Annotated in this window: 47 protein-coding genes (1 of these 47 running past the window's edge); 31 read left to right on the top strand and 16 right to left on the bottom strand. The window is 60.6% G+C overall.

What is annotated here, in order from left to right:
* On the bottom strand, positions 1 to 101 hold the beginning of the coding sequence (locus tag CCR96_RS01325; protein WP_242518302.1) for an ArsR/SmtB family transcription factor. It extends 298 nt beyond the left edge of the window; 101 of the gene's 399 nt are visible here — the first part of the coding sequence; it begins with the start codon at positions 99 to 101; the stop codon falls past the left edge of the window.
* A 109-nt stretch (positions 102 to 210) separates the two neighbouring features.
* Here CCR96_RS01325 and CCR96_RS25255 point away from each other — a divergent pair, with 109 nt between their 5' ends.
* The 6 genes from CCR96_RS25255 to CCR96_RS01295 all read left to right on the top strand — a co-directional run bounded on the left by CCR96_RS25255 (position 211) and on the right by CCR96_RS01295 (position 9211).
* A complete protein-coding gene (locus CCR96_RS25255; RefSeq protein WP_201215311.1) occupies positions 211 to 1485 on the top strand; it encodes a peptidoglycan DD-metalloendopeptidase family protein in 1275 nt (424 codons plus the stop codon).
* A 170-nt stretch (positions 1486 to 1655) separates the two neighbouring features.
* Entirely contained in the window at positions 1656 to 3299 is a 1644-nt protein-coding gene (locus CCR96_RS01315; RefSeq protein ID WP_201215309.1) for a S41 family peptidase, read from the top strand.
* A gap of 38 nt (positions 3300 to 3337) precedes the next feature.
* Entirely contained in the window at positions 3338 to 3892 is a 555-nt protein-coding gene (locus tag CCR96_RS01310) for a DJ-1 family glyoxalase III (protein WP_201215307.1), read from the top strand.
* A gap of 12 nt (positions 3893 to 3904) precedes the next feature.
* Positions 3905 to 5044, top strand: coding sequence for an MraY family glycosyltransferase (locus CCR96_RS01305; RefSeq protein WP_201215304.1), 1140 nt, complete (start codon positions 3905 to 3907; stop codon positions 5042 to 5044).
* Positions 5045 to 5114: 70 nt separating this feature from the next.
* Complete coding sequence (locus tag CCR96_RS01300; RefSeq protein WP_201215302.1) at positions 5115 to 7028, top strand: polysaccharide biosynthesis protein; 1914 nt, start codon at positions 5115 to 5117, stop codon at positions 7026 to 7028.
* Between the two features lie 29 nt (positions 7029 to 7057).
* Positions 7058 to 9211, top strand: a complete 2154-nt coding sequence (locus CCR96_RS01295) for a GspE/PulE family protein (RefSeq protein WP_420827242.1) — start codon at positions 7058 to 7060, stop codon at positions 9209 to 9211.
* Between the two features lie 116 nt (positions 9212 to 9327).
* Here the strand turns inward: CCR96_RS01295 and CCR96_RS01285 are convergent, their stop codons facing one another.
* The gene (locus CCR96_RS01285; protein ID WP_201215300.1) at positions 9328 to 10149 is read right to left on the bottom strand and encodes a Uma2 family endonuclease; all 822 of its coding nucleotides are present in this window, start codon (positions 10147 to 10149) and stop codon (positions 9328 to 9330) included.
* Positions 10150 to 10281: 132 nt separating this feature from the next.
* Between CCR96_RS01285 and CCR96_RS01280 the strand changes: the two genes are divergently transcribed.
* The 13 genes from CCR96_RS01280 (at position 10282) to CCR96_RS01220 (ending at position 24691) form a co-directional block, all read left to right on the top strand.
* Positions 10282 to 11490, top strand: coding sequence for a type II secretion system F family protein (locus CCR96_RS01280; protein WP_201215298.1), 1209 nt, complete (start codon positions 10282 to 10284; stop codon positions 11488 to 11490).
* A 42-nt stretch (positions 11491 to 11532) separates the two neighbouring features.
* Positions 11533 to 12138, top strand: coding sequence for a Uma2 family endonuclease (locus CCR96_RS01275; protein WP_201215296.1), 606 nt, complete (start codon positions 11533 to 11535; stop codon positions 12136 to 12138).
* A 56-nt stretch (positions 12139 to 12194) separates the two neighbouring features.
* A complete protein-coding gene (gene gspG, locus CCR96_RS01270) occupies positions 12195 to 12641 on the top strand; it encodes a type II secretion system major pseudopilin GspG (protein ID WP_201215294.1) in 447 nt (148 codons plus the stop codon).
* Between the two features lie 37 nt (positions 12642 to 12678).
* Positions 12679 to 13137: a GspH/FimT family pseudopilin gene (locus CCR96_RS01265; protein ID WP_338035791.1), complete on the top strand. Its 459-nt coding sequence runs from the start codon at positions 12679 to 12681 to the stop codon at positions 13135 to 13137.
* A 98-nt stretch (positions 13138 to 13235) separates the two neighbouring features.
* The gene (locus CCR96_RS01260) at positions 13236 to 13622 is read left to right on the top strand and encodes a type IV pilus modification PilV family protein (protein WP_201215290.1); all 387 of its coding nucleotides are present in this window, start codon (positions 13236 to 13238) and stop codon (positions 13620 to 13622) included.
* Complete coding sequence (locus CCR96_RS01255) at positions 13622 to 14476, top strand: prepilin-type N-terminal cleavage/methylation domain-containing protein (RefSeq protein WP_201215288.1); 855 nt, start codon at positions 13622 to 13624, stop codon at positions 14474 to 14476. The genes CCR96_RS01260 and CCR96_RS01255 overlap by 1 nt, the downstream gene beginning before the upstream one ends.
* A 40-nt stretch (positions 14477 to 14516) precedes the next feature.
* Positions 14517 to 15602 carry a type II secretion system minor pseudopilin gene (locus CCR96_RS01250; protein WP_201215286.1) on the top strand — a complete coding sequence of 362 codons (1086 nt, stop codon included), beginning with the start codon at positions 14517 to 14519 and terminating at the stop codon, positions 15600 to 15602.
* 33 nt (positions 15603 to 15635) lie between these two features.
* The gene (locus CCR96_RS01245; protein ID WP_201215284.1) at positions 15636 to 16727 is read left to right on the top strand and encodes a PilN domain-containing protein; all 1092 of its coding nucleotides are present in this window, start codon (positions 15636 to 15638) and stop codon (positions 16725 to 16727) included.
* Entirely contained in the window at positions 16724 to 17422 is a 699-nt protein-coding gene (gene gspM / locus CCR96_RS01240; protein ID WP_242518300.1) for a type II secretion system protein GspM, read from the top strand. Before CCR96_RS01245 ends, gspM begins: the two co-directional genes overlap by 4 nt.
* Before the next feature lie 712 nt (positions 17423 to 18134).
* A complete protein-coding gene (gene gspD, locus CCR96_RS01235) occupies positions 18135 to 20246 on the top strand; it encodes a type II secretion system secretin GspD (protein WP_242518299.1) in 2112 nt (703 codons plus the stop codon).
* Positions 20230 to 21276: a KpsF/GutQ family sugar-phosphate isomerase gene (locus CCR96_RS01230; RefSeq protein WP_242518296.1), complete on the top strand. Its 1047-nt coding sequence runs from the start codon at positions 20230 to 20232 to the stop codon at positions 21274 to 21276. The genes gspD and CCR96_RS01230 overlap by 17 nt, the downstream gene beginning before the upstream one ends.
* Before the next feature lie 189 nt (positions 21277 to 21465).
* Positions 21466 to 23691 (top strand): S8 family serine peptidase, encoded by a 2226-nt coding sequence (locus CCR96_RS01225; protein WP_201215280.1) that lies wholly within the window; start codon positions 21466 to 21468, stop codon positions 23689 to 23691.
* 184 nt (positions 23692 to 23875) lie between these two features.
* A complete protein-coding gene (locus CCR96_RS01220; RefSeq protein WP_201215278.1) occupies positions 23876 to 24691 on the top strand; it encodes a glycosyltransferase in 816 nt (271 codons plus the stop codon).
* Here CCR96_RS01220 and CCR96_RS01215 read toward each other — a convergent pair.
* The 4 genes from CCR96_RS01215 to CCR96_RS01200 are packed head-to-tail and all read right to left on the bottom strand — an operon-like array spanning position 24663 to position 30790.
* Positions 24663 to 27710 (bottom strand): glycosyltransferase, encoded by a 3048-nt coding sequence (locus CCR96_RS01215; protein WP_201215276.1) that lies wholly within the window; start codon positions 27708 to 27710, stop codon positions 24663 to 24665. The two genes, CCR96_RS01220 and CCR96_RS01215, sit on opposite strands and share 29 nt — an antisense overlap.
* Positions 27711 to 27742: 32 nt before the next feature.
* Positions 27743 to 28699: a GNAT family N-acetyltransferase gene (locus CCR96_RS01210; RefSeq protein WP_201215274.1), complete on the bottom strand. Its 957-nt coding sequence runs from the start codon at positions 28697 to 28699 to the stop codon at positions 27743 to 27745.
* Positions 28696 to 30021, bottom strand: a complete 1326-nt coding sequence (locus tag CCR96_RS01205) for an ABC transporter ATP-binding protein (protein ID WP_201215272.1) — start codon at positions 30019 to 30021, stop codon at positions 28696 to 28698. Before CCR96_RS01205 ends, CCR96_RS01210 begins: the two co-directional genes overlap by 4 nt.
* A complete protein-coding gene (locus tag CCR96_RS01200) occupies positions 30011 to 30790 on the bottom strand; it encodes an ABC transporter permease (RefSeq protein WP_201215270.1) in 780 nt (259 codons plus the stop codon). Before CCR96_RS01200 ends, CCR96_RS01205 begins: the two co-directional genes overlap by 11 nt.
* Before the next feature lie 324 nt (positions 30791 to 31114).
* Between CCR96_RS01200 and CCR96_RS01195 the strand changes: the two genes are divergently transcribed.
* Both CCR96_RS01195 and CCR96_RS01190 read left to right on the top strand, forming a co-directional pair.
* Positions 31115 to 32899 (top strand): beta strand repeat-containing protein, encoded by a 1785-nt coding sequence (locus CCR96_RS01195; RefSeq protein ID WP_201215268.1) that lies wholly within the window; start codon positions 31115 to 31117, stop codon positions 32897 to 32899.
* A 91-nt stretch (positions 32900 to 32990) separates the two neighbouring features.
* Positions 32991 to 33221 carry a hypothetical protein gene (locus tag CCR96_RS01190; protein WP_201215266.1) on the top strand — a complete coding sequence of 77 codons (231 nt, stop codon included), beginning with the start codon at positions 32991 to 32993 and terminating at the stop codon, positions 33219 to 33221.
* Between the two features lie 229 nt (positions 33222 to 33450).
* On the opposite strand, the gene CCR96_RS01185 is transcribed toward CCR96_RS01190, so the two are convergent.
* From CCR96_RS01185 to CCR96_RS01175, 3 genes are all read right to left on the bottom strand, one after another.
* Positions 33451 to 33855: a hypothetical protein gene (locus CCR96_RS01185; protein ID WP_201215264.1), complete on the bottom strand. Its 405-nt coding sequence runs from the start codon at positions 33853 to 33855 to the stop codon at positions 33451 to 33453.
* Between the two features lie 220 nt (positions 33856 to 34075).
* Entirely contained in the window at positions 34076 to 36826 is a 2751-nt protein-coding gene (locus CCR96_RS01180; protein WP_201215261.1) for a choice-of-anchor L domain-containing protein, read from the bottom strand.
* 481 nt (positions 36827 to 37307) lie between these two features.
* Positions 37308 to 39038: an alkaline phosphatase gene (locus tag CCR96_RS01175; RefSeq protein ID WP_201215259.1), complete on the bottom strand. Its 1731-nt coding sequence runs from the start codon at positions 39036 to 39038 to the stop codon at positions 37308 to 37310.
* Between the two features lie 526 nt (positions 39039 to 39564).
* Here CCR96_RS01175 and CCR96_RS01170 point away from each other — a divergent pair.
* The gene (locus CCR96_RS01170; RefSeq protein ID WP_242518292.1) at positions 39565 to 40215 is read left to right on the top strand and encodes an Rpn family recombination-promoting nuclease/putative transposase; all 651 of its coding nucleotides are present in this window, start codon (positions 39565 to 39567) and stop codon (positions 40213 to 40215) included.
* 191 nt (positions 40216 to 40406) lie between these two features.
* Here the strand turns inward: CCR96_RS01170 and CCR96_RS01165 are convergent, their stop codons facing one another.
* From CCR96_RS01165 to CCR96_RS01155, 3 genes are all read right to left on the bottom strand, one after another.
* Positions 40407 to 41024 carry an RES family NAD+ phosphorylase gene (locus CCR96_RS01165; RefSeq protein WP_201215257.1) on the bottom strand — a complete coding sequence of 206 codons (618 nt, stop codon included), beginning with the start codon at positions 41022 to 41024 and terminating at the stop codon, positions 40407 to 40409.
* A 61-nt stretch (positions 41025 to 41085) separates the two neighbouring features.
* Positions 41086 to 41466: an antitoxin Xre-like helix-turn-helix domain-containing protein gene (locus tag CCR96_RS01160; RefSeq protein ID WP_201215255.1), complete on the bottom strand. Its 381-nt coding sequence runs from the start codon at positions 41464 to 41466 to the stop codon at positions 41086 to 41088.
* A gap of 174 nt (positions 41467 to 41640) precedes the next feature.
* Positions 41641 to 42837 (bottom strand): trypsin-like serine protease, encoded by a 1197-nt coding sequence (locus CCR96_RS01155; RefSeq protein WP_201215252.1) that lies wholly within the window; start codon positions 42835 to 42837, stop codon positions 41641 to 41643.
* Positions 42838 to 42968: 131 nt separating this feature from the next.
* Here CCR96_RS01155 and CCR96_RS01150 point away from each other — a divergent pair, with 131 nt between their 5' ends.
* From CCR96_RS01150 to CCR96_RS01135, 4 genes are all read left to right on the top strand, one after another.
* Positions 42969 to 43769 (top strand): SapC family protein, encoded by an 801-nt coding sequence (locus tag CCR96_RS01150; protein WP_201215250.1) that lies wholly within the window; start codon positions 42969 to 42971, stop codon positions 43767 to 43769.
* A gap of 99 nt (positions 43770 to 43868) precedes the next feature.
* Positions 43869 to 45614 (top strand): type I secretion system permease/ATPase, encoded by a 1746-nt coding sequence (locus tag CCR96_RS01145; RefSeq protein WP_338035790.1) that lies wholly within the window; start codon positions 43869 to 43871, stop codon positions 45612 to 45614.
* Between the two features lie 182 nt (positions 45615 to 45796).
* Positions 45797 to 47092, top strand: a complete 1296-nt coding sequence (locus tag CCR96_RS01140) for an HlyD family type I secretion periplasmic adaptor subunit (RefSeq protein ID WP_242518291.1) — start codon at positions 45797 to 45799, stop codon at positions 47090 to 47092.
* A gap of 54 nt (positions 47093 to 47146) precedes the next feature.
* On the top strand, positions 47147 to 48127 hold the full coding sequence (locus CCR96_RS01135) for an NAD-dependent epimerase/dehydratase family protein (protein ID WP_201215246.1): 981 nt from the start codon (positions 47147 to 47149) through the stop codon (positions 48125 to 48127).
* Between the two features lie 163 nt (positions 48128 to 48290).
* Here CCR96_RS01135 and CCR96_RS01130 read toward each other — a convergent pair whose 3' ends face one another.
* Together CCR96_RS01130 and CCR96_RS01125 are read right to left on the bottom strand one after the other, a co-directional pair.
* Complete coding sequence (locus tag CCR96_RS01130; RefSeq protein ID WP_201215244.1) at positions 48291 to 48620, bottom strand: hypothetical protein; 330 nt, start codon at positions 48618 to 48620, stop codon at positions 48291 to 48293.
* Positions 48566 to 49138: an acyltransferase family protein gene (locus tag CCR96_RS01125; protein WP_201215241.1), complete on the bottom strand. Its 573-nt coding sequence runs from the start codon at positions 49136 to 49138 to the stop codon at positions 48566 to 48568. Before CCR96_RS01125 ends, CCR96_RS01130 begins: the two co-directional genes overlap by 55 nt.
* Positions 49139 to 49381: 243 nt before the next feature.
* Here CCR96_RS01125 and CCR96_RS01120 point away from each other — a divergent pair, with 243 nt between their 5' ends.
* From CCR96_RS01120 to CCR96_RS01105, 4 genes are all read left to right on the top strand, one after another.
* Positions 49382 to 50167, top strand: a complete 786-nt coding sequence (locus CCR96_RS01120) for an FkbM family methyltransferase (RefSeq protein WP_201215239.1) — start codon at positions 49382 to 49384, stop codon at positions 50165 to 50167.
* Between the two features lie 155 nt (positions 50168 to 50322).
* Positions 50323 to 51249 carry a glycosyltransferase family 2 protein gene (locus CCR96_RS01115; protein WP_242518290.1) on the top strand — a complete coding sequence of 309 codons (927 nt, stop codon included), beginning with the start codon at positions 50323 to 50325 and terminating at the stop codon, positions 51247 to 51249.
* A 2-nt stretch (positions 51250 to 51251) separates the two neighbouring features.
* Positions 51252 to 51968: a class I SAM-dependent methyltransferase gene (locus CCR96_RS01110; protein WP_201215235.1), complete on the top strand. Its 717-nt coding sequence runs from the start codon at positions 51252 to 51254 to the stop codon at positions 51966 to 51968.
* A 32-nt stretch (positions 51969 to 52000) separates the two neighbouring features.
* The gene (locus CCR96_RS01105; protein WP_201215233.1) at positions 52001 to 52411 is read left to right on the top strand and encodes a GtrA family protein; all 411 of its coding nucleotides are present in this window, start codon (positions 52001 to 52003) and stop codon (positions 52409 to 52411) included.
* A 68-nt stretch (positions 52412 to 52479) separates the two neighbouring features.
* On the opposite strand, the gene CCR96_RS01100 is transcribed toward CCR96_RS01105, so the two are convergent.
* Both CCR96_RS01100 and CCR96_RS01095 read right to left on the bottom strand, forming a co-directional pair.
* Positions 52480 to 54177, bottom strand: coding sequence for a DUF6311 domain-containing protein (locus CCR96_RS01100; RefSeq protein ID WP_201215231.1), 1698 nt, complete (start codon positions 54175 to 54177; stop codon positions 52480 to 52482).
* Between the two features lie 15 nt (positions 54178 to 54192).
* Positions 54193 to 56220, bottom strand: a complete 2028-nt coding sequence (locus tag CCR96_RS01095) for an acyltransferase family protein (RefSeq protein ID WP_201215229.1) — start codon at positions 56218 to 56220, stop codon at positions 54193 to 54195.
* Between the two features lie 204 nt (positions 56221 to 56424).
* On the opposite strand from CCR96_RS01095, the gene CCR96_RS01090 reads away from it, so the two are divergent.
* Positions 56425 to 57564 carry a DUF6311 domain-containing protein gene (locus CCR96_RS01090; RefSeq protein WP_201215227.1) on the top strand — a complete coding sequence of 380 codons (1140 nt, stop codon included), beginning with the start codon at positions 56425 to 56427 and terminating at the stop codon, positions 57562 to 57564.
* The last annotated feature ends 107 nt before the right edge of the window (positions 57565 to 57671 follow it).

Genomic DNA, 57671 nt, shown 5'->3' with positions numbered 1-57671 from the left:
TCGAGTTCCGAAAATTCTAGCTCGTAACCACTCCCATGCCCCTGTTCGAGCGGCGAACCCGCGTCCTGCTTCTGACCCAACACCTGTTCATCTCCCGCCATGACGTCGGCCCAAATATCAATGCTTCATAAAACGATGATAAACCTTTCCAGGGGTCTGGCAAGTCTTCATCGATCAAAGCATTTTTTTGTTGCCTTGATGATCCGGCCCGTGATCCGGCCCGTGATCCGGTTCGCGATCCGGTTCGCGATCCGGTTCCCCCTTGGTCTTGCCCTGTGCCTTGCTGCGCCTGGAGCGACGGCGGCCGTTGGCGAAGCCGGCTCGCATCAGCAGCCGCTTGAGCAGCCCCTCAAGCAGCCGCCCGAGCCGTTAGACCAGGAGCCAGATGTCGTCCGCCAGCATGAAGCTGAGCTCGAGCAACTGCAGTCCCGCCTTGCCCAGCTACGCGAGAGCATCGCCGATAACCTCGAGTATCGGGACGCGCTGCTGGAGGAGCTGAGGTTGTTCGAGCAGGACATCGATGCGCTCTCTAAGGCCAATCACCAGCTCGGAGCGATGGTGACGGCTCAGCACGAGGCGGTTGCGGCCACGGTTGCGCGTCTGCATGCCGCTCGCGCCGAACTCGGCGTTGCGCGAGCGGATCTGGCGAGCTTCGTGCGGTCTGCCTACGCTATGGGACGTGGCGATCAGGTTCGCTTGTTGCTCGGTCAGGATGATCCGCGTCGAGCCGAACGCATGTTGGGTTATTATCAGGTGATCGGTGCAAAGCGAGCGGCTCGGATCGAGCAGATACGGACACTGGAACGCGCATTACAGCAGCTCAAGCAGCAGGAGCGGGCAGAAACGACACGCCTCGCGCGACTCGCGGCGCGCCAGGATCAGACACGGGCGCGCCTGCAGAGCGCGCTGCAAGCACGGCAGACGATCTTGACCGATCTTGACCAGACCATTGCGGCCGAGCAGAGTCGTGCCTCAGCGCTGGCGACGGATGCAGAGGCGATGCGCGCCCTGATCGAGCGGGTCAAGCGTGATGCTGAGATTGCCGACGTGGTTGGTCTCAGCCAGACTGCTATCAGTGATCTGCGCGGTCAGTTGGCCTGGCCGCTCAATGGAGCGCGCGTCCTGAGGGCCTTTGGCGAGGGGCGCGAGCATGGCGCACTGCATGCCGATGGCGTCTTGTTGGCCGCGACGCAAGGCGCCGAAGTGCGTGCCGTGCATCATGGCCGCATCGCTTACGCAGATTGGCTGCGTGGCTTCGGAATGTTGATCGTGATCGATCACGGTAAAGGCTATATGTCGCTCTATGGGCACAATCAAGCGCTGATGAAGGAGGTCGGCGAATGGGTTGCCGCTGGCGATCTCATCGCTTTGGCTGGCAGCAGCGGTGGAACGGAGATCAACGGTCTCTACTTTGCGATTCGGCATGATGGGCGCGCGATTGACCCTGCCCGCTGGTGTCAGAGCACGCGAGCCACGCGTGGATGATCTGGCCCGCCTAGCTATCCGTCTAGCTATCCGTCTAGCTACCCTCCTAGCTATTCGGAACGGGGCGGGAACGTGCTCGTGAAAATGTCCTCAATAGCTTGACGTGAATCTCGCGCGATTCAGACAGAACACAACCGCCGGGCTGCATGATCGGCCCGCAGGATCCAAACATGACAAAACTCCAGCTAGCCGCACTCAGTCTCCTCTGTTTCAGCCTGTCGCCAAACCTCCTTGCGCAGCCTGCAGCGACGCCTGAGCCAGGGGCCATATCGCCGAGCGAGAACGGCTCTGATGTCGCCGACGAAGCCTCCGGCCCCCCGGGTGCGATTCCAGCAGCAACGCCACCCGCCGTGCAGCCTCCACCGCCCGGCTTTAAGCCGACGGGCACTCGTCCTGAGCCCAGCGTCGAAGAGGTGCAACAGTCGCTCCAAGCGTCTGCATCGGAGCCTGAGGTCGAAGAGCCGGAGGGGCTGCCACTCGATGAGCTACGGGTCTTCGCCGAGGTGTTCGGCCGCATCAAGAGCGACTATGTCGAGCGCGTCGACGACCGTGAACTTCTCTCGAGCGCGATCCGCGGCATGCTCGCCGGCCTCGACCCACATTCGGCCTATCTCGATCCCGATCAATACCAGGATCTCCAGGTTGGAACGACCGGCGAATTTGGCGGGCTCGGTATCGAGGTCGGCATGAAAGATGGTTTCGTCGAGGTCATCGCGCCGATTGACGATACACCGGCTCAGCGGGCTGGCATCCAGGCCGGTGATCTGATTGTGCGCATCGATGATAAGCCGGTGAAGGGCATGAGCCTTGGCGATGCGGTGGAGTTGATGCGCGGCAAGCCCGGCAGCACGATCGAACTCACCCTAACGCGTGACAGCCTCTCCAAGCCACTTAGCGTCAAGCTCGAGCGTGCCGTGATCAAGGTCGCCTCGGTCAAACAGCGCATCCTTGAGCCCGGCTTCGGCTATCTGCGCATCGCTAACTTCCAGGCGCGCACCACTGATGATCTGCTAGAAGCCATTGAGAAGCTCAAGCGCAACAATGGTGGGCCACTCAAAGGTGTCGTCCTCGACCTGCGAAACAACCCGGGTGGCGTGCTCAACACCGCCGTTGGCGTGAGTGACGCCTTCCTTGAACAGGGCCTGATCGTCTACACCGAGGGCCGACTCGACGATGCCAAGCTCGAGTTCCGAGCCGGCCCTGATGATGTCCTCGACGGTGCGCCGCTCGTCGTGCTCGTCAATGGCGGCAGCGCCTCGGCCTCCGAGATCGTCGCCGGCGCCCTGCAAGACCAGCGCCGCGCGCTGATCATGGGTAACGAGACCTTCGGCAAGGGCTCGGTGCAGACCATCATCCCCGTCGATGAGCGCACCGCACTGAAGCTGACGACGGCGCGTTACTACACCCCGGCGGGTCGCTCGATTCAAGCGCTCGGCATCGTGCCGGACATCATCCTCGAACGTGGCAGCTTAACGCTGGCCGCCAAATCCGACTTGGCACCGCTCAAAGAGGCCAACCTCGTGCGCCACCTCGAGGACAACAACGGCGACGACGGCGTTCAGCCGGCCGACGAGGCTCCAGCGGATGCCGCTGACCCGGCTGATCCCGAACAGGCTGATGAGAAGCCCCTCGCGGCCGAGGACTATCAACTCTCCGAGGCCCTGAATGTGCTCAAGGGGCTGGTCATCCTCGGCCAGGCGCCGCGTGCCGCTGAGCGCCCACTCAGCAAAGGCGACACCGATGCAGTGCCTACTGAAGAAGCGGCGATGCCAGCCGGCGGCGATCCGGTGCCCACTGAAAACGCCGTCGACTGAGCAGTGGCTCGAAGCGAACACAAACCAGGAGACGATCGATGCCTCGCGTGCTTGTTCCACTCGCCCCCGGCTGCGAAGAGTTGGAGGCGGTCACCATCATTGATCTGTTGCGTCGAGCGGAGATCGAGGTCGTCAGCGCTGGGCTCGAGCCTGGCCCGGTGACCTGTAGTCGAGGCACGGTGCTGATACCTGATGCCGACCTCGACGATGTGGCCGAGGACGACTTCGAGATGGTCGTGCTGCCCGGCGGTCAACCCGGCGCGACGCATCTTGACCGCGACACCCGGATCCACGATCTGCTAGCCCGCCAAGCGGCGGCGGATCGCTGGACCGCGGCCATCTGCGCAGCCCCCAGCGTGCTCGCCAGCACCGGGCTGCTCGATGGGCGCTCAGCGACCAGCTTTCCCGGCGCCATCGATCCAGAGCGCTATCCGGAGATCCGGTTGCTCGAGCAGCCGGTGGTCATCGACGGCAAGGTCATCACCTCGCGTGGGCCAGGCACGGCGATGGACTTCGCGCTGCAACTGATCGAGCTGCTGTTGGATGCCGAGCGCCGTGCCGCGGTCGAGGCAAAACTCATGCGACCTCGCTGACGGCACCCGCGGATGGTCGAGCCTTTGCCCGTCACGCGCCTGCTCGCGCTGGCCGCCGTGATCGCTAGCGCCTTCGCCGTCAGCGCGGTCTTGACCACGCTGCTCGCGCGCGGGCGTTTCAGGTTTTTGCACGTGCTCGACCACCCCAACGAGCGCTCGCTGCATGCGCGCCCGGTGCCGCGCACTGGCGGACTCGCCCTGCTCGGCGGTCTGTTCTGTGGGCTGGTGCTGGCGCTGCTGTTCTCGCTCATCCCGCTGCTTCCGCCAGTCGGCCTGCAGTCGCTGGAGCTGCTGCAAGCGCCGCTAGATTCCTTGTCGCAACCCCTGCCGTCCCAGACCCCTGCCCCACTGCCCTGGCTCGGCGCCGCGCTCTTATTGGTCGCGGCGGTCTCGTTCTGGGACGACCGCGTCGGACTCTCACGCCGGCTTCGGCTGCTGGTTCACCTGGCTGCCGCGGTCTTGTTGTGGATCGGCGGTCTACGGTGGGATCAGCTTGGGCTGCCGGGGCCGATCATCTCGCTGCCGCTGCTGCTCGCGCTGCCGCTCACCTTGCTCTACGCTGTCTGGATGCTCAACCTCTACAATTTCATGGATGGCATGGATGGTCTGGCCGGTGGCATGGCCAGCATCGGCTTTGCCGGTCTTGCGCTGCTCGGCTTCAACGCTGGCGACCTGACCTTTGCCGCTTTATGCGCCCTGGTTGCTTCGGCCTCCGCCGGTTTTCTCACCGGCAATCTGCCGCCGGCGCGGATCTTTCTGGGCGACGTTGGCTCCTCCAGCCTAGGCCTGCTCGCCGCTGGCTTGACCCTCTGGGGAGCCAGTGCCGGACTCTTCCCGCTCTGGATCGGTTGGCTGATCTTCTCCCCCTTCATCGTTGATGCGACCTGGACCCTGCTGCGCCGTGCCAAGCAGGGCGAGCGCCTCTGGGACGCGCACCGCTCGCACCACTATCAGCGCTTGGTGCTGGCCGGCTGGGGCCATCGCCGCACGCTCGTTTGGGCGCTCGCGTTGATGATAGCCGCCACCGCAAGCGCGATCGCCGCCAATCGCTTGACCAGCTTGGAGCAGTGGCAGCTGATTGGCGGCTGGGCCGTGATCTTTCTCTTGATCCACCTGCGCGTCGGCCTGGCCGAGCGCGTGGCGCGCGGCTAAGGTTCATGGCTCATCTTCATGGCGCGTCGCGAGCCCGGACGATGAAGCGGCTGTTGCATGGTAACAACCGATGGTGACGCGCTGGTACGAGCGGCTGCGCTCGCGCTTCCTAGCCTTTTTGCATGATCTGCTCTGGGTACCCCTGGCCTGGATCGGCGCCTACTGGATGCGCTTCAATCTCGGCGATGTGCCGGTCGAGTTCTGGGATGCCGCCTGGGAACTCTTGCCGCTAGTGATGCTGATCTGTGCGCTGGTCTACTCCTCCTTTGGGTTGTATCGGGGGGTGTGGCGCTTCGCCTCCCTGCCCGATCTGTCGCGCATCGCCCAGGCGGCGGCCGTCAGTACCCTGCTGGTCGTGTTGGCGCTCTTCGTGTTCAGCCGCAACGAGTTCCTGCCGCGCTCGGTGCCGCCGTTGTTCCTGGTGTTTCAATTGATCGGCCTCGCTGGGCCACGGCTGCTCTACCGCCGTCTCAAGGATCACAGTCTTGGTCTGCACCCAGGCGAGCGTGTATTGGTGGTCGGCGCCGATCGGGCCGGCGAGATGCTGGTGCGCGACATGCTTCGCGACCGGGGTCGTCAGTTCAATCCGGTCGCCTTCGTCGATGACAAGCTGCGCCGCCAGGGTGGCGATATCCATGGCGTGCCGGTCAAGGGCCACTCCGCGCAGATCCCGGCCCTGGTCGAGTCACTCGCGATCGACCTGATCATGCTCGCAGAGCCCACCGCCTCCGATGCCGAGATGCAACGGCTGGTCGAGCTCTGCGAGCGCACCGGAAAGCCGTTCCGAACCGTGCCTCAGCTCAAGTCGGTGTTGGCCGGGGACATCACCATCAACCAGCTGCGGCCGGTGTCGATCGCGGATCTGCTCGGGCGCAACCCGGTCCAGCTCGACTGGGCGGCGATCCGCGCTGGCCTCACCGACCGCGTGATCTTGGTCACCGGCGCCGGTGGCTCGATCGGCTCTGAGCTGTGTCGTCAAATCGTCGCCGCGCGGCCGAGCCGCCTCGTGCTGGCCGATAACGGCGAGCTCAATCTCTATCGGCTGGACCTCGAACTGGCGGCCCGCGCGGATGCCCCTGACTTCAGCGTCCATCTGGTCGACGTGACCGATCAAGTGGCGATGCAGCAGCTGTTCGAACGCGAGCGTCCGCAGACCGTCTTCCATGCCGCCGCCTACAAACACGTGCCGATGCTCGAGGCGCAGATCCGTGCCGCGGTGCGCAACAATCTGCTCGGTACTGAGGTCGTCGCCGACTGTGCCGACCGCTTCGGCTGCGAGCGGTTTGTGCTGATCTCGACCGATAAGGCGGTGAATCCAGCCAACGTGATGGGCGCCACCAAGCGTGCCGCCGAAGTCATCTGTCAGGCGCGGGCTCAGCGCTCGAGCACGCGCTTCATCACCGTACGCTTCGGCAACGTGCTCGACTCCGCTGGCAGCGTCGTGCCGCGCTTCCGCGCCCAGATCGAGCAAGGCGGCCCGGTCACCGTGACCCATCCCGAGATCGAGCGTTTCTTCATGACCATCCCCGAGGCCTGCCAGCTGATCATGCAGGCCGCGCTGATCGGCACCGGCGGCGAGATCTTCGTCCTCGACATGGGCGAGCCGGTCAAGATCCGTTATCTAGCCGAACAGATGATTCGGCTCGCGGGGCGTGAGCCAGAGCGAGAGATTCGCATTGAATACACCGGCCTGCGCCCCGGCGAGAAGCTCTACGAGGAACTGTTCTACGAGCGCGAGGATCTGATCGAGACTGAGCACGCAAAGATCCGCGCCGCGCGGCGTGTCGCCGTCGATGGAATATCGGTCGATCAGTGCCTCGAACACATGCACGGCGCGATTGACGCTGGCGATGCAAGCCGGCTCGGCAGCATACTGCGCGGCCTGGTTCCAGAGTGGCAGGCTGCTGACCTACCGTTGGATGCGTTGCGAAGTCCCATACAACCTTTGCAAGCCGCACAATCCAGGGTGGCGAGCGCCTCCTAAACCGTGCTCGAAGACACCCGGAGTTGAGCATGCAAACCGCACTCGCATTAGCACGAGAACCGCAACTGAATCTGGCCGATGAGCTGGAGCTGGCCGCTACAGCGGAAACAGAGTCCGCAACCATTGTGCTCGATACCGAGAATGAGGCGGCCGCAGAGGCTGATCGTGCCGAGCCGGCTATCGACGCCGGCCCAACGCCTGAACAAGCGCTCATCAGCGCCCTGCAGCGGCGTGGCAAATGCACGCCGGGCGATCTGGCGCGCGCGCGCAAGCTCACCGAAGACAGCGGCGACCCGCTGCGGCTCATGCTGGTGCGCCTCGGGCTGGTCTCAGAACGCGATATGGCCGCCGCCTCAGCCGAGGTGCTGGGCCTAGCGCTGATCACCGCCGAGCAGTATCCAGACGAGCCTGTCGCTGAGGAACATCTCAGTCTGCGCTTCTTGAAAGACGCCGGGATCATGCCGCTGTCCGAGACCGAACAGGAGATCACCCTCGCCGTTGCTGACCCCCTGGATGACTTCATCCCCAAGGCCGTCAACATGGCAACTTGCAAGCATGTCAACTTGCAAGTGGGCCTGCCGACCGAGATCCAGGCCGCCCTTGAGCGCGTCTATGAACAGCCCGCCGACGACGAGGCCGAGGCCGAGATCCAGGCCGAACTCGGCAACTTCAGCGAAGAAGACATCGAGCACCTGCGCGACCTGGCCAGCGAGGCGCCCGTCATCCGGTTGGTCAACCAGATCTTGCAGCGCGCGGTCGAGATGCGCGCCTCTGACGTCCACATCGAACCCTTTGCCGACCAGCTCAAGGTGCGCTATCGCGTCGACGGCATCCTCAAGGAAGGCGACTCACCGCCGGTCAGCTCCACCGCCGCGGTGATCTCGCGCATCAAGATCATGGCCAAGCTCAACATCGCTGAGCGCCGGCTACCGCAGGACGGCCGCATCCCGCAGCGTATCCAGGGTAAGGAGCTGGATCTGCGCGTCTCCACCGTCCCGACCATGTTCGGCGAGAGCGTGGTCATGCGCCTGCTCGACAAGGAGAGCGTCAGCTTCGATTTCGACGCCCTTGGTTTCGATGGTCCGCCGCGTGACCGGCTGCTCCAGGTGCTGGACCAGCCCTATGGCATCTTTCTGGTGACCGGACCCACCGGTAGCGGTAAGAGCACCACCCTCTACACCGCGCTGAGCCGGCTCAACACCGAACAGAACAAGATCCTCACCGTCGAGGACCCGGTCGAGTACCAGGTCGCTGGTATCAATCAGATCCCGGTCAAGTCCTCGATCGGCATGACCTTCGCCGGCGCGCTGCGCGCCATCGTCCGCCAAGATCCCGACATCATCATGGTCGGCGAGATGCGCGATCTCGAGACCGCGCGCATCGCCGTGCAGTCGGCGCTGACCGGCCATGTCGTGCTCTCGACCCTGCATACCAACGATGCCGCCAGCGGCGTCACCCGGCTGCTCGATATGGGCGTCGAAGATTATCTGCTCACCAGCACCATCAACGGTATCCTGGCCCAACGGTTGGTGCGCCGGCTTTGCCCCGAGTGCCGACAGCCCTATACCCCAGCGCCCGACCTGGCTGCCAAAATGCTTGAGGGCGATCGAGGACCGGCGAGCACCAGGCTTAGCGCCAGTGCCATGGCTGGCTCCAATATGCCTGTCAATGCTGCAGCTGGCATCAATGCCTGGACCGATGCTGGCACTCATACTGACACCAATGCGGGGATTGACAGCGACGCTGTGGGCAAAGCGTCCAAAAGGCATGCTGGCCTGCGGTCCTGGTTCAGCTGGCGTCGATCGCCTGCTCATCGGGAACGCACAGATGCGCAATCTCAGGGTGCTGGCAACACCGCCCCAGCCAACCTGAAACCAAGCGGCATGCAGCTAGACGGCTTTAAGCCAACGCGCTCCAACAAAGACCAGCCGTTTCAGCTCTACCGCGCGGTGGGTTGCAAGGCCTGCAATCACAGCGGCTACCGCGGCCGTTTGGTCATCGCAGAAGTCCTGCTGATGAGCGACCGCATCCGCCAGGCTGTGCTCGGCCACGCCACCGCAGGGGATATCCATCGCATCGCCGTCGAGGAAGGGATGGCCACCATGTATCGTGACGGTCTACGCAAGGCCTTGGATGGCCGCACGACCATTGAGGAGGTGATCCGTGTCGCCGAGGACAAGTGAGGCCGGGCTGGCGGGCCAGGCCGGCCGGTCTGGCCGCCGCCATCGGCACCTCATTGGCGAAGCGGTAGCCGCTCTTGGAGGTTGGTGGCGCGGGTGGCCTTGACGCCCCGAGCGCGCTAGCCTTGATCGCGAAGTTTCGCCAGTTCCGCCAGCAGTCGGGCATTGTGGGCACGCTCGCGTTCAAGGAGTTGTTCGGCGGTGCTGGCGCGCTGCTCGGCCTGCGCGCGCGCCTGCCGATCGCGCTGCCAGCTCGGCAACACAAAGGGCGCGTAGACCGGGTCTTCGATCATCGTCTCTAGACTCGGCTGGCGGGTCAGATCCGCGAGGCGAAAACGAAACCCCGGCACCACCGCCGAGCGCAGGATGCCATCCTGACAGGGGATGGGTTCATATCGCCCCAAGGCATTGCGCCGGTAGAACAACTGCCAACGCGGGTCATGGTGAATGATGTAGTACTCGGGTATGCCGGCGGCTTGATATTCCTCGCGTTTCTGCTCGGTATCGCGGCGGATCTCAGCGGGGGTGCTATCCGACAGCGCCTCGATGCAGAGATCGAAGATGCCGCGATAAGAGCGGTCGTGCTCGCGCAGCGGCTGGGCATTGCTCTCGAGCACCAGACCGAGGTCGGGCTTGCGAATGACGACCTTGTTCGGCAGGCTCAGGCGACAGCCGAACTCCAGGCAGGTCAGGCGGGCGTTGTGCTGGGTGTCGAGATACAGCCGCAACAGGCCGAGTAGCCATTGGTAGATCCAGGCGGTTAGGGCATCGGACACCGGCTTGACCTCCAGAAGACCGTTGTTCCATTCGTAGCCGTTGTCATGCTCATAGTAGTGCGCCCAGTAGTCGGCCTCGCTGACCGGAGTGCCTTCCGGCGGACCCTGATCGTCCCCGGGTGCGCCGGGTGGCGGGTGGTGTAAGGCGAAGGCGGGTGACGACATGATTCGGACTCCTGCGCAAACGGGCCTGTGTTGCAGTCTAGCCAGGCTCCAGATGCGCGACAAGGCGCGCGAAACCGCGCAACAAGCCGCGCTGTTCGTCATCACAGCTCGAAGCAACCTATAATCCAAGCCATGCCACGCTATTATTACAAGGCGGTGCGCCTCGACGGCGAAGAGGTCGAGGGCGAGCACGAGGCCGCTGATGAGGCGGCGCTGATCCTGCGCCTGCAATCCGAGGGCTTGCTGCCGCTGAAGACCCGCTCGGCGGGCGGCTTCACCGCCCAGCTCGCGCGCCGGCGCCAGCGCAGCCTGCAGGCCAAGGACATCGAGAGCCTGACTCGCCAGCTCGCCACCCTGCTCGAATCCGGCCTCACGCTCGACCGTTCGCTCGGCGTGCTCACCGAGCTGACGCCAGAGGAGCATGTGACCCGGGTGCTCAGCGACCTGCAAGAGCGGGTGCGCGGCGGCGCCACCTTCTCCTCCGCGCTCGAGGCGCAAGGCGGCCAGTTCCCGAAGCTCTATGTCAACATGGTGCGCGCCGGCGAGGCCAGCGGCGCCCTGGACCAGGTGCTCGGCCGGCTGGCCGACTATCTCGAGCGCAGCGCCGAGCTGCGCGGCACCGTCACCTCGGCGCTGGTCTACCCGATGATCCTGCTCGTGGTCGCCGGGCTCTCGGTGATCATGCTGCTGGTGTTCGTGGTGCCGCAGTTCACCGTGCTGTTCGAGGACATGGGCGCCGCGCTGCCGACGCCGACCCGCATCGTCGTCGGCGCCGGCGACCTGTTCCGCGACTACTGGTGGGCGCTGCTAGTCTTGGTCGCACTGATCGCGGTGGTGATGGAGCGCTGGCTACAGAACCCAGACAACCGCCGCGCCTTCGACTACCGGGTGATGCGCCTGCCCCTGTTCGGCGATCTGATCTGGAAGATGGAGACCGCGCGCCTCTGCCACACCCTGAGCACCCTGCTCAAGAACGGCCTACCGCTGCTCAGTGGACTCAATCTGGCCAAGGAGGTCGTCAATAACCGCAAGGTCGGCGACGGGCTCGACGAGGTCGCCGAGGATCTCAAACACGGCCGCGGCCTCGCCGAGCCACTGACCAGCCGCGCCGTGCTGCCGCAGCTTGCGCTGCAGATGATCCGCGTCGGCGAAGAATCCGGTACCCTAGACGCCATGCTCGCCAAGGTCGCCGACATCTTCGACCGCGAGACCCGCACCAGCGTGCAACGCATGCTGACCTTGCTCGAGCCGGCCTTGATCATCGGCCTTGGCGTCATCGTCGCCGGGATCATCATCTCGATCTTGATGGCGATCCTGGGCGCCAATGAGTTGGTGTTTTAGTGAGATTCAGTTCATCCACGCAACCAGAGGCGTTCTCCACCCATGGAAGCTGTCGCCCCGTCTCGCCCGGACAGGCTGCTCAACCGGCAGATTCTTGACCGCCAGCGCCACCGGCTGTGTCGCGCCGATTATCACCGGATGGCTGACGCTGGCATTTTTTCAGAAGACGATCACATTGAACTGATCGCTGGGGAATCGGTCGATAGGCCACCGATTGGCGATGAGCATGCGAGGTTGACGACCCAGCTCAACCATCTCGTCTATCGCAGTGGTGTCAAGGATGCGCTCGTGTCCGTGCAAAGTCCGCTGGTCCTGGATGATCACAGCGAGCCTGAACCGGATCTGATGCTGCTGCGTTTCCGCGCGGACTATTACAAGCACGCCAAGCCGCGCGCGGAGGATGTGCTGCTGTTGATCGAGGTCGCGGATTCCTCGCTGAGTGATGACCGCTCGGTCAAGCGGCCGCTCTACGCCCAGCATGGCATCGCAGAAGTCTGGATCCTGAATCTTCAAGATCGCGTGGTGGAGGTCCATCGCGATCCGGATGGGCAGGACTATCGGGATACCTGGGTGGCGCGCCCCGGAGATCTGCTGCAGTCGCAACAGGTGCCAGATTTCACCCTGTGCGTCTCCGATCTGCTCGCCTAGGTGTTCTAACGATCTCAGAACCAGAAAATCCTCTTACTCTTATGAAGATTGATCTCATGCTCCCGACACAACGCGCACAGTCCCAACGAAAAACCCGCGGCTTCACCCTGGTCGAACTCTTGGTCGTACTCGCCATCCTCGGTCTGCTCGCCGGCCTGGTCGGCCCGCAGGTGATGAAATTCCTCGGCAGCTCCAAGACCAAGACCGCCGCGCTGCAGATCGAAGATCTCGGCGCCACGCTTGATCTCTATCGGCTTGAAGTTGGTCGCTACCCTGGAACCAACGAGGGACTCGAAGCGCTGGTCGCTGATCCGGGCAACACCCCGAACTGGAATGGCCCCTACCTAAAGAAATCTCAGGTGCCGAAAGACCCCTGGGGTAACGACTATCAGTACCGCTCGCCGGGTCAGAACGGCCCTTATGACATCTGGTCGCTGGGTGCCGACGGCCAAGAAGGTGGCGAGGGTGAGAATCAAGACATCAAGAGCTGGGAAAGCGCCTAACGCGCATCGCGCCGCGCCATCCCGGCAGATGAATCGCGTGAGATTCACCCTCGCCACGGGCTTCACCCTAGTTGAGCTTATCGTCGTACTAGCGATCGGCGGTCTCCTCCTCACGCTCACGCCACCGCTGATCACAGCCGCCCTGCCCGGCGTCGAGCTCAAGGCTGGCGCCCGGCGTGTTGCTGGCGCGCTGCGGCAAACCCGTGAGATTGCGATCGCAAATGGTACTGAAGCCATCTGGCTCATCGATACCGAGACGGGCCGCTACCAGATCGAAGGACGCTCAAAGCAAGGCGCTTTACCGGATGGACTCTCGATCGAACTGGTCGCAGCACGAGACGAACTGCGCGATGAACAAGTCGGCGGCATCCGCTTCTTCCCCGATGGCAGCTCAACCGGAGGCCGCTTGATCCTCAAGCGGGATAAGAGCGGCTATCAGGTCGGGGTCAACTGGCTCACGGGTCGTATCCTAGTCGCCGAGTGGGAGGCTGATTGACTCTGCAGATCCAAGAGGAGCATCAAAGGGATCATACAAGTGGTCCGATAACGCAGCCGAGTGCATTGGCGCCGCCTCGCGATCATTCATCGCAGGCCATGCGCAGGCAACAAGGCTTTTCACTGCTCGAGGTCTTGGTCGCCTTCGCGATCCTGGCCCTCAGCATGGGCGTACTGCTGCAGATCTTCTCCAAGGCTCTGACGACCACGGCGATCAGCGAAACCTACAGCCGGGCCGTTGCGCTGGCTGAGGCCAAGCTCAATGCGGTGGGCGTTGACCTGCCCTTGGAAGAAGGCGTGCACAGCGGCGATCCGGAGGACGGCATGGACTGGATCATTTCCATTGAGCCCTACCCCCTGCAGGGCTGGCTTGCCGAGAACCCACCGCTGCAGCCCTATCGGATCACAGCAGTCGCCTCTTGGCCAAGCGCTCGCGGAACGCGGCGCGTCGTTCTGCGCAGCATTCGCCTGGGTGAACTTCGCTGATGCCCTCCTTGCTACGGCACTGGCTCTGGCATGGGCTCTGGCGCTGGTGTGGGCGTGGGCGCTGGCTTGGGCGCTGGCTCTGGCGCAAGCGCAGGCTTCTGCTCTGTCTTCGGCCCCAGCTGCAACGACAGCTCCAGCGGCAACCGCAACCGCAATGCCAACGCGGCTTCACCCTCGTCGAGCTGCTGATTGCGCTCTCACTCATCGGCATCATCACGCTGCTGCTGTTCTCTGGCCTGCGCCTCGGCTCGCGAAGCTGGGAAGCGGTTGACAACGTCTCGGAGCGGGTCGCGGATCTGCGCATTGCGCGCAACCTCATCGAGCGCGCGTTACGACAGACACGCGCGACCACCCTCGTCGTCGATGGCGTCCAAGTCCCAGTCATCGCGGGCGATGCTGAATCCATGGAATGGGTCGCGCCGCTCTCTGCCCATGTCGGCATCCCTGGGCTGTACATCTTGCGGCTGACGCTGGAAGATGCCGGCGACTACCCTCGCCTGGTGCTGACCCGCTGGCTCCTGCATCCTGAGATCCTAGAAGGGACCGGAGAAAGTCCGCCCTGGGAGCCCTTGATGGAGCAGTTCGGCTCGGCCGTTGAGCTTGGTCCGTTCGACCGCGACCTCGCCGCCGGCGCCTATGGGCGAACCGTCTTGCTGCCCCAGGTCGCACGCTTCCAGCTCGCCTATTTTGGCCAGCAGCAAAGCGGACCCGAGCGCGAGTGGTTAGAGGAATGGATCGACCAACCCGAGCCACCTGAACTCATCCGCCTTGACTTGACCACACCCAGCCAGGGTTGGCCGGTCACCCTGATCAGGCTGCCAGGCCCGGAGGTCATCGTTGACCAAGACTGGTAAGCGAAGTTGGTTGCAGCTGCCACAGTTGCAACCGCGACAATTGCAACCACGACAAAGTCTGCAGCCAAAGCCAAAGCGGCAGCCGCAGTTGCAAGCGCAGCGGCAGGCGCGAGCGCAGCCTCGCGGCATCGCGCTGGTACTCGTGATGTGGGTCCTATCGCTGCTCACCGTCATGGCGCTGGCACTGACGCAGATTCAGCGCACCGAGGGCGCACTCACCGCCAACCAGCTCGAGAGTGCGCGCTTCCGAGCCCAGGCCAATGCCGTGCTCAACCTGCTCGCGCTCAATCTGCTGAGCACCCCAGCGACTCCCTTTGAGGATGCAGCCACCTTTGGCGCTGCGGCCTTAAACGCCACAGCGTTCGCCGGAGCCGGAGCCGGAGCCGGAGCCGGAGCCGTAGACGAGACCCATGCCTGGATTCCAGATGGTCAGCCGCGAACGCTTGAATGGGACAATGAGCGTTTTATCGTCACCCTCTCCAATGAAGGCTCCAAGATCAACCTGAATGCGATCAGCCGAGAGCAGCTCGGGCGACTGATCGCGCTGGCACAGGGCGACGAGAACCCAGATGAGCAGCTGCGGGATCAGCTCGCCGACGCCATGCTCGATTGGCGCGATCAGAACGACCTTGCGCTCCTCAACGGCGCAGAGGACCCGGATTACGCCTCGGCCGGCTTGCCCTATGGCGCCGCCGACAGACCCTTTCGCAGCGTCGAGGAGCTTCGTCAGGTGCTCGGCATGCCGGCCGTTATCTACCAACGGCTCGCCCCCTCTCTCACCGTCGAGGAGACTGGCGGCCAGGTCGATCAGGCCTTTGCCGCCGCACCGGTGCTGGCGGTGCTGAACGGCTACCTTCTTGAAGATGCTCAGCGTCTCGTCGAAGAGCGCTCCCAGGGCCTATTTGGCGAAGCCGAAGCCGAAGCCGAAGCCAATGCACCGCAGCGCGCCCCACTCGACCGAGGGGGTCCGCTGTATCATATCCAGGTGACACAGCAACGGCTCAGCGGTCGCGGTCCGACCATGCAAGCACTGATCCGGCTCGAGCCTGGCGGCCAGTCGGCGTTCGAGACCCTTTGGCAACGCTTCGGCATAAGCAGCGCATCGCCTGGACTCGCGGCTGACTGAGTCGTTTCATTCTGCACCTGAGCATCTGACTCAATGGCCCTGACCGATTCGCTCCCAAGCCTAAGGCTGCCCGCGCTGGGCTCCAGCGTTGCCGCTCGAGTCCAGCGTCTGCGGCTCAGAGTGCTGAACTGCCTGCCGAGAGGGCCGCGCCTATGGCTTGCCTCCCGTCACCCTGATCTGGTCATCCTGCCCAACAACGAGAGGTCCGAGGTCTTTCTTGATGTCATGGGTGAGCGACAGCTCATCAGCGCCATCGATCTTCAGTCGCAGGACAGTGCCTTGGCACTCGGTGCCGCCCGCAAACACACTTGGCGCCGCACCCTCTTCGAGCTCCCAGCGGATGTCATGCTGACGCGCCGGCTGCAGTTGCCAGCGCAGGTCCGCGACCATCTCCGCCAGGTGCTGACCTACGAGCTTGATCGCCTTACCCCGTTCAACAGCCAGCAGGTATTCTTCGATGCGCGAGTGTTGGCCGGTCGCCCCCATGGGAACAAGATCGATGTCGAGCTAGCACTCTGCCCGCGAGAGCAGGCGACAGCATGGCTCGAGCATCTAGCCAACAGCCAGCTGCCCGTCTCAACGCTCACCTGGACAGGTGCCTGGCCCGAGGCCAATCTACTCCCACCACAGGCGCGACCGCGGCCGACGTTAGCGCCGTTGTTGCTCAAGTGGCTGCTGCTCCTGCTCGTCCTGAGCTTGATCGCCGCGGTGCTGATCACGCCGTTGTGGCAACGCCATCATCAACAGGAGCGCCTGACACAGGAGCTCAGGCGTGTCAGCGCTCAGGCCGAGCAAGTATCGCAGGTCCGCGAGGCACTGGAGCGGGCACGACTTGGGAGCGTCGCCGTGCTCGAGCGCAAGCGCGAGCATCCCCGCATGGCCGACCTCCTGCTCGAGCTGACCGATCTACTCCCGGACGACACCTGGGTGCAGACCCTCAATTATCGCGACGGCGAGGTCGATATCCGCGGCGAGTCCGGCCAGGCGACGGCGCTGATCAGCCTGCTCGAACGCGGGCCAGGCATCAGCAACGTCACCTTTAGATCGCCGGTCATGCAAGTCGCCGCGAGTGGCAGCGAGCGGTTTCATATCGCCTTCAAGTATCAGCCCCGGTCCGCGCCATGAGCAGCAGCACCGGGAGTAGCAGCACGGGGAGCAACAGCTCTGGGCACAGCCGTACCGCGCGCAGCGGTACTTTGATCAACAGCGCCGTGATGGGCAGGCTCAGTCAGCGCCAGACCTGTATCGCGCTGCTATCGGCGCTGGTCCTGCTGCCGCTTGGACTCGCGCTGCTGATTGCACTGGGCTGGATGTCACAGCTGCAGACCCTAGAGCGCGGCATCCAAGACGACATCGATCGGCTGCAGCGTTACCAGAGGCTGCTCGCCACCCTTCCTGCGCTTCAGGCCGAGCTTGAAGCCGAACAAGCGAATGACGCCTTCAAGGCCTTTTATTTCGATGCCGACACCCCCTCCATCGCCGGCGCACAACTGCAAAGCCAGGTTCAGGACATGGTGCGCAGCGCCGGCGCCCGTCCGGTGAGCACCCAGGTCCTGCCCACTGATGAGGCCGAGGTTCCCCCCCGTGTCCGGGTGCGCATCCAACTCCAAGGCACCACCGATCAGCTCTTCGATGTGCTGTACCGCATCGAATCGGCCCGTCCGTTTTTGCTGATCGACCAACTCTCCATTCGCTCTCAAGCGCGCTCGAGCCAGCCGCAGCGACGCCGACCGATCCGATCAGCGCCTGCACCGGCCAACCAAGATCAACTGACCGTCAGGCTGGATATCTTCGGCTACTTTTTGAGCCCTAGCGGATGAAACGCGTCCTGCTCGTAGCCCCCCTAGTGCTCATTGCGATCCTATCCGTACAATGGATGGATTGGCCTAAACCCTTGCCCCTGCTCAGCGAGGCTGGTACGTCAACCCCTCAGGGGCGCAGCCCAACCACGCAAGCGCATTCAGCCCCAAGCCCCGACTTGAATCTGCTGAAGCCAGAAGAGGATTATGTCTCGGTGATGGAACGCCCGTTGTTTCTGCCGGACCGCCGGCCGCTTCCCGACGAGCCAGCGGATTCATCTGCCGCTGACACATCGGCCGAGGCCACAGACCTTGCACACTTAGATGTGAGTGCAACCCTGATTCTAGCGCCGGACCAGGCCTCGGTGTGGCTGCGAGATCCTAAGCGTCAAGACCTTCTCCGGCTCAGGCTGGGTGACGATTATGAGGGTTGGACGGTCGCCGAGATCACCCCCAACAACATCCGAATGGAACGACAAGGCGCGACAGAAACTTTAGAGTTGTTTAACTATTCGGCACCGGTCTCACCACCAATGCGTCTGCCAACACGGTTCAACCAGCAACCAGACCGACCGTCCAATCGGCGCCAGCGCCAACCGGCTGCTGGCCAACAACCAGGTCCAAAATGATGCGCCACAAGCCTCCGATTCTAAGCCAGCCTTGGGGCCTTGGTGGTTGGCGACAGCAGCGATTCTCGATCGTTACTGCCTGGCTTGCCCGCTCGATGCTCGCAATGCTCACCCTGGCTACTCTGCCAGCACTCCTCAGCTGCCAGTCCACGGTCTGGGACCCAACCGCACAGGTCTCGAGCGCCGAAGGCCACACCAGCGTCAACCAGCGGATGGATGACCCCAGAGGCCCCGTGCGCGTTGCTGGCGGTATCGCCCTCGATGACGAGGTTGCAGCGCGTCCGCCGGATTCGATTCAAAGCGGCACCGGCACCTTCGTCCAACCCGTCGCCGCTCCCCGGCGCTCAGAGCAAGCGGTCAGTGGCCCCGATGTCTCCTTGAACTTCGATAACACCGACATCCGCGAGGTCACCAAGATCATCCTCGGCGATGTGCTCGAGGTCAGCTATACCCTCGATCCAGCCGTGCAAGGCACGGCATCGCTCACCACCGCTCGCCCCCTCAGCCGAGACCTGCTCCTGCCAACCCTAGAGACCCTGCTGCGAATGAATAACGCCGCCCTGGTCGATCGTGGCGGTCGCTATGAGGTCGTGCCGATCAGCAACGCCGTCAAAGGCCGTGTGGTGCCGCAGCTCGGTGGTTCAGAACGCGCCCTGCCCGAGGGCTACAGCGTTCAGGTCATCCCGCTGGAATACGTTGGTGCTGAGGAGATGACCAACATCCTTGAGCCCCTAGCGCCGGAAGGCAGCATCCTGCGCATCGACACCTTGCGCAATCTCATCGTCCTCGCCGGCACTGGCACCGAGATGTCGAGCATGCTCGAGACCATCCAGATGTTCGATGTCGACTGGATGGCCGGCCTCTCGGTCGGCTTCTTCTCGCTCGAATACGCCAAGGTCAGCGATGTCGTCATGCAGCTCGAGACCCTGCTCGCCGACGACTCGGTGAATGCCGCCAAAGGCCTGTTCCGCTTCATCCCGGTCGAGAGTGCCAATGCGCTGCTCGTCGTCTCACCGCAGCAACGCTACCTGGCACGCATCGAAGATTGGATCGAGCGCCTAGATCTGGCCGAGGCCTCGGGCACCTCCGCACAACGGCTTTACGTCTACCGCGTGCGTCATGGCGATGCCGAGAATCTCGCCGACATTCTCACGACGCTCTTCTCGGACAGTGGCAGCAGCGCCAGATCGCAGCGCAGCATCGGCGGCATTGCGCCCGGGCGCGACCAAGGCTCGATTGGTGGCGACGGCACCGGCACCAGCTCAGGCTCCGGCGCCATGGGCTCTGCCACACGCGGTGCCAGCGCCAGTACCCTCACGCTCTCCTCCGAGGTCAGCATCGTCGCCGACATCGTCAACAACTCACTGCTGGTGCGCTCCAGCCCACGCGATTACAAGAAGATCCTCGACGCCCTCAAGCAGCTCGACATCGTCCCGCTGCAGGTCTTAGTGGAAGCAACCATCGTCGAGATCCAGCTCAGTGGCAGCCTGCAGTACGGCGTACAGTGGCGCTTCAAGGGGCCTACCATTGATGGCTACCAAAGCCGCCAAACCTTAGGTCCGGGCGATGCCGCCTTGAAGCCCACAGAGTTTCAGGGCTTCAACTGGTCGGTGGTGCTGAAGCCCAGCACCATCAAAGCCACCCTGACCGCGTTGGCCGAAGACAACCTGGTCAATGTCCTATCTTCGCCAACCGTGATGGTGATGGACAATCAAGAGGCCAAGATCGCGGTGGGCGATGAGGTGCCTGTGCTGACCACCGCCCAGCAGGGCATCTCGAGCACCGATCGCATCCTCAACCAGATCGAATATCGCCAAACCGGAGTCGAGCTGGCGGTCACGCCGCGCGTCACCCCAGGCGGAATGGTGCAGTTACAGATCGACCAAAAGGTCAGCTCGGTGCTCGAGCAGACCGGCCCGCTCGGCTCGCCCTCGTTTCGCAATCGCACCATCACCAGTAATGTTGCCGTGCGCTCGAATCAGGCCGTGGTGCTCGGTGGGCTAATCCAAGACGATACCTCCGATGCCAAGTCTGGCGTGCCTGGTCTCTACCGCGCGCCGATCATCGGGCCGCTGTTCGGCTCGACCAATAAACGCGCGCGACGCACCGAGCTGGTCGTGGTCTTGACCCCCAGAGTGATTGCGGGCGACAACGACATCGACGCGGTCACCCGCGACTTTCGACGGAAGGTGAAGAACCTTGACCCACGCTTTTAACGACCCATTGGCCAGCAAGCCGGGTCCGCTTGACAGTCACAGCCAGCACGCAAGCCCAAGCGCGAGCCCAAGCCTAGGCCTAGGCGCTGATCCAGCTCAGGATCACGCCGCCATCGCGCGCGAGGTCTTTCGCATCGAGGCCGAGGCCATAAACGGACTCGAAGCCAATCTCGATGGTCGTTTCAGCGAGGCCGTGAGCGCCATTCTGGCTGCACCCGGCCGCGTCATCGTCTGCGGCATGGGCAAATCCGGCATCATCGGCAAAAAGATCGCTGCCACCCTGGCCAGCACCGGCACCCCCGCCTTCTTCATGCACCCCGGCGAGGCCTTTCACGGCGATCTTGGCATGGTCACCGCAGAGGATGTATTCCTAGCCCTCTCCAACTCCGGCGAGACTGAGGAGCTGGTTAAGCTGCTGCCCTTCCTGCAAGACAACGGCAACCTCATCATCGCACTCACCGGCAACGACTGCTCCACCCTCGCCAAGCATTGCCAGCTCCATCTCTCGGTGCGCGTCCAACGCGAGGCCTGCCCGCTGCAGCTCGCACCCACCGCCTCCACCACCGCCACCTTGGCGATGGGCGATGCGCTTGCGGTCGCCCTGATGAAGGCGCGCGATTTCCAGGCCCATCATTTCGCGCGCTTTCATCCGGGTGGCAGTCTCGGGCGACGGTTGCTGCAGCGCGTGCGCGATGAGATGCGCAGCGATCAGTTGCCCTTTGTTGCGCCCAGCGCCAGCGCTGATGCGGTCCTGCTTGCGGTCACCCAGGGCCAGCTTGGTATTGCCCTAGTCGCCGAGCCCCCGGCCCAGATCCGCGGCATCATCACCGATGGCGACTTACGCCGAGCGCTCCAGGCCCATCGCGAGGGCTTCTTCGCGCTGAGTGCCAGAGACCTGATGACGCCCGAGCCCATCACCATCGGCGTCGAGAGCAGCATGAGTGCCGCGCTCGAACTCATGGCCCGGCACCACATTACGCTACTCGTGGTTGTCGACGGCGAGGATGTGGTCGGCGTCGTTCAAAAATAAGACCCCATGCCAGTCATCCGGCCAAGAAGCCATTAGCCAATAACCTCATTATCATTACCCGTCGTGCCGTGGTTCACAGGTTTAGTGGTTGGCGCTTGCCAAAACATTGCTCAAGATGGGGTAATCACTGTGGGTGAGGGTTCCTGTCTTAGGAGCCGTTATGCAGTCACGTCTGATAAGGATCCGTCCATGCTTCCTACTGATACCTATTTCCCTTTCCAATGGCATTTGCTCAACCTAGGCCAGTTCGGTGGCCGCCCTGGGGTTGATCTTAACGTCATTCCTGTCTGGGCAGAATATACCGGAGCTGGCGTCGACATCGGTATCTACGATGGCGGCACCCAGGTAGAGCACCCCGACCTGCAGCCCAACTGGGACCCAGCACTGCAGCCGCTCATCGCGGGTCTAGCGGTTGACCCCAGCCCTTACGGCTGGGCTGAATTTGGGGCTAATGCACATGGCACTGCGGTCGCCGGCTTGGCTGCCGCGGCCCGCAACGACATTGGCGTAGTTGGTGTCGCCTATGACGCAAATTTGGGCGTCGGCATCTATGTGCCCTCATCACAAGCCTGGATCGACAGCTTATCTGGCTATATCGCCTTCGAAGAAGCGCTTAATGTACAGCGTGTAGACTACGATGTGACCAACAGCAGTTATGGTCCGATTCAGCCCTTGATGGTCAATCAAGCCGAGCAGCTTGGCATCGAGATCTCGACCCTCAATGGCCGCGATGGGCTCGGCACGGTCAATGTGATCGCAGCCGGTAACGAGCGCTGGCTGGGTCGCACCTCCACCGACGGCGGATTTGAGAGCATGCGACAAAGCGTGGCGGTGGCCGCCGGCTCTGACCAAGGCGACATCACCTGGTATAGCAACCCGGGCGCCTCTTTGTTGGTGACCGCACCGGTGGATCGCCATCCACCGCTCGAGGGGCCTTTAGATGCGAATCAGCCCTTCCGTTCGGCCACCACCGACCTTCTCGGTCCGGATGGCTATTCGATCGGCAACCCACCTGAGATCGACCTCGACTATACCGATCAGATGGCGGGTACCTCGGCAGCGGCACCGATGGTCACCGGCGTGGTCGCGCTGATGCTGCAGGCCAATCCAGCGCTTGGCTACCGCGACGTGCAAGAGATCCTGGCGCTGAGCGCGCGGGCGAACTGGCAGCGCGGTGACTATGACCTGGATGGTTGGCAGATCAACGGCGCCGACCATTTCAACGGCGGCGGCCTCGCCTTCAATCACGACTATGGCTTTGGCTTCGTCGATGCCCTCGCCGCGGTGCGCCTGTCCGAGACCTGGAGTGAGCAGCGCACCCGATACAACGAAGTCAGTATGCCCGATGCGTTAAGGCTCGACATCGATGACGTGCCTATTCCAGACAACAGCGGCGAGCTACTGAGCTATCGCTTTGAAGTGACCAATCCCTTTGAGGTCGAGTGGATCGAACTCGACGTTGACATCGAGCATCCCTGGTGGGGGGATCTGGTCGTCTCCGTGATCTCTCCTGATGGAACCGAGACTGTGCTGCTCAATCGCCCTGGAGTCTTGCCAGAGGGTCTCCCGCAATCGGTCACGGATTTTCGCATCGAGCACGACGAGACCTTCGACCCCGAGACCAACCTCGGCATGAAAGGTGACGGGGATCTACAGATGTTGTTTGCCTCCACCGCTTCTCGAGGCGAGAGTAGCGTTGGTACCTGGACGGTGCGGGTCGGTGATCTTGGCGACGGCAGTGAGGCGAGCGAAGAGGCCGGCGAACTCGACGGCCTCAGCTTCCAACTCTTCGGCAATCCAGAAGGCGAGACCATCGAGACCTTCTTCTACACCAATCGCTATGCCGAACTAGCCAGCGCCGATTCGCAGCGTCAAGTGCTGGCGACCGAGGGCGAAGCGCGCATCAATGCCGCGGCGGTGAGCACTGATAGCGTTATCTACCTTGAGCCTGGCATTGTCGGCCAGATTGCCAATACGCCATTCATGCTTGCTGCCGACGCGATTGTGACCGAGGTGTTTGGTGGTGATGGGGCTGATGCGCTCTTGGCTGCAGCTTGGGATAGCACGCTATTTGGTGGCCGCGGCCATGATTGGTTGTACGGCAATAGCGGAAACGACCTCCTGCTCGGTGGCCGCGGCAATGACCACCTGACCGGGGGCGCGGGCGCTGATGTCTTTATTTTTCATGACCAAAATGGTCAGGATCGCATCCTGGACTTTGATCCGACAATCGACCGCATTGAAGTCGCCCAATCGATCAATGGCCAAACGCTGACGAGTGTTGAAGCGCTGATCGAGACGGCCTTCAACAATACCTTTGGGGAGGCGGTATTGACTTTTGGTGTTGGTCAAACCCTTACACTTGTGGGTATTTCCGCTGAGCAGCTGACCCCAGAGCCGATCAGCCTGGTCTAAAATCGTGCGGGCAATCGTTGGTGCTCGCCGCGAAGTGCTTCGCGGCGGGTGCGGCTGCTCATATTAAGAGGCATCCTGTTGGCGGCAGGCTGTATCGTGGAGGCGATACGGATAGCAGAATCAATTAAACTGGGGATTCGTCACCGGCACCCGACACGGTGAGCTTGCCCACGAGAACCTAGTAATGGTGTCGCAGGTCCCCAGCCTTAGCATCTCGATCGTTACCTACTTGCCGGTGCTTGATATTCTGAGGAAAACGCTCGAATCGGTTTCCACATCCATCACGGCTGCCCAGGCCCAGGGGCGGCTGGCCAGCGCCACCATCGACCTGATTGACAACGGCACCAAACAGCCCAAACAGTTGCGGAGCCTAGCTGCAGAGAGTGGCGCTCATCTGATCAGCGGCCAGGGCAACGTCGGCTATGGGCGAGGTCACAACCTCTCCCTCTTGGCCTCGAGCGCGCCCTTCCATCTCATACTCAATCCGGACGTGATCCTGGCTCCAGAGGCCATTAGCGCAGCACTGGACTACATGGCTGAACACCAGCATGTTGTCATGCTGGCACCGAGAATGGGCGATGCTCAGGATCAACCCCAACATCTCTGCAAACGCTATCCCAGCGTACTGGCGCTCGCGCTGCGCGGTTTGGCCCCGGGCTGGCTGCAACGGCGCTTCGAGCGACTGCTGAGTGACTACGAGCTGCGCGCCCTGCCGCTCGATACGCCAAGCACTGGCATCCCACTGCTCTCCGGCAGCTTCATGTTCTGTCGACGGGCGCCCATTGCCGCCATCGGCGGCTTCTCAGACCGCTACTTTGTCTACTTCGAGGACTTCGATCTCAGCATCCGTGCCGCAGCCATGGGTCAGCTCGCCTATGTGCCTGCCGTCGAGGCCCAACATTTTGGCGGCAACGCCGCAGGCAAGGGCTTACGCCACATCCTTCTGTTCACCCGCGGCGCCTTCACCTTTTTCAGGCAGCATGGTTGGCGATGGACTTGAGCTCCGCGTCGGTTTCGCGCTTCACCTGCTCATAGGCCTCATCGAGCAAAATCTGTCGGCGGCCTGAATGCTCCACATGGGCGGGCGTGCGATACAGCGATGTGGTCTTTTGCACCAGCTCGAAACGCTCACCTTGCGCATAACGCCGCCAGAGGTTCCAGTCCTCCAGCTGATCGAAGTGCTCACGAAAGCCACCCCGCTCGAGATACAGTCGACGCTCGAACAGGATTGCCTGGATCGGAATGTAATTGCGCCAGGCCAGCTCATCGCGGTCAAATGGCTGCACATGGGCGGCGTGCTGCACATAGGCGTGCTCCTGAATCGTCCGCGTGCTCGGATCAACATCGCCGATCACATCCCAGGCCAGCGCATACGCCGCTGCAAGTCCGGGTTCCGCGAGGAGGCGCGCGGCTAGGGCTTCGACATGGTCCGCGTAGAGCAGATCATCATCGTCCAAGAACAGACACCAACGTCCGCGCGCCGCCTCGAGCCCGAGATTGCCCGCCCGACTGCGACCCTGCTTGGGCTGGCTCAAGTACCGTACCGGCATCGGCGCAAGCGCCGCCAGCGCATCGACCGTTGCGCGACAATGCTCACCACCATCCTCCACCACGATCCATTCCAGGTTCGGCCAGGTCTGCTGTAACACGCTGAGGCCGGCCTGGCGCAGCAGCCAATCGCGGCCTTGGTAGGTGCGGGTGATCACCGAGACCAGCGGACAGGCATCCGCGACAGGCAGCGTCGGCGCCGGTTCAAAGGCGCCGGCCCGGATCATCTCGTAATCCAGACCACGAAACACGCCAACGCCGCGAACGCGACCCGCGCGGTTCTGCCACAAGAGCCTGGGCGTCTGCCACAGCAGACTGCCATAGGCTGCCAGCAGCCGCCGCCGCGCGCCCGGGAAGGGGCCGCGCAGCAGGCTCGCGCCGGCCAGCAGCAGGCTCGCGCTGGCATCGCGTGCGCTGCCATAGCGCAGACGCAAGAACAGGTTGGCCCGCGTGCTGCCGACATATTGCGCCGGTTTCAGCTCGTTGGGCTCCGCATAGGTATGGTGCAGCACCTGCGCCAGCGGGCAGTAACGCAGCAGATAGCCCGCCTCGCGGCAGCGAAACGAGAATTCAACATCCTCGCCATAGAGAAAGATGCGCTCGTCATAACCACCCAGCGCCTGAAACACCGAGCGCCGAACCAAGAGGCAGGCATGCGACGACCAGAGTGTTTCCCAGCTCACCGGATCGTAATGTTTAGGATGTTCGTACGGTGCCTGGCGCAGTTCCCAAGAAGCCACCTCATCGCCATCCGCCAGCGCCATCCGCACCACGCGCGGTAGCGTTTCGGCGCCCAGCTCTAGATCCGGGTTGGTGATCAGCACCCAGTCATCCTCAGCCTGGGCGATGGCATGATTATGCGCCGCGCCAAAACCAGGATTTGGCAGCTGAGAGAGCGTCACACGAGCAAAAGCGGCCTCGTACTCTGCCCTGAAGGCATCCAGCTGCGCCAGCGTGTCATCTTGCGAACCATTATCCACGAGGTGCAGCGAGAGCCGCGCCAGCGGGTAATGCTGCGCGAGTAGGCTATTGAGCAGGCCAGGCAGCCAGCGCCCGCTGTTGAAGGTGACCACTGAGATCGTCACGCCAGGCCATGAGTGCAGCGTGTCGGTGCCACTGTCGAGCGGCCCCTCGCAGACCGCCCGCCAGCCACTGGCCGGCAGCGCCGCACCGCCCAGCCGCCGCTCCAGCATCGCCTGGTGTCCGCTGAGTTCCCCGGTCGAGACTACCCACAGCTGGGTTTGTCGCTCCAGCCAATGGTACAGCCGCGTCGGATGCCGCCGAATCTGCACCGGTAGCCCTTGCGCCCAGCGGCGTAGCCCATGCAGCTGGCGCTGAAGCCGTTGCAGCAGCGCGCGCGGTTGGCGCATCAACCAGAGCCGGATGCGCACCGGCTCACGGACAACTCGCGCAAGATCGCGCAAAGGTGCCGTCACCCGCCAAGAGAGCGAGCCCAGTAAGGCTTGCTTATCCGCGTCAAGCTGGCGCGCCTTTGCTTGCGCAAGCGCTAACGCTGACTGCAGCTGTTCCCGCTCTGACTGCGCCTGCCCCAAGGCCGATTGCGTTTCCTCTAGCCTCTGCTCCACCTGCAATCGGCGCGCAAACAGTTCTCGAGCTTCATGTTGTACCGTTTTTAGGTCGCCGAGCAGCTTGGTCTGCAGCCGCGCCAATTCATCCCGCAAGCTCTGTTCGGTCTGAACCAGCCGCACCTGCTCGGCCCGAAATGCCTCCACCTCCCGCTCGGCCTGCCACACCACGGTCGATAGGCGCTCAGGACTGAGATGCTGTTGAAAGGACCCCAACTCATCACAGCCCACGAACAGAAAGGCCTCTGCCGCGTCAGCCTCCTCCGGCAGCGAGTAGGTCCGGTAGATATTCAGCGCACCCAGCTGCCGACGATAGTTTTGTTGGCTCTGCTGCGAAACAAACACCGCCATCGCCTCAGCCTTGCGCGTAACTACCGCGCTGATATCCACCAGCAGATTGGGCGTGAGCGGCTGACCAACCTCGTAAAAACCCAAGCGTGCCTTGGCCGCCAGCGGCCCCTCGCGGCAGAGCAGAATCGTGGCCTCACAGAGGCGACGATGATCACGGTGCATCTCCCACGGACTGGGTGCCAGCACCAAATCCGGCAGCCAGTCAGGTGCCTGCCGCGCCAGCCAGTCCCTGAGCTGCTGATTCAGTGTCAGCACCGGCAACCATACTAAGCCGCCGTCCTCGTTTTCAACAAAGGTGGGCTCGGGGTAACCCAGCAGGTGCGCGGCCTGGCGCGATTCAGCCTGCCGTTGAGCGGCTAACGCCGCATCCTCGGGCTGAGTCATCACCAGCACCCGGATCTGCGCCCCCCGCTGGGCCAGTAGAGCGAGCAGACCACCACAGCCAAACACCTCATCATCGGCATGCGGCGCTAGCACCCAGACCCGCTCGGCCTCGGGAATTGCGGTGGCCGGTGGTGAAAAAAAACGTTCCATAGCGCCCTGCGTCTTGCCTCTAACCCTTGCCACTATCGGTAATCAGTATCGCCGGCCAGCATCCAGCAGCGTTGCGCGAAGCGCGCCGCCTGCTGATTGTGCTGCGGGCCGGCCAGGTTGACCGCCAGCAGCGGCCTATTGTCGGTGCTGGCTGGCAACTGCGCCAGTACGCTTTGGGTGGCCCAGGTAAACAACTGCCCTTTGCCGAGCTGCCCAGCCCGCGTGCGCAGCGCCTCAATCAGCGCCGGATACTGCTCAGGCGCGCCCAACAGATCCAGCAACTCCAGCGCATCAGCATGCGCTCGATACACCGCCACCGCCGCGCAACGCTGCCGCCAGCAAGGGCCAACCCCCCAGGCCAGATAGGCGCCGCTGGGATGTCGACCATAACGCTGGCTCACCCAAGCCGCATCGCGCACCCCGATCAAATGCCCAGCGCCCAGAGCCGCTGCCTGCGCTTGCCAGAGCCTGTCAGCTTGAGTCCGCAGCGCAGTCAGGCGCAGCGCATGGCCCAGAGGTCGCGCGGGCGATGCCGGCCAGTTCGCCTGATACAGCTGATCCATGCGCGCATACAACCCCAGCAACTCCCCCAGGCGCGTGGCCCGCGGCGACGGGAACCCATAGACGAAGGCATGTGGCCCCTGCGGATGCGTCACCGCCTCGGTGAAGGTACTGGCAATGCGCACAAACAGGCCATTGCGCCCCAGCGCTGCGGCGCGCTCGCGCGGGTCGACCATGATATCGCTCACCTGCAAGGCGCTGAGCGGCTCACCCAGCCCAAGTAAGCGCCTCGACTGGCCGCCGTAATGCGCCAAGGCTTGCGCAGCGCGCTCCGCCAGCAGGCTATGCGTGCTGGGCTCCGGGTACTTCCACTGCCACTCCTCGGCGCTCATCTCACCGCCAAAGGCGCGCTGAAACAGCGCCAACAGCGCCGGGGTATCGGCCGTGCTCGCCCAGCGCAGCGTCCAGCGCGCTGCCGGCTCGCTCATAACCCTGGCTCGGGCTGGCACTGCCACTGATGCGGCAGCCGACAATAGCCCTTCTCAATCCCACGCTGGCTCACGCTGAACGTGACCACTGGGTCCACCCAGCCGTAGCTATGCACGCCCTGCTCGCAGAACACATAGGCGCCTACACCGTAGCGCCCCTTGAGCAAGGGTAACGCCGGAAAGCAGATCCGCGCGCGTCCCCGGCCGCGGGCATCGCGCGCAATGGCCACCCCATCCTCCCAGGTGGCGGCGCTGGTTACGATATGACCATCAGCGGTACTGAGGGTCACCGCGACTGTCGGACAAGGCAGCGCCGGGTCCGACTCGAAAGACACCAGGATTTCCAGCGTCGACTCGCCGCTGTGCGCCTGCAACGGCTCGTCCGCCTGACCATCGATGCGCACCTCACAGCGGCTCAGCCGGGCAAACCCGCTTGGGTGATGCGCCTCGGCAGGGGCTGGAGCAGCGGCCTGTGGTGTCGCCTCAACAGCGATCGGCTGCTCAGTGGATTCCGCTGTTGGCGTCGGCGTCGGCGGGCGCGGTACGGCCTCATCCGCGCGGCTCAGCTCGCCCGGCATCAACCCGGTATCTAGAAACCGCTGATAATGCGCAATCACCTCATCCGGCGCGCCGTCCTCGATCAGCCGCCCGCCCTCCAGCCAGAGCGCGCGCGAGCAGATCGCCTCCACCTGATAGAGCGAGTGCGAGCAGAACAGGATGGTCTTGCCGGCCGTCTTCATCCCCATGATGCGCTCGAACGACTTGCGCGCGAAGGCGCCGTCGCCCACCGAGAGCGCCTCATCCACCACCAGGATGTCCGGGTCCACCGCCGTCGCCACGGCAAAGGCCAGACGCACGAACATACCGCTGGAATAGGTCTTCACCGGCTGGTCGACGAACGCGCCGATATCGGCAAAGGCCAGGATCTCCGGCAGCCGCGCCTCCAGCTGGCGCCGGGTCATGCCCAGGATGGCGCCACTGAGGAAGACGTTCTCGCGACCGCTGAACTCGGGGTTGAAGCCGGCGCCCAGCTCCAGCAATGCCGAGACCCGGCCGCTGACCCGCAGCCTCCCTTCGCTGGGCGGTAGCGTCTGGCAGATTAGCTGCAGCAAGGTGCTCTTGCCGGCCCCGTTGCGCCCGACGATGCCCACCACCTCGCCCTGGCGCACCTCGAGCGCGAGTGGGTGCAGGCCATGGAAGCTACGCTCATGGGCAAACCGGCTCAAGCCCGGCAGCAGGGTGAACAGGCGATCCTGCGGGCGGTTGAACAGCCGATACCGCTTCGCCACGCCTTGTAGCGCAATCACCACCTCAGAGCACATCGGCAAACCCCTTGCGCAAGCGCTGGAACCAGGCCGCCGCCAACAGGCAGGCGAGCAGTCCGCTCAAGGTAAACAGGGCCAGCCTGTGCCAGTCCGGCCAGGCGCCCTCGAACAACAGCTGCCTCACATCCTGTATCACCCGCGCCAGCGGGTTGAGCAGAAACAGCCACTGCCAGCGCTCCGGTAGGGTCTCCAGCGGATAGAACACCCCAGAGAGAAACATCATCAGCGTTGTGAGCATGGCCATCATCTGCCCCACATCGCGCACATAGACACTGAGCGACGAGAGCACCCAGGCCAGGGCCACCAGGAACAGCGTGAACGGCAGCAACACCAGTGGCAAGGCCAGCCAACTGAGCTGCGGCCCCACCAAGACACTGGCGAAGACCAGCAGCAGCAGGCCACCCACCAGCAGTTGGAAGCCTGCCGCCGCCACCGCCGACAGGCCCAGCAGCGGCAGCGGGAACACCACCCGGGTGACCAGATTGGGCTGACCGACGATCAACTGCGGCGCCCGGCTGGCCACCTCGGCAAAGAACGAGAACAACAGCAGCCCGACGAAGACCTGCAACGCAAAATCCACCTGCGCGTCACCCGCCGCCGCCACCGGCCAGCGCAACTGAAACAGCCCGTGGAAGACCAAGGTAAACACCCCCAGCATCAGCAGCGGGCCCAGCAGCGACCAGCCCAGCCCCAGCAGCGAGCCACGATAACGTGTTTGGATATCGCGCTTGGTCAACTGCCAGAGCAGATAGCCCTTTGTGAACACCTCAGCACCTCCTGAGCCCGCGCCAAATCAGGCCCGCTGCGCCCAAATCATGGCCACAACCTTACCCCAACATTAAACTGTTGTCTTTTTACGCCAAAAAACTTGCAAAATCCCTCAGACTCGGGGCATAGTTACGGCTGAGGCATGGGATATTGAGGCATGTAAGGTACACTTCTTGGGTGTCCTTGGCTCGACATTACCAGGAAACGGGTATCTCGCGGGGCCCAGTCCTGCTGACGGCACCCGAAGTTGCTAAAATCAGACATGTCGTTTTAGCCCGTTCGTCTCGACAACGTTGTCCAATTTTCGAGGAGACTCGTCCACATGATTACCGAAGCTCAACAGCAAAACATCATCGCGCTGACCGTTGGCATGTTCAACGCGGCCCCCGGCGCAAACAACCTGACCGATTTCGCCAACAACATCACCGCCAGCGGTGGTGACTTTGTGCAGCTCGCTAACGATCTGGCCGCCACCGCGATCTTCAACGGCATGTACGCCGGTCGCAATACCCTGGCCCAGCAGATCGATACCGCCCTTGGCATGCTGGGTATCGCCTCGGGTACCGATGCCTATGACATCGCGGCCGCCCACTTCACGGCGCGTGCTGAGCAGGGCTGGACTGCGGGTGAGATCCTGCTTGAGGCCTCGGACTATCTGATGAATTCCGAGGAGGTTGATCCGGCATTCACGGATATTGCTGCGGCTTTCCAGAACAAGGTGGCTGTTGCTTCGTACTTCAGTGTTGATAAGCAGCAAAGTGCTGATACGCTGGCGAATCTGCAGCTTGTTGTTTCGAGTGTGACCGCTGATCCGGCGACTGTTGATGCTGCCAAGACGGCGATTGATTCTGGCAGCTTGTCGCCTGACGAAGGTGGCCAAACCTTCGCGTTTACAACCGCGGCCGGCGAAACCCTCACCGGTACGAACGGAAACGATACGTTCACTGGCATTGTTGGAACGACGGATACCACATTCCAGACAGGTGACACCGCCAATGGCATGGGTGGCACAGACACCCTAAATCTCATTGTCAGCTCTAATGTCCCAGATCTACCCGCCGGTGCCGGTACCGATAGCATTGAAATTATCAATCTGGATGTTTCCACTAATCCTGCTGGTGCGACCTTGTTAACGTCAAACGCTTACACAGGTGTCGAGCAACTGTGGCAAGTCGATAACAACAACGGCACCGATGACTTCGCCAATGTCACTGTTGGTGCAGGCGTTACCGCTGGCTTCAGAAGCACTGGGGCAACTGCAACTGCGGCACAGGCCGGCGAAACAGTTACGGCCGCAAGCGGGACGCAGAAGACCATTGCCGCGGCTGTGGATGGTGTTGATGCTGGCTCGACAATCACCCTCGCTGGTGCAGGTCTTGAAACGGCGACGATTTCGGGTAATGTAGCAGGCTCAGCGACCGGGTTGACGGTTACTGGCGTGGCTAATATCACGACACTTAATCTCGGGATTTCGGATAACTCCGTACTCACGCTTAACACTTTCGGTGGAGTGACCGCGGTCAATTCATCGCAGTCCTCGGGAAACTTTTCAGCTGACATAAGCGGATTCGGTGATCTCGAGTCTTATGTAGGCGGTGCAGGTGGTGAAACGATCACCTTTGACCTTGAAGTCGGCAATGATGTGACGGTCAATATGGGTTCTGGCAACGACGTCGCTGTTTTGGTTGGCACAGTTGCTCCGTCGAATAAGGCGAGTTCAATTACCCTGGGTGCCGGAAACGATACCTTAGACATTAATGCAATCGGCAACATTTTCAATGCTGACGAGGCTGCTTTCCAAGCTGGCCTGATCACGGTTGATGACTTCAGCGCTGCGGAAGATGTGCTTGATGTGGCTGGTCTTACAGCTTCGCGGTTGGCGACTAATACAGAGCAGTCGAATATTGATGCCGAAGCCTCTCTGTTTGCGGCAATCGGTGTTGCGGCTGGTATCGCTAATGGTAACGCTTTGGTGTTCGGATACAGCGGCAATACCTATGTACTTGATGACAATGATGGTAGCGCGACGTTCAACACGCTGGACGGTCTTGTCGAATTGACTGGTGTTGCTGTTTCTGATCTGGGCGGTACTAATTTCGTCTCCTAATAGCCCCCGGATAAACTTTCGCTGAGTTCGCTCAGTACATCAAAAGACCCTCAGTCTCGGCTGGGGGTTTTTTTAATTAAGGAGTCCAAAAATGGGAAGACGCTACGAATGGCCGGATCCTAAAGATCGTTCGCCGAATCAACCTCATATACTGCTTGAACGAGAGGCAGTACTTGATTTATATCAGAAAGATACAGGCGACGATGCCAAAAACCTTACGGAGAAGGTAAGGGATTGGTTTGAGGACAATGCCAAAAGGCGTGATTGGGATGATGTTACTTGGGCTGATCAAACCGCAGTCTTAAAGAAAGTTTGGCGCTAAGTGGCTGTCAATTTTCTACTTCTCGATAATCGGCCAATACTGGCTTTCGAAACGCGAAGAAGCTGATGGCCAAAATTTTTAAGGCACCAACTATCCAGCCGCAGGATTCGCGCTTCGGGGGCTTTTCGTGATAGTGAATAAGGGGTCAACAGCGGGCTACCAGACACTGCCGCCCAAGATTAGCATCGCGTGACCGCAGCCTCGGGCGCTATGACAGCTGCGAGTGAGGCTAAGCGGCTTGAGGCGAAAAGGCACCAGTAAATGCTTTAGCGGATTGTTTGGAGGTTTGATGGAGCCGGAAGTCTTGGCAGCCTGGATCGGGTTTGCTGGAACGCTGATCGCCGCTTGGGTCGCTAGCCTGATCGGCAAGCGTTGGCTTGATCAGGAACGACTGAAGGGCCAGCTCAAGGACGCCAAAGAAGATATCCGCTTTCTGTTGGAGGTTGAGCGCATCCAGGCGGAAAAGAGGAATCCCGAACATCCCATGACTGCGCTCCGAGAAGCGCGCAGGATGGCGAAAGAAAGGGGGCTCGCCTGGAGTGGGAAGCACACCAAAAGCAAAGTCGAGAACGTTCGCTGAACCTGACATCACCGCGCTCCCGCCTGTAGCAGCCTCCAACGCACCGATGGCCAAGCTCGAGCACGTCCGCCCGCAGCCACCGGCCTGAGTGTGGCCCAAGTCGAGGCATGCCGTGCGGTGAAGTGATGCTCGGTGACCCGATCAGGCGCTCTCGCTGTTGCTAGACGCAAGCCATGAGTGCAGTTGCACCGCGGTTTGGAGGCCGTATGGGTCCCTTTTCAGGGGAGGTTGCGAGTGAAGAGGCCAAAGGTCGGCATTCACTCGCGCGACCTACTTAGAGACCTAAGAGTCCGACATCATAAACAAATCCTGGACGGCCCTCTTGGGCACCGTACTCCAGAAAATGCGCGGTCGGGTCAAGTGCTGCAGCTGCGACATCCGGATTAGCATCCAGATAAGCGGCTTGATCAAACCAAGGGCTGGTCAAACGAGCCTCATCTTGGCCATACAGGGCATAATGCTGCAGGCCTGATGTGTAAAGACCGTTTATAACCGCCTCAGCGACATCAGGATTGTTTTGCAGATACTGTTGCTCGCTATACAGAGGGTTGGGGTTACGCCCTTCATTGAGCCCAAATTGGCTAAAGTGCATCGCGGCACTTGGTAGGAGTCCGCTTTCAATCGCGGCTGCCACATCGGGATTCTGAGCGAGATAGAAGCTCTCCATCAATGGCAGCGCACCATCGATCATGGTTGCGCTTCCAGGCCGGGTTAAGGTCATCAGCCCATTGGAAAAGGCAAGGATCTCAACATCATTGGCCACCTGGTGGCTACCTGCGGAATCACTCACAATGACCCTATCGGGATTGCTCCGATCGATGGTCGTATTCGCGTCCGCTGCAGCAAAGAGTGCAACATCAATATTGGCGCCCCCTGTCAACGTGTTGTTTCCACCTGCTGGGATGAGGATGTCAGCCGCTTCAGTGCCAGTGAGCTGGTCGTCTCCAGCACCTCCGCGCAGGACGACAAATCCCGGTGTCTCAGGCGGGGTTGATCGGGGTGGACTTGCAACCGGATCATCAACCGGTCCTTCTTCGTCAATGACGGGTTGCGAGGGTCCAGGAGTGGGTGCTGGAGTATTTCCAGCTGGTGCACTCAGTGCGGTTAAATCAATGGTCTGATCATCGAAGACGGCCTCTTCAACATTGATCACAAAATCCGTGTTACTGCCGATCTGGATGAAGCCGTTGGCGAGGACCTTGATAGGGAAATCACTAGAGAGGAAGCCCTCGTAAATCACCTGGTCAAATCCTTCGCCGCCATCGATCTCGTTATCGCCAACGCCACCTTTGATCTTATCATTGCCGCCTTTAGCGTTGATGACATTGTTGCCACCCACCGGATCGATGATGTCGTCGCCATCACCGCCATCGAAAACCTCGTTGTCGGTGCTGCCAGTCAGTTCTTCTCCGTTGTCGCTTGCAGCAGCGACCACCTTAGAGAGGCCAGCACCCCCTGTTGCAGAGCCGGTTAGGTTACTCAGAAACAGGGCTGAGTCTAAAATGTGATCCCCAGTATCGGCAATGGCAATGGTTAGCGTGTTTACGCCGGCTTGCACAGGCGCAATGATGGTGATGTCTTCGGAAACTCCATCGTACTCGATATCGAGAATATTGCCTGCATTATCTCGAAAATTTCCAATCTCCAGATTCTTGTCAATAACGCTGAGCGGTTGATCCGTTTGGTTGTTGAAGAGCGCTACATTTTGGCCATTGATAAAGACAGATGCGATATCAATAAATGAGGAGTTTGAGTACTCGGGGTACTCATCTGAGCCAAAAACGAGGTCGAGACGGATGCCTTTGAGGCCTTCATCGACTGTAAAATCGAATTCTAGGCTATTGGCATCATTCGTTTCTCCCGCACCTGAAAAGGCAGCTTGGGCAACCAAGTCTAGGCGCGGATCGCCCGCTCCGTTGTGGCTGATACTATAACCACCTTCTGTGTTGGTCAGCGGTGGCGTGCCATCGCCTGAGGTGAGCAGGATCCCAGGGCCAATGCCGAGATCAGGGATGCTGCCATTGTAGAACGATGCCTGCCCATCCGCCCCGACATAGGTGACAGTCTGAGTGTCAATGGTGATGCCGCTGTTTTCAGCCAATAGGGCATCGAGCAAGAGTTGTGGCTGCTCGCCATCGAAAGGATCGAAGGCTGCGTTGGCCCCGCCTGTATTACCGCCTGGGGGGGCCATGTTGTCGAAGACTTCAGCCTGCATCTCGAGCTCAAAAAAGCGTTGCAGTGGGCTAACATATCTATCTCCAGCCAAGCCGAACAACGCTACGTCACGTTCTATGTCTGCAGCGGTGGCGCCGTTATCACCATCCCACCAGGCGAGGGAGGCTACCGAAGGGTCGACATCGAGCAAAACTTCTAGGTTGACATGCGGACTGCTTGGTGAATAATCGACCTCAACACCGAGCTGTTCTCCTTGCTGAAGTGGGTCGGCATCGGAAAAGCTGCCTGAGGTTTCATCAACGTGGCCAAATAACCAGGTATAACCATCAACGTCTTCAATAGCGACGAAGCGGTTATCGCCAGTTCCACCGGTTCCGATCCAGGTGCCAGGCAGCGTCGCAGGCCAGTAAATTTCATTGAGTCCCGTCTGAGCATTAAAGTCGATCGCTCCGTGCCAAGCCCCCAGTGCCTCGAAGTAGCCCTGGTCGTAGGCAAATCCGGCCGTCATATGGGCAGCGTCGCTGCTCCAATCGGGATCGACTTGTGCCAGCACCGCTTGGTCGCCATACAGATTCTTTGAGAGTCCCTCTGCAAGGTCGCGCAGTGAGCCCATCAGGGCCGAGCCTTTGATGTCGGTTGCGGCAACAATGTCGGTTGCCCCAGAGTCATTGAGCCACCAGTCGACGACGGCGGGGTTGATATTTTGGAGTCCAGCGCCGGTAATTGACTCGTTGGCCCAAACATCTGAAAAGAAATAATTATCTCCAGATGCATAGGCCCAGTCCTGCGGACTCCACTGGGCCATGATCTGAAGGTGTTCGAGCGGGATATCATGATGGCGGTCAGGCATAGCTTACCTCTTTGGAGGACGATGGGAGAGATGCGGCTCTGCCATGCTGCTGTGCTTTGCTGTGCTGACAAGCGGCAAGTGAAGTAGTGGACAGAGCCTGATGCAGGACTGAGGCCGGATGGCTCAAGCCCGCAGTCAGAGCAAATGTTGATGTAAGGGAGGGGCGGTTGGATCGAGAGGCAAAATAGCCTGAAATCCTAGATATGAATCGCATTCCGTGCTATCTCCACAACATCTGCTCGAACGAGGTAGGAACTTCAGAAGGATCGAGGGTATCTTTCGTATACCTGGACTGAAGATTAACCCGGAATAGACTAGATCTTCAAGAGTCCTCCCACTGGAGGTTCTCAGCGTGCATCCTCCTTAGATGGGAGCGCGGCAGGATGTCCTGCGCGCGCTCATCGCCGCTCGCATCAAAGCCGATGGAGCGGCTTTTGGGTGTGCGCCCTGTTTGGCAGCTTCGCGATACCGCGAGTCTGCATCAACGGCATGCGCGAGACTGAAGGCTCGGGTTGTTACCGACCTCGATGGCGGCTCGAGGAATGAACCAGCGCCCGAAGCCATTGTTGGCCTCTGGCGCATAGACCGTCAGCCCTTCGAACTGGCAGATGCGCTGTTGGGGGGATAGCATTTCATCCTTGTTCGCCGGAAGACGCCAATTCGCGATTTCTAGCACCGGGTTCTCAGGGTCAGACAGATCAGTGCGGGTGCGGCCCGGGAATGCCTCCTCGGCGTCGATGAAGAGTGACTGATTCAGCCCCTGAGGGTCGCCGAGGTCGAGATTGAGCGCGAACGCATTGGCCACGGCGCGTCCGAGATCGGTGTTATCGATCTGGCCGATCGGGGCCATCGGACCGTAGCTCCAGAGCGTGACGTCTTCGCCGGTGTGACCATGGGTCGTCCAGCCAAAGACGGTGTGGTTGGCGCTGACGACCTTGGCGATGGCATAGGCGTAGCCGACCGACTCGGCCTCGCTTTGGATCCAGGCCACATCCTCGTCGCTCAGCGCGATGCCCCAGTATTCCGTGACGGTCGCCTTGATTGCAGCGGCGTCAGGCTCGTCTGGTAACTGGTCCGCGAGATAACCCGAGGTGACCTTCATGCCCCGCAGCGGATCGAGCAGTTGTTCCACTGAGATATCCGTGTAGGCGCTGCTAGTCGACCAGTTACCGATGGTCATGGCGCCGGTATTATGGTCCGGCGCGCCAAGCAGCAGCGTCTCGCCATCCTGCTTGGCGAACTCGAGTGCGACGCGGACGGCGTCATCGAATGCAAGAAAGTCGTGCAGCATGTAGGCGGGGTCCGTAGCATGGCCGCCCCAGTCGACTTGGCTGGCCTCGACCACGAGGAAGAAGCCGTCTGGGTCTTGCGACAACAGCTCGATGGCCTTGGAGGTCATCTCCGCCAGCGAGGGCTCGGTGACCTGCTCACCTTGACTCAAGCGGTAACGCCGATCCAGATCGGGCATCATGTGGCTGCTTGCGAACATACCCCATGCACGGCCGCTGGTGAGCCCTGCGAGCGCCGCTGCAGTCGTTGGCAACTGATAGCCGCGCTGTTCGAGCACTTCGACGAGGTTCTCCCCGTCCGTGCGGTGTCCCCCCTCGCTCTCGGGCAGCAAGTGTCGGCCGCCACCGCCAAAGGCAACGTCTAGGCCTTGATAGACGAGCTGCTCCATGATCTCGTTGTCTTTGCCGCGGTCATCGACATGCACCGCGTAGCTGGCCGGGGTGGCATGGGTGATCCGCGAGGTGGAGACGAGCCCGGTGGCCTTTCCGACTTGCTGTGCGCCCTCGAGGACGGTCGCGAGTGGCCGGTAAGCGAGCCAGTTCCATCCCGCCTCCTCGCCCAGCACCGGGATGCCTTCCGGAAGCTGGTAGGTGCTGAGCGCATCATCGGGGCGCGGGCCGATGCCGAGGAAGCGGACCGTCGTTTTGTAACTGGTCGACTGGGCCGTGCCGGCGGCTGCCGAGCCGGTGATCACCGAGTTGGCCATATCCGTCGACATGGTGCCGGCCCCCATTTCGTCGAGTGCGAGGGGCTGTCCGACGTACCAGCGCGCCACCGTCTGGATAGATGTGTGATTTCCGTCCGGAATCAGGACAATGACATTCTTGACCGGCGTCGCGAAGGTGCTGGAGGCGAACAGCAATTGGCAGGTGATGGTTGAGGCGCATATCGTGCGCCGAATGGCTCGAGGATTTGACAACATAATTGACCTCGTTATTTGGTTCGAGCGATCAGAGGGTTTGGGCATCATTCGATGCGGATTCGCGGTCGCCGTCACCGAATGCAACTGGGGGCTCTCGCGGGCCCGCCGCGCAGTAGACTGGCACAGGATCGTTGCGACTTTTTGTAGGCGAGGTGACGATGTCGTGACATCGCGCCCTGTTGCGCAAACCTGCGCCGTCACGCGCTGCACGGTTGCCAAGGTTTGGATTGATGAGCCATCAGGTCGTGAGCTTCCACGTTCACCGATGCGAGATGGGAAAGGAGCTCAGGGCGCGGATGCAGGCCTCGGCGTTGATGGATGCGGTGGGGTTTGCGCGTGGTTTGGAGGAGGCGCTGATCGGGCTGTATTGGCGGATTGGGGCAGAGGTCTGATCGCGGGCTTTGACCATCCAGCCCCGGAGTGCGCGCTTCGGAGGCTCTTGCGTTCCTTGCTGAGCGGGTGTCTGCGGATACTCCCCTGCGCTACACTCGCCCGATGAGCAGCGCACTGAGCCTCCACCGCACCGATGGCCAAGCACCACGACACCGGCTACAAAGAACTCTTCAGCCACCCCGAGTTCGTCCAGCAGCTGATCGAAGGCTTCGCACCGCCCGAGATCGCCGCCCTGATGGACTTCACCACGCTGAAGAACCACAGCGGGAACTACATTACCCCGCTGTTCGAGGAGCGTTTCGAGGACGTCGTCTGGTCGGTGCAGGTGCACTGGCAAGGCGTCACCGAGCGGTTGTTCCTCTACCTGCTGATCGAATTCCAATCCAGCGTCGATCCGACCATGCCGCTGCGCATGCTCCATTATGTCGCCTGCTTCTATCAGCATCTGCTCAAGACCAAGGTCAACACCCCAGCCCAAGGGCTGCCCCCGATCCCGCCCATCGTGCTCTACAATGGGCTCGAGCGTTGGCATGCCGCCGAAGACATTGACGAACTGGTGCGTCCCACGCCACCGCTGTTCCTGCGCGCCTACCAGCCGCACCTGCGCTATTACCTGATCGACGAAGGCCGCTACACGCCCGAGCAGCTCAGCGCCATCGACAGCCCGCTCAGCGGTGTGTTGGGAACTAATGGGGGAACTAATGGGGCCAGGCTCGACTTATTGCCCGAAGCAAGGTTAAAGCCACCGCCTTTAGGCGGTCAGATGTATTGTCCCAATCGTTAGTAAAAACTATGCACTTTCAGTGCAAGACTTTTAGTCTGCACTTGAGTCAACAGCGGTAGGGGCAACGGCTTTTCCCTCGGTCAGTTTGCTCTTCCAAGGGTACGCCCTCCCGGCGCTCCTGCCACTGTAATGGTCAAAAAATCATCTAACCTTCGAATCGTGGATTTTAGTTGTTTGAGCGGGTGGCGGGATCAAGTGACCCAATGGCTGCTGGAAAATGCTAGCCGCTCACGATCACGCCGCCATACGACGGCGTCTTTCTGTACGGCCAGCCACCAAGTTTGCATGGCGGGATCAGGTTTTGCAGCGGCGAACGCGGCAGGATCAAGGACGGCGACACACCAGCTTGGACTCGGATCGCGAACGGACGCGTAGAGGATGCCGCCGATGCCGGCTTCACGCGCCGCGCGGGCAAAGGCCTGGGTGGTACTGTAATCGCTGGGATGCTGCCACGCGCTGCTATCGGCGACAAAGGGCGGTTGGCGGAGGTCGACGACATGGGTTGCCAATGCCACACGAAAAGCCGTGTATGCAACAGGATCGAGTCGCTTGAGATCGACCGCATCCTGAAGGAATCGCCAGCGCCAGTAGCCGAGTTCCGCACACGCCGTGCTGATGCGCTCAGCACCGTAGAAGACCCCGGGGCCAGTTTCACCCCTGAAGCGTGAGCCGCCGCGCCGAGGGTCATAGCGAAAGGGCGTCGCGAGCAAATAGTCCAAGTGCGAGACGCTTGCAGGCAAACAGGGCTTGCTGTCTTCGAGCAGCGTTTCCAGAAGATCCTGTTCGGCCGCGTCATCAACCAGCTTCATGGTTGAGGCGATATGCTGAGCCTCGACCATCCGCCAAGCGGGCGCTGACCAGGCGCGTGCCTCAGACGAGACCGCGAGAGGCGTCCAAGTAGTGCACAACACGCACGAGTCCTTCTGCTTGACTGATGAGTTCGATCGGGCGAGCGTTGAGCCCGCGGTTCTCGCTGTTGAGCCAGATGCGTGCGTTGCCTTCTTCGCCGACGATGGAGTCGAGTGAGCGGAACAGACGGACGAACAACAGGGCGAGTTCCCATTCCTTGCGGTGTTGCTCAAATTGGTAGTCGCCTGCATAAAGCCGCGTGATGGTCGACGGGCTGACACCGAGAACCTTGGCCAGCAGGGAGCGTGACACATCGAGGCGTTCAGCGGCGCGGGTGACGGCCTTAGATAGCACAGCCGATGCGTTGCTCGTGCGGACAGTGGCGTTAGCCGTGATAGCCATGGATATCTCCTTTTCTCGTGAAAGTGTAATCCCTGTTTCTTTCTCTTGCAAAAGTCGAATCCATGTGCAACAACCCGCGTGACTGGCGAATCGAACAACTTCAAACGGTTGCGGGGCAGTTCGGAAGACTACAGATCCAGAACACTACCGCATCAGGCATGTCTCGATCGATCGTCAGGCTATCCAACCATCGTCATTGATTATGGTACGCATGGCGGTAAGTTGCACCACACCCTCGCCAAAGCTACCTCCCACCGGGTTGAAGACGTCGAGATAGAAGGTTTCATCGGGTTCGGGGATCTTGTTGCCGATCACTTCCACCGCGATGGTGGCCTGCGTCTCACCGGGATAGAGGATGAGGGTGTCGGCCATCGGTAGGTAGTCTTCGCCGGCGATGGCGGTGCCGTCTCGGGTGGCGTAATCGACACTCAGCCACTGGTTGGGATGGTCTCTTATGCCATGGAATTCGAGCAGAAAGTAGGCGGGTTGAGTGCCACTGTCGCCCTCGACAATTGCATGCTGCACCTCCTCTGGGCGCGTGGGTGCGTTGGGATCAGCCGTCCGCAGGCTCTGGTCTATCCATTGCTGGTAGTGACTCACACGCTGAAAGCCGGCAATCTCGCCAAAGCTGCTGTCGAGTTCGAGATTCACATCCGGAGACTGGCCAGCGCGACTGAGGCTCGCGGTGTAGGTGGCGATGCCCGCGACCTTATCACCGATGAAGGCTGGTCCGCCGCTGTCGCCGGGGGCGATCATGCCCTCGCTTGCGCCTAGTCCAAGATCTTGAAGCCCCATCAGTATGCCCAGGGCATCATGGCTGGGACTGCCGTTGTCGAAATCAATGATGAGTTGGGAGCCGGGCGTTGGATCCCAGGCAATACTGCTCCCCAAAGCCGCCTTTAAGGCCTCGCCAGTGGTATCAATGCGATTGATGGCAAGGTGCTTCGCCGGCCCGGTACTTTCCTGGGGAACATACCCCCTCACACCATCGCCAGTCAGCCCATAGCCAACCAGGGAGATCACTTGTCCCAGTTCGTCTTGTTGGCGATAGACGGTGCTGCGCTGCACACTTGCCGGCGCTGGCGTGTCGAGCCAGACCAGCGCCAGATCACTGTTGGACTGGGTGGCATCATAGGCGGGATGCAGCGTGTAGAAAGCTGTCGATAGGCTAACATAGCCCTCAGGCGTTCCTAGCTGAACGCTCACCGAGGAAGCACCATCAAGCAGGTGGGCAGCGGTGAGCACGGCCCGCCCGCCGTGAAGTAGCACGCCTGAGCCAGAGTTTCTTCCGGCCACCACCTGCACGACACCGTCGTAGCCTTCGCCAGGTTGGACTTGATGCTGTTCTGGAGCATGGACCACCGTCACCATGAGCAACTTCCTCTTGACGTAGGATTCAGCGTTGAGGCTGGTCTGAAACCAATCACCCTCTCCAGACACCGCTCTGCTGGTATCCTTGTGTTAGCCTGCTTGGCAAACCTGTGAGACTGAGGCGATTGCAGATGACAAATCTCCAGCCGGTTACCCTCTCGCGCCATCGCGATTGGCGCTGGCGACGTTATTCAGATTATCAGTTCGCGCAGGCTGACGCGCTGGCGCCTTTGGTCGCGCAAGAGCTGCCAAAGGCTGCGATCAGTTTGCCGATCGCCTTCACTGCGCAAGACGGGCGCTACTTTCCAGTTGCGGTGCTGTCGCTGCAGCCTGGCAACAACCTTTTCGTCGGTCCCGACGGACGCTGGTTGGGGGGCTATGTTCCAGCGGTCTATCGGAGTTACCCGTTCGCGCTTGCTAACGCTGAAGAAGGTCAGCAGCTGTTGTGCGTCGATGAAGGCAGCGGGCTGGTGTTGGAGCAACCCGAGCCTGGCGAGGGCGAGCCCTTTTTCGATGCCTATGAGCAGCCGGCTGAGCCGGTGCGAACGGTGCTTGAATTTCTGCGTCAGGTGGCGACAAACCGGATGCAGACGAACGCGATCTGCGAGCGCCTAGCGGCCAGCGAGCTGATTCAGCCTTGGCCGCTCAAGTTGCAGAGCGCTGATGGCGAGCGGCCCGTCGAGGGGTTATATCGGGTGGATGAGGCGAGGTTGAATCAACTGCCGAGCGATGCGTTTGAGGCGCTTCGCCAGGCAGGGGCGCTGCCGCTGGTCTATAGTCAGTTGCTGTCGATGCAACAGATCGCCCTACTGGGGCGTCTTGCCGAGGCGCACAGCCGATCGCAACAGCGTGCGACGCAGAACGCCAATGAGCTATTTGGCGAGCCGGATACCTTGAGCTTCGACTGGGGCGGGGATGGCCCGAGTGCTTGACGCTGCAGCGTTTGCCACCTACGCTAGATAGGCTATGCCTTGGGCGCCCTGCCCGGTCTCCTGGCCTCTCAATCCACTCTCGTCATGTGTTGACTCTTTGTGCCTAAAGCTATTCTTCGCCACCAGCAGCACAGCCCCGCTGAGGATGAACTGCGTGATGCGCTGAAGGCGAGTCGCGGCTCGTTCTTGTACGCTGGGCTCTTCAGTTTATTCATTAACATGCTGATGTTGCTGCCTGCCATCTACATGTTGCAGGTCTACGATCGGGTGCTGACGAGTTCGAGTATCTCGACCCTGGTGGCGCTGACGCTGCTGGTGGTGGTGTTGTATCTGGTCATGGGGCTGTTGGAGATTGCCCGCTCCTGGCTTTTAGTGCGCGTCAGCGCGGGGTTGGATATGCGCCTCAACGAGCGGCTGTTCAACGCCATGTTCGACTCCGGGTTGATGACTGGGCGTGGCAGTGGCGCGCAGCCGATCTCAGATCTGACCAGCCTGCGGCAATTCTTAACCGGCCAGGGGCTGTTTGCGTTTTTTGATTCACCCTGGATACCGATCTATCTGGCGGTGATCTTCCTGTTGCATCCGGTGCTCGGCTGGTTTGCCGTTGGTGGCCTGATTGTGATTGTCACGCTGGCGGTGATCAATGAGGTGTCGACCCGAAAACCGCTGACGGAATCCAATACGCTGGCGGTCTCGAATCTCAATGCGCTAAACGGGCATCTGCGCAATTCAGAGGCGCTGGAGGCGATGGGTATGCTTGGTCATGTCCACCGGCGCTGGATGCAGCGTCACGTGGACATGCTGAAGCTGCAGGCGCAGGCCAGCGATCGGGCGGGCGTGATGGCGAACATGAGTAAGTCATTTCGGATCATGCTGCAATCGCTGATCTTAGGTGTCGGCGCTTACCTGGCAGTCCTCCAAGAGATCACGCCGGGGGCAATGATTGCCGGTTCGATCTTGCTTGGCCGGGCGCTGGCGCCGGTTGATTTATTGATCGGGTCTTGGAAGCAATTCTTGAGTGCCCGTAGTGCGCATGCGCGCTTGCGCGGGCTGTTGCAGGCGATACCTGCGCGAATGCGTCGGATGCGACTGCCAGTGCCAAAAGGACGGCTGAAGGCCGAGCAACTGGTCGTCGTGCCGCCAGGCGCAACCGCCGCGGTCTTGCGCGGCCTGAACTTTGAGATTGCGGCCGGTGAGGCCATTGGCATGATCGGGCCGAGCGCAGCAGGCAAATCGACGCTGGCGCGGGCGGTGCTAGGGGTTTGGCCGGCGGCCTCAGGCGCGATGCGTTTAGATGGTGCCGCAATTGCAGATTGGAACCGTGACGAGTTGGGGCCGAATATCGGTTATCTCCCCCAGGATGTCGAACTCATGGAGGGAACCGTCAGTGAAAATATCGCGCGTTTTGGTGAGGTTGATCCTAGCGCGGTGGTGACTGCTGCCCAGAAAGCGGGCGTGCACGAAATGATCTTGCGTTTGCCCAAAGGCTATGACACGCCGATTGGTCAAGGCGGAGCGGTACTCTCGGGTGGTCAGCGGCAACGGGTGGGTTTGGCGAGGGCACTCTATGGCAGCCCCTGTTTGGTGGTGCTGGACGAGCCGAACAGTAATCTCGATGAGCACGGCGAGGCGGCGCTGGCCGCGGCGCTGGGCCACCTGAAGCGGAGCCAAGCGACGGTGTTGGTGATTACCCATCGGCCGAGTCTCCTGCATTATGTCGATAAGATCATGGTATTGAGAGACGGCCTCATTCAATCGTTCGGACCGCGCGATCAGGTGCTGGCTGAGTTTGCCCGTCCAGCCGCGGTCGGCCGCCCTGTTGCCGGCGTGCCGGCTCGTGCCTAAGATCTTGTATGCACTCCCCTATGAATCCCTCGATCGCCAAGGGCTCTGAATCTCCTCAGTCAGATCAAGGTGGCGAAAACGCTGCCGCCACCGCCGATGCCCCGAGTCCAGGTGTTTTGGCCGACGCGATAGACTCAAATGCTGAAGTCGCCCAGGCTCCCAGCCCTGCTCCGGCGCCCACATTGGCGACACTGCGCACTGATGATCGCCCTGAGCGTTTGTTTGGCTTGCTCATCCTGCTGGTTGCCTTCGGTGGCTTTGGCGTCTGGTCGGCGCTGGCGCCCATTGATAGCGCGGCGGTCGCCCCTGGAGTGGTGACGGTCGAAAGTTCCCGCAAGACGGTTCAACATTTGGATGGCGGTTTCGTCGATGACATCCTAGTGACTGAGGGTGATCAGGTCGAAGCTGGGCAGTTGTTGGTGCAACTTGACGCGACCCAGGTGCGGGCGCAACTCGAAATCGCGCGCGGCCAGTATTTTGCGCTCTTGGCCGAGGAGGCACGCTTGATTGCCGAGCGCGATGGTGCCGAGCAGATCAGCTTTTCAGCTGAGCTGACTGAGCGACTGGCTGATCCGCGTGTGCAGGATGCGGTGGCAGGGCAAAAACGCTTATTCGAGAATCGCCGGACCGCGCTGCAGAATGAAAAGCAGGTGCTGGGTAAGCGCATCGAGCAGTTGCGTGAGCAGATCCGCGGCTACGAGTCACTGGCGGATAATTGGGGTCAGCGCGCAACGCTCTACCGGCAAGAGATCGAGGCGCTGAATCAGCTGTTCGAGAAGGGCTTCAGCGACAACTCGCGGCTGCGTGAATATGAGCGACTCGAAGCGGAGGTGCTTGGCGAGAAAAGCCAGCACGAGGCGAGCCTCGCTGGGAGTGAGTTGAAGATTATCGAAACCGAGCTGCAGATCGTGCAGTTGACGCGCGACTTCGATACCGAGGTCGCTGAGCGCCTGCGACAGGTGCAGCCGGAGTTGGCTGATCTTAAGGAGCGCATCCAAGCGTTGAGCGATACCCTGAAGCGCACCCAGATCCGTGCCCCGGTCTCTGGCGCAGTGGTGGGGCTGACGGTGCATACCAAAGGCGGTATCGTCGAACCGCGCCAGCGAATTCTTGGCATTGTACCGCAGGGCGAGGATCTGATTGTCGAGGCGCGGGTATCGCCGCAAGATATCGACCGGGTCTTTCCCGGTCTCGATGCGGAAATCCGCTTTACCGCATTCAACCAGGCCGATACGCCGACGGTGCCAGGGCAGGTGCTCACGGTCTCGGGCGATCGCCTCACCGACGAGGCCACGGGGCAGCCCTACTTTCTAGCGCGGATTCGGGTCAGCGAGGCGGGCATGGATTCCCTGCAGGGACGTACCCTGCTGCCAGGGATGCCCGCTGATGTGATGATCAAGACTGGTGCGCGCACATTCTTGGCGTATTTGACCAAGCCGATCACCGATCGACTAGCAACCGCGTTCCGGGAGGAGTGAGCGCAGGTTAGCGCTGGCGAACCGCGGCCGGATCAATCTCAGGAGGCCGATCAGTTGACACCCCGCGTTGTGGTGACCGGATCCACCGGTTTCATCGGTCGGCAACTCTGTGCTCAGCTGGCCGCAAGGGGCTGGCGGGTCGATGCCTTGGTGCGGACGGCCCAGACGGCGCCTCCGGTTGTTGCTCGTGAGCTGTTGTGGAGCCATCGCGATGCGCCGGGTCAGTTGCCTCGTGCCCTTCAAGGCGTTGACGCGGTGATCCATTGCGCGGGCCTCGCGCACCTGTTAGGCGCCGATGCGCGCCAGGCGCAACAGCGATTTCATGACGTCAATGTGTCGCTCAGCGAACGACTCGCGTTGCAGGCGGCGCGGGCCGGGGTCAGGCGTCTGGTGTTTCTCAGCAGTATCAAGGTCAACGGCGAGTCGACTGATGGGCGCGGCCCATTTCTAGCCTCTGATCCACCGGCCCCCAGCGATGCCTATGCTCGTTCTAAAGCGGAGGCTGAGCAGCGCCTGCACGAGATCGGTGCCGAACAGGGCCTGGAAATTGTGATCATTCGCCCGCCCTTGGTTTATGGTCCGGGTGTCTCGGCGAACCTGCTGCGGCTGCTAGCCTGGGTGAGCAAGGGGGTGCCACTGCCTTTGGGTGCGGTCTGTAATCAGCGCAGTATGATCGGGCTGGATAATCTCTGCGACCTGATCACCCGCGCGGTTGAGCATCCGGCAGCTGCGGGCGAGGTCTTCTTGGCTGCGGACGATGAGGATCTTTCGACGCCGGCGCTCGTTCGGCTGATGGCCGCGGGGCTGGGGCGACCAGCCCGGTTGATGCCGATTCCAACGGGGGTGGTGCGTGTCGCGGCAGCCGTCGTCGGGCGGCGCGCGGAGGCCGATCGATTGCTTGGCTCGCTGCGGGTGGACGCCAGCCAGGCCAGGAGCCTGCTTGGGTGGCGGCCGCCGGTGACGACTGCGGCTGGGATCTTCGAGATGGCTTCGTGGTACTCGACCGACAGGCTAGCCGCTGTTGCCCGTTGTTGATGGCCTAGGTTGATCGGCTTATTTTGCACGGCTGCCCTAACGGACCGCCACTTCTTGCTGCCAATACCAGGGTGGTGCCAGTGTTGAGCAGAACCGGTCGCTCAACAAACCGATACGAGGCCTCGGCCAGCAGAAAGGTCAAACCGACGGCCAGCAACCACTGCTAGCCGGGCTCGAGCCCAAGGGTCCACCGCATCAATACATAGATCGGCCAATGCCAGAGATAGAGCGAGTAGGAGGTTTTGCCGATGTGCAGGGCAAGCGGGTGCTCCAACAGCCGCTGCGGCCAGGGACTGGACGCGGCCCCGCGTTCAGTCGATGCCGCGACGGCGCTAGATGACGCGACGGCGGCGATGGTCAGCAGGGTCCCTAACACCGCTGGAATGGCCCAAGGGTATGGAAATGCGGTCTTGTCAGACCAGCCTAGACTGAGCCCGATCAATCCAAGGCCGATGAGCAGCAGCCCTGTGCGCGAGCCGGTACCGCGTGGCAACAGGGCGCCTCGATGATGAGCTTGAACAGCAGCCCCCCCGGCGAGTTCCCAAAATCGGCTCGGCAGTAGATAGAAGCCCTAATCGGGATGGCGTGGTGCACCCACCAGGCAATGGCCAATGAGATGACCATCAGCCCCGCGAGCAAGGCCTCGGCGCTGAAGCCAACCCACCCCGGCCTTGTGCGGAAATGCAGCCAGACGAAGACGATCAGTGGAAAAATCAGATAAAACTGCTCCTCGACCCCCAGCGACCAGGTATGCGTGAACGGGTTGAACTCGACATGCGGCGAGAAGTAGCCGTCGTTGAACCAGACTAGCGCGATGTTGCTGATGCCAAAGAAGGCAAACAGGCCGGTCTTGTCGCTACTGTCGCTGAGCCAGGCTTGTGGGATCAGCGCGGTGCTGAGCAGGGTCGCGAGCAGCAGGCAGACGATCAGCGCTGGGAAGATGCGCAGGATGCGCCGCGCGTAGAAGTCAGCGCGAACTCTCCCTAGTGCTGCGCCGGGCGCTGTGACCAATCCCGTGCCAAGGACGCGCTGACAACATAGCCGGAGATGACAAAAAAAGATCTCGACGCCGGTAAGCCACCAGGCAGAAGCCGCGGATCGAGGTGGTAGAGCATCACCGCAAGGACCGCCAATGCGCGGAGTCCGTCAATGCTTGGGATGTAATGCATCATGCTATGCTGGCACAGATCGCTCGGCCCTGATGTCTTGGTCGGGTGCGTCACTGTTTTCCGATCCTTAAGACGGGGCGCCTGGATGTTACCGCTTGACGTCATCATCGAGTTCGAGCAGCGCTCATTGAAGCCCTTTGCCTTCGATTGGGAATGCGTGCTCGAGCGCGGCTATCGCCGTTTTCTCACCCCCGAGAGCTGCGTGATCGATGTGGGCGGGCATGCCGGGCGCCATGCGCGGGTTTTCGTCGATGAGATCGGCTGTCGTCAGGTGACGCTCTTTGAGCCGTTGCCGCGCCAGTACCAGCAGCTCCAGCGCCGGTTTGCGCCTCATCCGCGGGTGCGGGTGTTGCCGTTCGCGCTTTCGAGCGAGTCGGGTCGGCAAGATTTCATCATCAATCAGGCGGCCCCTGAAGAGTCCGGCCTACGCGAGCGACTCTATAACAACCCGGCTGGCAAACGCCTGCGGAGCATCTCCGTGGAGGTCAGCACCCTCGACGCCCTCAGCGCACAACTCGGCGAGCACATCGACTATATCAAAATCGACACCGAGGGCGCCGAGATTGACATTCTGCGCGGCGCAACGCGAACACTTGCGCGCCACCAGCCGGTTATCTCGGTTGAGTACGGCCTGTCTTCCTATGTCGCCTATGGTCATGACCGGATGACGCTATACGAGACGGCGACCGCGCTTGGTTATCGTGTCTGCGATCTGTTTGGGAATCCTTTTGATCGCGAGCAGTGGGATAACGTAGTCGATCGCTTCTACTGGGACTACTACCTGGTGCCACGGGACAAGGCGGCGGATTTTCAGGCACGGCTTTGGGACGGTGTCTATCGTGAACTTGAAACCCACTGCAAATTAAGGTGAGTCAATATTATGCGTGCTGTTAATTTCCGCAACAGCAGGAAGCCTCTAGCCGCCGCGACCTCGTCTCTTGTTAAAATTTTCGTCGTATGAAGTCTCCGCAACTGCTCTTGTCGGAAGAGGCATGTCGCGATCTGTCGCAATGCCCAGTCCTGAACTTGTCGTTGATTGTTCCAGTTTACAACGAAGAGGACACGGTCGACATCTTTGTAGACCGAGTGAGCCTCATGTTCGCGGATGCGTCGGATCTCCAGCTCGAGCTGATCTTTGTTAATGATGGCAGTTGTGATGACACATTGACTCGGCTGTTGTCGCGTCAACGCCAAGATGGTCGCATCCGGATCGTCGACCTGGCCAGACACTTTGGTAAGGAGTCGGCTCTGAGCGCGGGTCTGGACGCGGCGACGGGACGGGTCTTGGTCCCCATCGATGTCGATCTTCAAGATCCTCCTGAATTAATCTTCGAGATGATCACGCACTGGCGGCAGGGATTTGATGTGGTGATCGCGCGCCGCAGCCATCGCGGCTCCGACTCCTGGACAAAGCGGCAATCGGCGACTTGGTTCTATCGTATTCATAACTGGATCGCGGAGCCAAAATTACCAGAGAATGCCGGCGATTTTCGGCTCATGGATCGGATGGTAGTCGATGCGCTCGGTGATCTTCCGGAGTCGCGGCGTTTTATGAAAGGTTTATTTGCCTGGGTAGGATTCCGTACGACCTTTATCGATTATGTACGACCGCCGCGGATCAGTGGGACGAGTAAGTTCAATGGCTGGCGGCTATGGAATCTGGCGCTAGAGGGGCTGACTAGCTTTAGCACTGCGCCACTGCGAATCTGGACCTATTTAGGAGGGGTCGTCGCTGTCGCATCACTGTTGTATGGGGCGTTTATCGCGATGCAAGTGCTTGTGCATGGAGTAGATCTGCCTGGCTACGCCTCGGTATTCGTTGCCGTGACGTTTCTGGGTGGGCTGCAGTTAATCGGAATTGGCATCGTTGGCGAATATCTCGGACGCGCATATCTTGAGTCTAAGCGCCGTCCGTGCTACTTGGTACGACGGATCTACGATTCCGGTGGTTGAGATTGGACATCAAGGAACTTGCAATTCTTGGCCGCGATGTGGAGTCTCACTGGTACTACAGTGCCAAGGCGGCTGCCATGGAGCGTATGTTGGGTTCTCGTCGTGCTTCATCGATCGTCGATGTTGGTGCCGGCTCGGGTTTTTTTTCTCAGTATTTACTTCGCCGTGGTCAAGGGCACGAGGCATGGTGTATCGATACCGGTTATCGCTCGGACTTGGAAGAGGTCGTGGCGGGCAAGACGGTGCATTATCGTCGGCGGATGGATTTCAATGCTGGAGACTTGGTTTTGATGATGGATGTATTGGAGCATGTTGATAACGATATTGCTCTATTGCAGTGGTACGTTAAGCGGTTGTCCGCTGGAACCCGATTTCTCATTTCTGTTCCCGCGTTCGGTTTTCTCTGGAGTGGTCATGACATCTTTCTTGAGCATAAGCGACGCTATGGGCTGAAACAATTAGAGTCGGTGGTAAAAGCCGCGGGACTTGAGATTGAACGCAGCGCGTTTTTTTTCGCTAGCGTCTTTCCCATTGCAGCAGCAACGCGGGCCGCGCAGCGACTGACCAGCAAGGTCGAACGTCAGCCGCGCTCACAACTCAAACAGCACAGCCCGTTTCTTAATACAATCCTTGCCGGAATCTGCGCCGCGGAGCTTCCCTTTTTTCAGATCAATCGGGCGTTTGGGCTTACGATTTTCTGTCTCGCGGTAAAGCGTTAACGGTTGCCGTCCCTGGAGCCTGCCGCAGCGCCATGAAGCCCTCCGTGCTCGCGGAATTCTGGCGCATTGTTCAGTTCGGGATTGTAGGCGTGTCGGCGACGACAACACACATCTTGGTTGCGCTGGTGTTGATTCGTCATGCTGGCATGCTGCCGCTGATAGCGAATACCTTGGCCTATCTCTCGGCGTTTTGGATCTCGTTTGCTGGCAACTATCTTTGGACCTTCAAGGCGAATACTCCAGTCTGGGATAGTATGGCTAGGTTTTTTTTCATCTCTGGTATGGCTTTCATAATTAACACGTTGTTGCTTGGTGTTTTACTGTGGGGTGGAATGCAGCCGCAATGGGCGGCGCTATCGGCGGCGGTAGTCGTACCGCCGGTCTCGTATCTGGCGAGCCGCTATTGGGCCTTCCGTCGGCCACATCGCCAAGTGCCTGACTAGGAGGCATTCGGGCAATAGCAGCAGAGCCATGATTATTTAGGTCATGCCGATCGATAATAAAGATGTTATCAGTCGTGGCGACACATCACCCCGCGGCGAAAGGGTTGGCAGTTAGCGCCCTGAGCTTGAACGAATTCAACGAGTGCTGGCCTTGCTCTAAAATCGTCAAAAAAGGCATAGACTACTCCCGACTCTAGGCCAAATTGCTGCAAGTGTTTAATCTCCGCTTCGCAATCCTTTTTGTCCCGAGCCACATAGGCACTATTGATGGGTATTGGGCCCAAGTGTGCGGCGAGAACATGGAGTTGGATTTTTGGGCTTCTCAATCCGCTGTCGCCACAAGCGTAGGAGGGTGCTAGATAAAGCATTTCTGCCTCCTTTAGGGTCTCTTGCCAGAAGCTAGCATCCAGTCCCGCGTGCTCAGGAAGGTTGGATGAGAGCCAAATTACTTGTCGCAGCGCTGCCGTATCGATCCACTGGAGCGTCACCGCGACCATGAGCATGGCGGCAGCGGTGTTAGCCTGGAAACGACGGGCTGTGTTGACAACCACGAAGACAAGCAGCACATACACGAACAGCCAGCTAAATCGCCCACTGGCTCGAAAGCTGTTGGTTAATGGGCGCGTCCAGGCGGGAAGCTCGAACTGGACTAGCAAGTGATTACCGGCATAGATCAGGCTGCTCAGTGCAAACAGCAACAGAGCAAGGGTGACCAGAACGAGTGGCCATTGACGCGCGACCTGGCGCAGTGCATCCCTACGCAGGAGTAGCATTATGATCACTGCGAGCATCATGACGCCCGCCCCCAAATAAGCCGCGCCTTCGTACTGTCCGCCGGTGGCGTCTGGATAACTCTGTCCAAAAAACACCCAGGTGTTTTGCTCTAATGCTGCGCGCTCGGCAAGCTCCCAGGCGGATGGTCTAAGTCCGCTTTGCAGCGACTGTATGAAGCTCAAAAGGTTCGTAGAGAAGTGACTGAATCCCGCAGCCTCGGGTGACATGCCAGGTTCTATAAACCCCGTTGCGAGCGCAATAAGAACCACTCCCATGCCGCCAAACATTACCCATGGGGCAGCGGACTGCCAGGAGAGCTTGCCTATCCAAGCAGCCTTTAGCACCGTGGCGAAGAAGATTGAAAAGACGATCGCCATGATGTAGGGATGGATAAACAACGCAATCACCATGAGGGCGACTTGCAGTGTGAGAATCCGTCGTGAAGAATCCGAGGTTGCTATCGCGAAATAGAGCGCGAGTGAGAGTAAAATCAGAAAATGTGCATTGAGGCCAGCGTGATACCAGCGCTGCAGTAGCACAGGCGTGAGCATGGCGAGCAGCGCTCCAAGCAGTGAGATCAGTGGGTCGCTTACGCCAAGGCGGTCTAGTAGCAATACAAATGCGATACCATTGAGCAAATAGCAGGCGCCGATCCAAAATCCAAGAAAATTGAAGTCGTTCGGATAGAAGGAATTGGCAGCCTTAGCCACAAGTGATACCAAGGGAATACTGTCGCTGTAGATGACACTCGTGCCTTCTGGCAAGGATAATTGGTCGAGCCGAAATGGTGGCCACTGCCATGGGGCTTCGAGGTAATAAAGATAGCCGACTAGGTTCGACGCCCGATCGGATGCCACGCCACTCCAGTAGGCCCCATCTCCGAAAAGAAATCCAGGAGCTAGGGTCGAGCTAACGTAAGCAATACCTAATGTCAGGACTAAGATAATCCTGATGCCTAGCGATGCCTGCCACACTTGCTTTCTTGTCTTCATCAAGATGCCTACTCGTTAGGGTGCGGATATTGACCAGAGTCTGCTGACTAAGCTGACAAAGCTCGGGTAAAGTACCCGGTTACCATGAGCACTGAGATGATCGGCATCGAAAAATAGCGGCTGATCGCCATCGAAGCTTGAGCAGGTCTTGCTAGGGCAGAGCAGCGGGAAGGGGTCCCAGATGTGTAGCTCCGGGAAACGCATCTGTAATGTCTTCAGCGAGCGCATTATTGCGGCTCGATGTTCGAGCAATTCCACTCGGGGCATCGTTAGGCCCTGTTTACAGATTGGATTGTGGCGATTGAACCAATCGGCGCAGCGAAAGGCTGGAGCAAGGAAAACAGGTTTGGGCGCATCAATGATGACCTGGAGCCCTTGCGCCTGTAGTCGCTCAATGAGAGCGCTAGCCTCTTCGAGCGCGCGCTGGCGTTTGGCGTCGGCCTCGGCGCAGTCGCGGATGGCGATTACTTGCTCATACGGGAAGCGTCCAAACTGATCCGAGAAGCGAAGCACACGCAGGGAGGCAAGGAAGACGATATCCCCAGGCTGTGCTTGCGACTCGATCTGCCGCAGCTTGTGTTGCACCTCGGTCAAACAGCCGGCGCCAGCCGTGGCCATATCGCTAATTAGGTTCGCCACCGGGCAGGCACCGGTAAAAAGCATGGAGAGCTGAGCGCCATGGTGATCAGCGAGCTGCTGCAGCAGCGTGTGATAGGCCCCGGCATGTGAGTCGCCGATCGCAAAGAGCCGCCGCCTGCTGAAGTCCGCTGCTTGCGGCTCGCGGTCCGTGGGCCATGCATAGGGGTACCAAGTTTGCTGATCGCGGGTTACGCTGAGACTGATCCGTGGTCTGGCATCCAAGATCTGAATGGCGATCAAGCAGGCAAGACCAATGCTCAGGACACCGGCGCCAAGGGTCTGCCAATGCGGTTGCCGGCGGCTCCAGGCATTGCGCCGAAGCGGTTGCTCGACGAATCGATAGGAAGCTTCGGCCAGGACAAAGGTTAAGCCTAGGGCGACCAGCCAACGCCAGCCAGGCTCCAGCCCCAGGGTCCAGCGCATCAGTACATAGACCGGCCAATGCCAGAGATAGAGCGAGTAGGAGGTCTTGCCGATGTGAACGGCAACCGGCTGCTGCATGATCCGCTGTAGCCAAGGGCTCGCCGCTGTCGCATGCGTGTTCGATACGGCCACGGCGGTGATCGTGATCAGCGTGCCTAGCACCGCGGGCAGTGCCCATGGGAACGGAAACGCGGCCTTGTCCGACCAGCCCAGGCTGAAGCCGATGAGTCCAAGCCCGACGACTAACAGCCATGTCCTCCTGATCGCATCCCGTGGTAACAGGGCGCCACGATGATGCAACTTAAACAGCAGACCACCCGCCGCGAGTTCCCAAAATCGGCTGGGGAGGAGATAGAAGGCCCAATCAGGATGACGCGGGGTCAACCACCAAGCAGTGGTCAGGGATGCGACCATCAACACCGCGAGCAAGGCCTCGGCACTGAAACCGATCCATCGCGGATGCGTCCGGAAATGCAGCCAGATAAAGACGATCAGTGGAAAAATGAGGTAAAACTGCTCTTCCACCCCTAGCGACCAGGTATGCGTAAATGGGTTGAACTCAACACGTGGCGAGAAGTAACCGTCGTTGAACAGGACTAGCGCGAAGTTGCTGATACCGAAGAAGGCGAACAGCCCAGTCTTGTCGCTGCTGTCGCTGAGCCAGGCTTGCGGGATCAGCGCGGTGCCGAGCAGGGTAACGAGCAGTAGGCAGACGATCAGCGCTGGAAAGATGCGCAGAATGCGCCGCGCATAGAACCCAAGTGTAAAGTTGATGAAACCGGACCCCTGCGCGCGTGCAAGGGAGGCGCTGACGACGTAACCTGAGATGACGAAAAAGACATCGACGCCGCTAAAGCCACCGGGCAGCAGCAGGGGGTCTAGGTGGTAGAGGATCACCGCCAACACGGCCACCGCGCGGAGGCCGTCGATGCTCGGGATGTAGTCTGTTCGGTCCGCCCGCGGGCTGGTTATCTCGGTCATTCCGCGCGTTACAATTCATCATCGACGGTGTTGCCCTGAAAGTCAGGCAGGCTAGCTGGGCAAGGGTGTGCCATGCCTGCCGCGAACTGCTGTTACAACGTGGTTGGCTTGGTTACTATACTCCCTTCTCGAGATTAGTTCCGCAACAGTGATTGCAGTTGCGTACAAACAAAGATTGACAATGCCCGTCTGGCTGATCTCATCGTGCATCGTTTCATTCATAAGCCCTCGGCGACGAATATCCACCTATTGCCGGCAACTCCGGTTGAGCCCTGGGTTTTGATCCTAGCCTCGGTTCCAGGTCTTTTATTGGCATTCTGGCTCTATGGGCCAATCCTTGATCCTCGAGAAGTTGAGTGGTTGTTGGCTGAAGACGACAGCCTGCAGCATTTCAGTGGCTGGGACATGTTTCGCCGTGACATTTGGCGCTGGCCTCTGGGGGCTGTCCCGCGCCTCGGATCGTTGGTAGACGCATCCATTGTCTATACTGACTCGATACCAGTGATCGCCCTTCCACTGAAGCTCCTGCACCGCTGGCTACCAGATCCGCTGCAGTACATCGGGCCGCTCATGTTGGTCAATCTGATGCTCAACGGCGCGATTGCCGCGGGCTTGCTTCGCGCTATTGGGGGTTCTCGTTTCACGGCTCTAGCTGGCGCCCTTCTCGTGGTCAGCCTGCCAATGGTGACCATGCGCGGTCCGGGCGCATTAGGGCATGAAGCGCTTTCTAGCCACTGGTTGCTCTTCATTGCAATGTGGCTTTCACTGAAAACGCTACAGGATCAGACGGAGAGCAAGAGGCGTGGTCTTTTTCTAGGTTGGCTGGCTCTCTTGGTGATGGCGGTCCTGATACATTTTTACTTGTTTTTTATGGCTGGGATATTCTGGCTATTTTGGTTATTGCGTGAGGGATGGTACGCGAATGGCGTGGCGAATAAACTGTTATCGCTCACCGGGGAAGCCGCCGCAACAATAGCTGCTGTCGTGCTTGCTGTTTGGCTAGCCGGGTATTTTTATTTTGGTCTGATAGTGAGAGGCTATAACGGATTTGGACATTACTCTGCGGAGATGCTGAGCTTTATGAATCCTGGTAGTGCCTCGTTGTTCTTTCAAGCAGAGTCTTTTCATGGCGTCTCATCGGCTTGGAATGGCTGGCGGCCGCCGATCGCGGGCTATTATGAAGGTTTTGCGTATCTTGGTCTGGGCTGCCTATTGTTAGTTGCATTTGCACTCTGGCTGCTTATGCGCCATGGAAGACAGTTAACTGATCAGAGTGGTTTGATAAGGATAATGTTTGCGTTAGGGCTTCCCTCTGGGCTGCTCTTTAGACTTGTGACCAAATAATAATCGTTTTCTCATTGAAAAACATAGTTATTTTTGAGGTTGGCCAACCCTGCAACGACCAAGATCACCTGATCAGCCATGCGAGTAGCACGATTTCTGAACGTGTT

This window comes from Halochromatium roseum (assembly GCF_016653315.1).
Lineage (GTDB): Bacteria > Pseudomonadota > Gammaproteobacteria > Chromatiales > Chromatiaceae > Lamprobacter > Lamprobacter roseus.
Note: the sequence above shows the minus strand (reverse complement) of the source record. Positions and strands in the feature narration are given on the sequence as shown.

Excerpts from the sequence above, each read along its gene's own strand:
- gspG (WP_201215294.1), top strand. The coding sequence starts at position 12,195 with ATGCTCCCGACACAACGCGCACAGTCCCAACGAAAAACCCGCGGCTTC.
- CCR96_RS01205 (WP_201215272.1), bottom strand. The coding sequence starts at position 30,021 with ATGTGCTCTGAGGTGGTGATTGCGCTACAAGGCGTGGCGAAGCGGTAT.
- CCR96_RS01220 (WP_201215278.1), top strand. The coding sequence starts at position 23,876 with ATGGTGTCGCAGGTCCCCAGCCTTAGCATCTCGATCGTTACCTACTTG.
- CCR96_RS01165 (WP_201215257.1), bottom strand. The coding sequence starts at position 41,024 with ATGAAGCTGGTTGATGACGCGGCCGAACAGGATCTTCTGGAAACGCTG.
- CCR96_RS01180 (WP_201215261.1), bottom strand. The coding sequence starts at position 36,826 with ATGCCTGACCGCCATCATGATATCCCGCTCGAACACCTTCAGATCATG.
- CCR96_RS01195 (WP_201215268.1), top strand. The coding sequence starts at position 31,115 with ATGATTACCGAAGCTCAACAGCAAAACATCATCGCGCTGACCGTTGGC.
- CCR96_RS01105 (WP_201215233.1), top strand. The coding sequence starts at position 52,001 with ATGAAGCCCTCCGTGCTCGCGGAATTCTGGCGCATTGTTCAGTTCGGG.
- CCR96_RS01150 (WP_201215250.1), top strand. The coding sequence starts at position 42,969 with ATGACAAATCTCCAGCCGGTTACCCTCTCGCGCCATCGCGATTGGCGC.
- CCR96_RS01305 (WP_201215304.1), top strand. The coding sequence starts at position 3,905 with ATGGTCGAGCCTTTGCCCGTCACGCGCCTGCTCGCGCTGGCCGCCGTG.
- CCR96_RS01190 (WP_201215266.1), top strand. The coding sequence starts at position 32,991 with ATGGGAAGACGCTACGAATGGCCGGATCCTAAAGATCGTTCGCCGAAT.
- gspD (WP_242518299.1), top strand. The coding sequence starts at position 18,135 with ATGCTCACCCTGGCTACTCTGCCAGCACTCCTCAGCTGCCAGTCCACG.
- CCR96_RS01100 (WP_201215231.1), bottom strand. The coding sequence starts at position 54,177 with ATGAAGACAAGAAAGCAAGTGTGGCAGGCATCGCTAGGCATCAGGATT.
- CCR96_RS01170 (WP_242518292.1), top strand. The coding sequence starts at position 39,565 with ATGGCCAAGCACCACGACACCGGCTACAAAGAACTCTTCAGCCACCCC.
- CCR96_RS01245 (WP_201215284.1), top strand. The coding sequence starts at position 15,636 with ATGGCCCTGACCGATTCGCTCCCAAGCCTAAGGCTGCCCGCGCTGGGC.
- CCR96_RS01275 (WP_201215296.1), top strand. The coding sequence starts at position 11,533 with ATGGAAGCTGTCGCCCCGTCTCGCCCGGACAGGCTGCTCAACCGGCAG.
- CCR96_RS01215 (WP_201215276.1), bottom strand. The coding sequence starts at position 27,710 with ATGGAACGTTTTTTTTCACCACCGGCCACCGCAATTCCCGAGGCCGAG.
- CCR96_RS01175 (WP_201215259.1), bottom strand. The coding sequence starts at position 39,038 with ATGTTGTCAAATCCTCGAGCCATTCGGCGCACGATATGCGCCTCAACC.
- CCR96_RS01285 (WP_201215300.1), bottom strand. The coding sequence starts at position 10,149 with ATGTCGTCACCCGCCTTCGCCTTACACCACCCGCCACCCGGCGCACCC.
- CCR96_RS01155 (WP_201215252.1), bottom strand. The coding sequence starts at position 42,837 with ATGGTGACGGTGGTCCATGCTCCAGAACAGCATCAAGTCCAACCTGGC.
- CCR96_RS01310 (WP_201215307.1), top strand. The coding sequence starts at position 3,338 with ATGCCTCGCGTGCTTGTTCCACTCGCCCCCGGCTGCGAAGAGTTGGAG.
- CCR96_RS01260 (WP_201215290.1), top strand. The coding sequence starts at position 13,236 with ATGCGCAGGCAACAAGGCTTTTCACTGCTCGAGGTCTTGGTCGCCTTC.
- CCR96_RS01280 (WP_201215298.1), top strand. The coding sequence starts at position 10,282 with ATGCCACGCTATTATTACAAGGCGGTGCGCCTCGACGGCGAAGAGGTC.
- CCR96_RS01295 (WP_420827242.1), top strand. The coding sequence starts at position 7,058 with ATGCAAACCGCACTCGCATTAGCACGAGAACCGCAACTGAATCTGGCC.
- CCR96_RS01160 (WP_201215255.1), bottom strand. The coding sequence starts at position 41,466 with ATGGCTATCACGGCTAACGCCACTGTCCGCACGAGCAACGCATCGGCT.
- CCR96_RS01210 (WP_201215274.1), bottom strand. The coding sequence starts at position 28,699 with ATGAGCGAGCCGGCAGCGCGCTGGACGCTGCGCTGGGCGAGCACGGCC.
- CCR96_RS01095 (WP_201215229.1), bottom strand. The coding sequence starts at position 56,220 with ATGACCGAGATAACCAGCCCGCGGGCGGACCGAACAGACTACATCCCG.
- gspM (WP_242518300.1), top strand. The coding sequence starts at position 16,724 with ATGAGCAGCAGCACCGGGAGTAGCAGCACGGGGAGCAACAGCTCTGGG.
- CCR96_RS01255 (WP_201215288.1), top strand. The coding sequence starts at position 13,622 with ATGCCCTCCTTGCTACGGCACTGGCTCTGGCATGGGCTCTGGCGCTGG.
- CCR96_RS01300 (WP_201215302.1), top strand. The coding sequence starts at position 5,115 with ATGGTGACGCGCTGGTACGAGCGGCTGCGCTCGCGCTTCCTAGCCTTT.
- CCR96_RS01120 (WP_201215239.1), top strand. The coding sequence starts at position 49,382 with ATGTTACCGCTTGACGTCATCATCGAGTTCGAGCAGCGCTCATTGAAG.
- CCR96_RS01225 (WP_201215280.1), top strand. The coding sequence starts at position 21,466 with ATGCTTCCTACTGATACCTATTTCCCTTTCCAATGGCATTTGCTCAAC.
- CCR96_RS01315 (WP_201215309.1), top strand. The coding sequence starts at position 1,656 with ATGACAAAACTCCAGCTAGCCGCACTCAGTCTCCTCTGTTTCAGCCTG.